The sequence below is a fragment of the Pseudomonas sp. FBCC-B1565 genome (genome assembly GCF_059133265.1).
Genome location: NZ_CP101438.1, coordinates 3660917 through 3717091, shown reverse-complemented (window position 1 = coordinate 3717091; position 56175 = coordinate 3660917). Strand labels below are relative to the sequence as shown.

Annotated in this window: 52 protein-coding genes and 2 pseudogenes (1 of these 54 running past the window's edge); 24 read left to right on the top strand and 30 right to left on the bottom strand. The window is 62.3% G+C overall.

The annotated features are described in order from the left end of the window. A protein-coding gene (gene dctM / locus NL123_RS17470) for a C4-dicarboxylate TRAP transporter large permease protein DctM (protein ID WP_058424079.1) crosses the window boundary here: on the top strand, positions 1-454 show its 3' end. Its footprint begins 827 nt before the window's first position; the window shows 454 of its 1281 coding nt (coding positions 828-1281); its start codon lies off the left edge, out of view; its stop codon occupies positions 452-454. Between the two features lie 46 nt (positions 455-500). Here the strand turns inward: dctM and ampC are convergent, their stop codons facing one another. Further along, positions 501-1643: a class C beta-lactamase gene (gene ampC / locus NL123_RS17465; protein ID WP_248488138.1), complete on the bottom strand. Its 1143-nt coding sequence runs from the start codon at positions 1641-1643 to the stop codon at positions 501-503. 131 nt (positions 1644-1774) lie between these two features. On the opposite strand from ampC, the gene NL123_RS17460 reads away from it, so the two are divergent. Then, complete coding sequence (locus NL123_RS17460) at positions 1775-2653, top strand: LysR family transcriptional regulator (protein ID WP_248488139.1); 879 nt, start codon at positions 1775-1777, stop codon at positions 2651-2653. Between the two features lie 77 nt (positions 2654-2730). Further along, positions 2731-3915 carry a DUF2252 family protein gene (locus NL123_RS17455; protein ID WP_248488140.1) on the top strand — a complete coding sequence of 395 codons (1185 nt, stop codon included), beginning with the start codon at positions 2731-2733 and terminating at the stop codon, positions 3913-3915. Positions 3916-3936: 21 nt separating this feature from the next. Here the strand turns inward: NL123_RS17455 and yghX are convergent, their stop codons facing one another. Both yghX and NL123_RS17445 read right to left on the bottom strand, forming a co-directional pair. Further along, positions 3937-4824 carry a YghX family hydrolase gene (gene yghX / locus NL123_RS17450; protein WP_248488141.1) on the bottom strand — a complete coding sequence of 296 codons (888 nt, stop codon included), beginning with the start codon at positions 4822-4824 and terminating at the stop codon, positions 3937-3939. 44 nt (positions 4825-4868) lie between these two features. Next, complete coding sequence (locus NL123_RS17445) at positions 4869-5363, bottom strand: PaaI family thioesterase (RefSeq protein WP_248488142.1); 495 nt, start codon at positions 5361-5363, stop codon at positions 4869-4871. A gap of 121 nt (positions 5364-5484) precedes the next feature. On the opposite strand from NL123_RS17445, the gene NL123_RS17440 reads away from it, so the two are divergent. Further along, a complete protein-coding gene (locus tag NL123_RS17440) occupies positions 5485-6051 on the top strand; it encodes a YceI family protein (RefSeq protein WP_494355913.1) in 567 nt (188 codons plus the stop codon). Here NL123_RS17440 and NL123_RS17435 read toward each other — a convergent pair. Then, positions 6048-6938 carry a DMT family transporter gene (locus tag NL123_RS17435; protein ID WP_494355912.1) on the bottom strand — a complete coding sequence of 297 codons (891 nt, stop codon included), beginning with the start codon at positions 6936-6938 and terminating at the stop codon, positions 6048-6050. The genes NL123_RS17440 and NL123_RS17435 overlap by 4 nt on opposite strands. Before the next feature lie 90 nt (positions 6939-7028). On the opposite strand from NL123_RS17435, the gene NL123_RS17430 reads away from it, so the two are divergent. Next, entirely contained in the window at positions 7029-8354 is a 1326-nt protein-coding gene (locus NL123_RS17430; RefSeq protein ID WP_494355911.1) for an aminotransferase-like domain-containing protein, read from the top strand. Positions 8355-8382: 28 nt separating this feature from the next. On the opposite strand, the gene NL123_RS17425 is transcribed toward NL123_RS17430, so the two are convergent. Next, the gene (locus NL123_RS17425; RefSeq protein ID WP_058424070.1) at positions 8383-8814 is read right to left on the bottom strand and encodes a nuclear transport factor 2 family protein; all 432 of its coding nucleotides are present in this window, start codon (positions 8812-8814) and stop codon (positions 8383-8385) included. A 507-nt stretch (positions 8815-9321) separates the two neighbouring features. On the opposite strand from NL123_RS17425, the gene NL123_RS17420 reads away from it, so the two are divergent. The 3 genes from NL123_RS17420 to NL123_RS17410 are packed head-to-tail and all read left to right on the top strand — an operon-like array spanning position 9322 to position 10749. Then, entirely contained in the window at positions 9322-9540 is a 219-nt protein-coding gene (locus tag NL123_RS17420; RefSeq protein ID WP_248488146.1) for a DUF6434 domain-containing protein, read from the top strand. Further along, positions 9537-10007 carry a RidA family protein gene (locus tag NL123_RS17415; protein ID WP_494355910.1) on the top strand — a complete coding sequence of 157 codons (471 nt, stop codon included), beginning with the start codon at positions 9537-9539 and terminating at the stop codon, positions 10005-10007. Before NL123_RS17420 ends, NL123_RS17415 begins: the two co-directional genes overlap by 4 nt. Before the next feature lie 7 nt (positions 10008-10014). After that, on the top strand, positions 10015-10749 hold the full coding sequence (locus NL123_RS17410) for a CPBP family intramembrane glutamic endopeptidase (protein WP_494355909.1): 735 nt from the start codon (positions 10015-10017) through the stop codon (positions 10747-10749). A 1-nt stretch (position 10750) separates the two neighbouring features. Here the strand turns inward: NL123_RS17410 and NL123_RS17405 are convergent, their stop codons facing one another. Both NL123_RS17405 and NL123_RS17400 read right to left on the bottom strand, forming a co-directional pair. Next, positions 10751-12451: an amidase gene (locus NL123_RS17405; RefSeq protein WP_248488148.1), complete on the bottom strand. Its 1701-nt coding sequence runs from the start codon at positions 12449-12451 to the stop codon at positions 10751-10753. Positions 12452-12505: 54 nt separating this feature from the next. Next, positions 12506-13294, bottom strand: a complete 789-nt coding sequence (locus NL123_RS17400; protein ID WP_248488149.1) for a helix-turn-helix domain-containing protein — start codon at positions 13292-13294, stop codon at positions 12506-12508. An 83-nt stretch (positions 13295-13377) separates the two neighbouring features. Between NL123_RS17400 and NL123_RS17395 the strand changes: the two genes are divergently transcribed. After that, entirely contained in the window at positions 13378-13698 is a 321-nt protein-coding gene (locus NL123_RS17395) for a DUF2834 domain-containing protein (RefSeq protein WP_494355908.1), read from the top strand. A gap of 179 nt (positions 13699-13877) precedes the next feature. Here NL123_RS17395 and NL123_RS17390 read toward each other — a convergent pair whose 3' ends face one another. Genes NL123_RS17390 through NL123_RS17380 form a run of 3 tightly spaced genes read right to left on the bottom strand, consistent with a single transcriptional unit; the run spans position 13878 to position 16812 of the window. Then, positions 13878-14801 (bottom strand): sugar ABC transporter substrate-binding protein, encoded by a 924-nt coding sequence (locus NL123_RS17390; RefSeq protein ID WP_494355907.1) that lies wholly within the window; start codon positions 14799-14801, stop codon positions 13878-13880. A 41-nt stretch (positions 14802-14842) separates the two neighbouring features. After that, entirely contained in the window at positions 14843-15976 is a 1134-nt protein-coding gene (locus NL123_RS17385) for a phytanoyl-CoA dioxygenase family protein (protein ID WP_494355906.1), read from the bottom strand. After that, on the bottom strand, positions 15976-16812 hold the full coding sequence (locus NL123_RS17380) for an SDR family oxidoreductase (protein WP_494355905.1): 837 nt from the start codon (positions 16810-16812) through the stop codon (positions 15976-15978). The genes NL123_RS17385 and NL123_RS17380 overlap by 1 nt, the downstream gene beginning before the upstream one ends. Positions 16813-16937: 125 nt before the next feature. Here NL123_RS17380 and NL123_RS17375 point away from each other — a divergent pair, with 125 nt between their 5' ends. Both NL123_RS17375 and iolG read left to right on the top strand, forming a co-directional pair. Next, on the top strand, positions 16938-17963 hold the full coding sequence (locus NL123_RS17375; RefSeq protein ID WP_494355904.1) for a LacI family DNA-binding transcriptional regulator: 1026 nt from the start codon (positions 16938-16940) through the stop codon (positions 17961-17963). Positions 17964-17997: 34 nt separating this feature from the next. After that, positions 17998-19002, top strand: a complete 1005-nt coding sequence (gene iolG, locus NL123_RS17370; protein ID WP_248488155.1) for an inositol 2-dehydrogenase — start codon at positions 17998-18000, stop codon at positions 19000-19002. Here iolG and NL123_RS17365 read toward each other — a convergent pair. After that, positions 18999-20165: a GGDEF domain-containing protein gene (locus NL123_RS17365; RefSeq protein ID WP_248488156.1), complete on the bottom strand. Its 1167-nt coding sequence runs from the start codon at positions 20163-20165 to the stop codon at positions 18999-19001. The genes iolG and NL123_RS17365 overlap by 4 nt on opposite strands. Positions 20166-20274: 109 nt before the next feature. Further along, positions 20275-21486, bottom strand: a complete 1212-nt coding sequence (locus NL123_RS17360) for an MFS transporter (protein WP_494355903.1) — start codon at positions 21484-21486, stop codon at positions 20275-20277. Positions 21487-21584: 98 nt separating this feature from the next. Between NL123_RS17360 and NL123_RS17355 the strand changes: the two genes are divergently transcribed. Next, on the top strand, positions 21585-22406 hold the full coding sequence (locus NL123_RS17355) for an AraC family transcriptional regulator (protein WP_248488158.1): 822 nt from the start codon (positions 21585-21587) through the stop codon (positions 22404-22406). On the opposite strand, the gene NL123_RS17350 is transcribed toward NL123_RS17355, so the two are convergent. The 3 genes from NL123_RS17350 to proP form a co-directional block, all read right to left on the bottom strand. Further along, on the bottom strand, positions 22363-24957 hold the full coding sequence (locus NL123_RS17350) for a bifunctional diguanylate cyclase/phosphodiesterase (RefSeq protein WP_494355902.1): 2595 nt from the start codon (positions 24955-24957) through the stop codon (positions 22363-22365). The two genes, NL123_RS17355 and NL123_RS17350, sit on opposite strands and share 44 nt — an antisense overlap. Positions 24958-25030: 73 nt before the next feature. After that, positions 25031-25537, bottom strand: a complete 507-nt coding sequence (locus NL123_RS17345) for a GAF domain-containing protein (RefSeq protein WP_071495405.1) — start codon at positions 25535-25537, stop codon at positions 25031-25033. 55 nt (positions 25538-25592) lie between these two features. Further along, on the bottom strand, positions 25593-27095 hold the full coding sequence (proP, locus tag NL123_RS17340) for a glycine betaine/L-proline transporter ProP (protein WP_494355901.1): 1503 nt from the start codon (positions 27093-27095) through the stop codon (positions 25593-25595). A gap of 306 nt (positions 27096-27401) precedes the next feature. Between proP and NL123_RS17335 the strand changes: the two genes are divergently transcribed. Then, a complete protein-coding gene (locus tag NL123_RS17335; RefSeq protein ID WP_248481254.1) occupies positions 27402-27923 on the top strand; it encodes a GNAT family N-acetyltransferase in 522 nt (173 codons plus the stop codon). A 149-nt stretch (positions 27924-28072) separates the two neighbouring features. Further along, positions 28073-29476 carry an MFS transporter gene (locus NL123_RS17330; RefSeq protein WP_248481256.1) on the top strand — a complete coding sequence of 468 codons (1404 nt, stop codon included), beginning with the start codon at positions 28073-28075 and terminating at the stop codon, positions 29474-29476. 37 nt (positions 29477-29513) lie between these two features. On the opposite strand, the gene NL123_RS17325 is transcribed toward NL123_RS17330, so the two are convergent. The 3 genes from NL123_RS17325 to NL123_RS17315 all read right to left on the bottom strand — a co-directional run bounded on the left by NL123_RS17325 (position 29514) and on the right by NL123_RS17315 (position 32207). Continuing rightward, positions 29514-30434, bottom strand: coding sequence for a bifunctional helix-turn-helix transcriptional regulator/GNAT family N-acetyltransferase (locus tag NL123_RS17325; RefSeq protein ID WP_248481257.1), 921 nt, complete (start codon positions 30432-30434; stop codon positions 29514-29516). A 70-nt stretch (positions 30435-30504) separates the two neighbouring features. Continuing rightward, the gene (locus NL123_RS17320; RefSeq protein ID WP_248481258.1) at positions 30505-31797 is read right to left on the bottom strand and encodes a PQQ-dependent sugar dehydrogenase; all 1293 of its coding nucleotides are present in this window, start codon (positions 31795-31797) and stop codon (positions 30505-30507) included. Then, a complete protein-coding gene (locus NL123_RS17315; protein WP_248481259.1) occupies positions 31794-32207 on the bottom strand; it encodes a DUF2231 domain-containing protein in 414 nt (137 codons plus the stop codon). Before NL123_RS17315 ends, NL123_RS17320 begins: the two co-directional genes overlap by 4 nt. A 174-nt stretch (positions 32208-32381) precedes the next feature. On the opposite strand from NL123_RS17315, the gene NL123_RS17310 reads away from it, so the two are divergent. Then, entirely contained in the window at positions 32382-33410 is a 1029-nt protein-coding gene (locus tag NL123_RS17310; RefSeq protein ID WP_494355900.1) for a UV damage endonuclease UvsE, read from the top strand. Positions 33411-33458: 48 nt separating this feature from the next. Next, entirely contained in the window at positions 33459-33938 is a 480-nt protein-coding gene (locus NL123_RS17305) for a P-loop nucleotide/nucleoside kinase family protein (protein WP_248481261.1), read from the top strand. 57 nt (positions 33939-33995) lie between these two features. On the opposite strand, the gene NL123_RS17300 is transcribed toward NL123_RS17305, so the two are convergent. From NL123_RS17300 to NL123_RS17290, 3 genes and pseudogenes are all read right to left on the bottom strand, one after another. Then, positions 33996-34700 carry a methyl-accepting chemotaxis protein gene (locus tag NL123_RS17300; protein ID WP_428842195.1) on the bottom strand — a complete coding sequence of 235 codons (705 nt, stop codon included), beginning with the start codon at positions 34698-34700 and terminating at the stop codon, positions 33996-33998. Positions 34701-34898: 198 nt separating this feature from the next. Beyond that, positions 34899-35852, bottom strand: a pseudogene (locus NL123_RS17295) (cache domain-containing protein); the annotation flags it as partial. A gap of 232 nt (positions 35853-36084) precedes the next feature. Further along, the gene (locus tag NL123_RS17290) at positions 36085-40059 is read right to left on the bottom strand and encodes a bifunctional nitrate reductase/sulfite reductase flavoprotein subunit alpha (protein ID WP_494355899.1); all 3975 of its coding nucleotides are present in this window, start codon (positions 40057-40059) and stop codon (positions 36085-36087) included. Between the two features lie 739 nt (positions 40060-40798). Here NL123_RS17290 and nirB point away from each other — a divergent pair. From nirB to NL123_RS17275, 3 genes are all read left to right on the top strand, one after another. Then, a complete protein-coding gene (gene nirB, locus NL123_RS17285; protein ID WP_494355898.1) occupies positions 40799-43339 on the top strand; it encodes a nitrite reductase large subunit NirB in 2541 nt (846 codons plus the stop codon). After that, complete coding sequence (nirD, locus tag NL123_RS17280) at positions 43339-43701, top strand: nitrite reductase small subunit NirD (RefSeq protein ID WP_494355897.1); 363 nt, start codon at positions 43339-43341, stop codon at positions 43699-43701. The genes nirB and nirD overlap by 1 nt, the downstream gene beginning before the upstream one ends. Before the next feature lie 159 nt (positions 43702-43860). Next, positions 43861-44292 carry an HIT family protein gene (locus NL123_RS17275; protein ID WP_494355896.1) on the top strand — a complete coding sequence of 144 codons (432 nt, stop codon included), beginning with the start codon at positions 43861-43863 and terminating at the stop codon, positions 44290-44292. A 5-nt stretch (positions 44293-44297) separates the two neighbouring features. Here the strand turns inward: NL123_RS17275 and NL123_RS17270 are convergent, their stop codons facing one another. Continuing rightward, positions 44298-44429 carry a hypothetical protein gene (locus tag NL123_RS17270; RefSeq protein ID WP_310862986.1) on the bottom strand — a complete coding sequence of 44 codons (132 nt, stop codon included), beginning with the start codon at positions 44427-44429 and terminating at the stop codon, positions 44298-44300. 31 nt (positions 44430-44460) lie between these two features. Here NL123_RS17270 and NL123_RS17265 point away from each other — a divergent pair, with 31 nt between their 5' ends. Next, positions 44461-44913, top strand: coding sequence for an NUDIX hydrolase (locus NL123_RS17265; protein ID WP_494355895.1), 453 nt, complete (start codon positions 44461-44463; stop codon positions 44911-44913). Here NL123_RS17265 and NL123_RS17260 read toward each other — a convergent pair. Both NL123_RS17260 and NL123_RS17255 read right to left on the bottom strand, forming a co-directional pair. Then, the gene (locus tag NL123_RS17260) at positions 44889-45977 is read right to left on the bottom strand and encodes an NAD(P)/FAD-dependent oxidoreductase (RefSeq protein ID WP_494355894.1); all 1089 of its coding nucleotides are present in this window, start codon (positions 45975-45977) and stop codon (positions 44889-44891) included. The genes NL123_RS17265 and NL123_RS17260 overlap by 25 nt on opposite strands. Before the next feature lie 2 nt (positions 45978-45979). Then, on the bottom strand, positions 45980-46540 hold the full coding sequence (locus tag NL123_RS17255; protein WP_494355893.1) for a cysteine hydrolase family protein: 561 nt from the start codon (positions 46538-46540) through the stop codon (positions 45980-45982). A gap of 162 nt (positions 46541-46702) precedes the next feature. Between NL123_RS17255 and NL123_RS17250 the strand changes: the two are divergent. Continuing rightward, positions 46703-47206, top strand: a pseudogene (locus NL123_RS17250) (GNAT family N-acetyltransferase); the annotation flags it as partial. A gap of 61 nt (positions 47207-47267) precedes the next feature. Here the strand turns inward: NL123_RS17250 and NL123_RS17245 are convergent. Then, a protein-coding gene (locus NL123_RS17245) for an IS3 family transposase (protein ID WP_494355892.1) occupies positions 47268-48820 on the bottom strand; the annotation gives its coding sequence in 2 pieces (ribosomal slippage) (positions 47268-48358 and positions 48358-48820; 1554 coding nt in all). Between the two features lie 93 nt (positions 48821-48913). Here NL123_RS17245 and NL123_RS17240 point away from each other — a divergent pair. Further along, a complete protein-coding gene (locus tag NL123_RS17240; RefSeq protein WP_494355891.1) occupies positions 48914-49495 on the top strand; it encodes a hypothetical protein in 582 nt (193 codons plus the stop codon). Positions 49496-49686: 191 nt separating this feature from the next. On the opposite strand, the gene NL123_RS17235 is transcribed toward NL123_RS17240, so the two are convergent. Further along, the gene (locus NL123_RS17235; protein WP_494355890.1) at positions 49687-50913 is read right to left on the bottom strand and encodes a benzoate/H(+) symporter BenE family transporter; all 1227 of its coding nucleotides are present in this window, start codon (positions 50911-50913) and stop codon (positions 49687-49689) included. Between the two features lie 102 nt (positions 50914-51015). Here NL123_RS17235 and pdxR point away from each other — a divergent pair, with 102 nt between their 5' ends. Then, positions 51016-52515: a MocR-like pyridoxine biosynthesis transcription factor PdxR gene (gene pdxR / locus NL123_RS17230; RefSeq protein WP_494355889.1), complete on the top strand. Its 1500-nt coding sequence runs from the start codon at positions 51016-51018 to the stop codon at positions 52513-52515. A gap of 26 nt (positions 52516-52541) precedes the next feature. On the opposite strand, the gene NL123_RS17225 is transcribed toward pdxR, so the two are convergent. The 3 genes from NL123_RS17225 to NL123_RS17215 form a co-directional block, all read right to left on the bottom strand. Next, complete coding sequence (locus tag NL123_RS17225) at positions 52542-53024, bottom strand: GNAT family N-acetyltransferase (RefSeq protein WP_494355888.1); 483 nt, start codon at positions 53022-53024, stop codon at positions 52542-52544. A gap of 172 nt (positions 53025-53196) precedes the next feature. Beyond that, a complete protein-coding gene (locus NL123_RS17220) occupies positions 53197-53991 on the bottom strand; it encodes a suppressor of fused domain protein (RefSeq protein WP_494355887.1) in 795 nt (264 codons plus the stop codon). Between the two features lie 29 nt (positions 53992-54020). Then, positions 54021-54653 carry a TetR/AcrR family transcriptional regulator gene (locus NL123_RS17215; RefSeq protein ID WP_494355886.1) on the bottom strand — a complete coding sequence of 211 codons (633 nt, stop codon included), beginning with the start codon at positions 54651-54653 and terminating at the stop codon, positions 54021-54023. Between the two features lie 111 nt (positions 54654-54764). On the opposite strand from NL123_RS17215, the gene NL123_RS17210 reads away from it, so the two are divergent. Beyond that, the gene (locus tag NL123_RS17210; protein ID WP_494355885.1) at positions 54765-55427 is read left to right on the top strand and encodes an O-methyltransferase; all 663 of its coding nucleotides are present in this window, start codon (positions 54765-54767) and stop codon (positions 55425-55427) included. Here NL123_RS17210 and NL123_RS17205 read toward each other — a convergent pair. Next, entirely contained in the window at positions 55414-56034 is a 621-nt protein-coding gene (locus tag NL123_RS17205) for a LysE family translocator (protein ID WP_494355884.1), read from the bottom strand. The two genes, NL123_RS17210 and NL123_RS17205, sit on opposite strands and share 14 nt — an antisense overlap. Between the last annotated feature and the right edge of the window lie 141 nt (positions 56035-56175).

The following is a 56175-nucleotide window of genomic DNA, read 5'->3' as shown; positions in this document are numbered from 1 at the left end:
CATGCTGATGTTCATCATCGCCAACGCGATGCTGTTTGCCCATGTGCTGACCACCGAACAGATCCCCCAGGAAATCACCGCGTGGGTGATCTCCGAAGGGCTGACGCCGATTGGTTTCCTGATCATGGTCAACGTGGTGCTGCTGGTGGCGGGCAGCTTTATGGAACCGTCGGCCATCGTGCTGATCCTGGCGCCGATCTTCTTCCCGATTGCCATGAAGCTGGGTATCGACCCGATTCACCTGGGGATCGTGATGGTGGTGAACATGGAAATCGGCCTGGTGCACCCGCCGGTGGGGCTGAACCTGTTCGTGACCTCGGCGGTGACCGGGTTGACGCTGGGGCAGACCATCCGCGCGGCGCTACCGTGGCTGATGATTCTGTTGGTGTTCCTGATCATGGTCACGTACTTGCCGTTCATTTCGCTGGCGTTGCCGCACTGGCTCGGGATGTAACCCAACTTGCAGGAGCCCGCCAGCCGGCTCCTGCAGGGCGTGTGCATCAGTGGTCCAGCGCACTCAGGATCGCATGGGCCACTTTCACCCGTTCGGCATTCGGGTAGTTCTTGTTGGCCAGAATCACCACCCCCATGTCCTTGCTCGGCACATAGGCCACATAGGCGCCAAACCCACGGGTCGAACCGGTCTTGTTGTACAGCACGTTGGCCGGTTGCACCTGGGCCGGGGTCAACCATTTCACCTTATGCGGCTCCATGGCCATCGGTGTGGAGTTGCCTTCCATCAGCGCTTGCAGCGTGATCGGGTAGGGGTAGTACTCCCAGCCCAGGCCCTGGGTCATGCCGTTCACCGTGTAGTAACCGGTGTGGGTGGTGGCGATGGCCTGTTGCAGCGGTTTCTCCAGGGTTTGCGGGTGCATGTTCAGCATCACGTACTGCGCCAGGTCCTGACTGCTGGTCTTGATGCCATAGGCTTCGCTGTCCAGCGCGCCGGGGCCGACGCGTACCGGTTTCTGATCCTTGTCGTAGCCTTGGGCGTAGGTCTGGTTTTTGTCTGGCGGCACGCTGACATGGGTGTTTTTCAGGCCCAGCTTGGGCAGCAGGGTTTTCTCCATGGCGACGTTGAACGGCTGGCCCAGGCTTTGCGCACTGAGGTAGCCGAACAGGCCAATGCTGGGATTCGAGTAAAGGCGTTGTGCGCCAGGCGCATAGACAGGTTTCCAGTGCTGGAAATATTCGAGCATGGTGTCGGCGCTGTCGGCGGCGTCCGGAAATTGCAGTGGCAGGCCGCCAGGGGTGTAGGTGGCCAATTGCAGCAGGCTGATGCGGTCGAAGGCACTGCCCTTGAGTGCGGCGAGATGCTGGCTGGCCATGTCCGACAACTTCAGCTTGCCGCTGGCCGCAGCGTAGCCGCCGAGGGTGGCGGTGAAGGTCTTGCTCACCGAGCCGATCTCGAACAGCGTGTCTTCGGTAACGGGCTGTTGCTTGTCTTTGTTGGCGACGCCGTAGTTAAAGTATTGCACCTTGCCCTTGTTCACCACCGCCACCGACAGGCCGGCGATGCCTTGCTGCTGCATCAGGGGCTCGACGCTGCTGTCCACGACCTGGCGCAGGTCGGTGGCAGCCATACAGGTGCCGGAGCTGATAAATAAGGCTGAAATCAGGAAATTTCTTACGTTGGAGTTCATGGTTATTCGCTTCCATGTAAATGATGCACTGACGATCGGGGCCTGCGCAGGCGTGGCAAATCTAGTCAGGTTCGGTCCCTTCGGCAAACGATGATATCTTGCAGCTGCCATTAGAAAATCTAGGGTAGACCATGCTGCGTTCCCATTTGCCCCTCAATGCCCTGCGCGCGTTCGAGGCGTCGGCCCGGCACTTGAGCTTCACCCGGGCAGCCATCGAGTTGTGCGTGACCCAGGCTGCGGTCAGCCATCAGGTGAAAAGCCTGGAGGCGCAACTGAATGTCGCCTTGTTCAAGCGCCTGCCACGCGGCCTGATGCTGACGCGTGAAGGTGAAACCCTGCTGCCGGTGTTGCGCGAGTCCTTCGACCGCATCGCTCACACCCTCGGTCAGTTCGAGGGCGGGCACTACCGCGAGGTCCTTACCGTCGGGGCGGTCGGCACCTTCGCGGTCGGCTGGTTGCTGCCACGCCTGGCGGATTTTCAGCAGCGCTACCCGTTTATTGACCTGCGCCTTTCGACCCACAACAACCGTGTCGACGTGGCCGCCGAAGGCCTGGATTACGCCATTCGTTTCGGCGCCGGCGCCTGGCACGGCACGGATGCCTGCGAACTGCTGGAAGCTCCGCTCAGCGTGCTATGTGTGCCGCAACTGGCCGAGCAATTACGCGCACCGGCCGACCTCTTGAAACACACCTTGCTGCGCTCCTACCGCGCCGATGAGTGGAACCTGTGGTTCCAGGCCGCCGGCTTGCCCGCCGATACCCTGCTGCCGCGCAGCATTGTGTTCGATTCTTCGCTGGCGATGATGGAGGCGGCCTTGCAAGGCCTCGGCGTGGCCTTGGCGCCGGCGATGATGTTTGCGCGGCAACTGGAGAGCGATGTGATTCGCCAGCCGTTCGATGTCGGCATCACCACCGGCAGTTACTGGTTGACGCGCTTGCAGTCGCGGGCCGAGACGGCGGCGATGCTGGCGTTCAAAGGCTGGTTGCGGGACATGGCTGCGGAAGATTGAAACGCTTTTTTTTGAAACATAATGAAACATTTGTCGAGGGCCAGCGCTCTACCGCAACACCTGCACTGAGTTTTTCCATGAAGATACCGCGCCCCTCCGCCCGCCTGCCGCACCTGACCCAACTACGTAACCTGAAAATGGCCCGCTCTGCCCACGCCTACGTGCGCGGCAGCACCGTGCAATTCTACGAATGGCTGCACAGCCAGAGCGGGCGCCGCTTGCCCCATGGCCCGGCGATCTGGATCTGCGGCGACTGCCACGCCGGCAACCTGGGGCCTACCGGCGATATCAAGGGCCGCATCGATATGCATATCCGCGACCTTGACCAGACGGTGATCGGCAACCCGGCCCACGACCTGGTGCGCCTGGCGCTGTCCCTGGCCACCGCTGCGCGCGGCTCGGACCTGCCGGGGGTTACCAGTGCGCGCATGCTCGAAGAAATGATGGTGGGCTACGAACAGGCGTTCAAAGACAAGCCCGACGCCGCGCCGCCGCGCCCGTCCCAGGTCAAGGCGGGCATGCGCAGCGCGGTGGAGCGCACCTGGAAGAACCTGGCGCGTGAGCGCATCGAAAATGCTCGCCCGAGCATTCCCTTGGGCAAGCATTTCTGGTCGCTGTCACGGGCCGAAAAAACCGCACTGGAAACGCTCTGCGCCTCGGCCGACATCCATCAATTGGTGACGTCACTCAAAGGCCGCCCCAAGGACGCCAGGGTCGAGTTGCTGGACTCGGCCTATTGGGTCAAGGGCTGCAGCTCCCTGGGCCTGCAGCGTTATGCCGCCTTGCTCGGCGTGGGCGACAAGGATGACCAGGAATATTGCCTGATCGATATCAAACAGGCCGTCGGCGCGGCGGCGCCCCGTGCGGCACGGGCGAAGATGCCCCGGGACAATGGCCGCCGGGTGGTGGAGGGCGCCCGCCAGCTGTCGCCTGGTTTGGGTGAACGCATGGTGGCGACGCGCATGCTGGACAATGGTTTTTTCATCCGTGAACTGTTGCCCCAGGATATGAAGCTGGAACTGGACGAGTTGAGCGAGATCGACGCCATGCACGCCGCCGGTTACCTGGCACGGGTGGTCGGTATCGCCCATGCCCGGCAGATGGATCGCGATACACGCAAGGACTGGATGGCGGTATTGCAGGAGAACCGCTCCAAACAGCTGGATGCGCCGTCGTGGCTATGGACCAGCGTGGTGCAACTGGTAGGGAGCCATGAGCAGGGCTACCTCAACCATTGCCGGCGCTATGCACTGGAACACTGAGGTCGCTCCTACAGGGGGCAGTCAGGCCAGGTATTTGCGGAACCACCCCAGCGTACGTTCCCACGCCAGGTTCGCCGCCGCTTCGTCATAACGCGGCGTCGAATCATTGTGAAAACCGTGGTTGGCCCCCTTGTAGATGTACGCCTCATAGGTTGTGCCGGCTGCTTTCAGGGCCTTTTCATACGCCGGCCAACCTTCATTGATCCGCGTGTCCAGCTCACCGTAATGCAGCATGATCGGCGCCTTGATGCGCGATACGTCCTTGGCTTCCGGCTGGCGCCCGTAGAACGATACGGCCGCCCCCAGTTCCGGGTAGGCCACGGCTGCCGCATTGGTCACGCCACCGCCATAACAGAAACCGGTAATGCCTACCTTGCCGGTGCTGTTGTCGTGGTGCATCAGCCATTCGATGGCGGCGAAGAAGTCGTTCATCAGTTTGGTTGGGTCGACGGTCTGTTGCAGTTGCACGCCTTTTTCGTCGTTGCCGGGGTAGCCGCCCACCGAGGTCAGGCCATCCGGCGCCAGCGCGATAAAGCCGGCCTTGGCCAGGCGCCGGGCGACGTCTTCGATATAGGGGTTGAGGCCACGGTTTTCATGGACGACCACCACCGCCGGCAATTTGCCCGCCGCTTTGGCCGGGCGCACCAGGTAGGCGCGCACGCTGCCGTTGCCTTTGGGCGACGGGTAGGTGATGTAGTCGGCGACGATGTCCGGGTCGGTGAATTTCACCTGTTCGGCCAGGGCGTAGTTGGGGCTCAGGGCTGCGAGCAGGGCCGAGGCGGTGAGACCGCCAAAGGTGAACAGGGCGGCGCGGTCGAGAAATTCGCGACGGTTGAGCTTGCCGTGGGCGTAGCCGTCGTAGAGTTCCAGCAGTTCGGGCGCAAAGTCTTTCGCGGTGAGACGAGTCATCGGTGCAGTCCTCGATTAGCGGTGGCCATCAATGTAGACCAGGATCAGCTGTCACGGCCATGGGCGGCGGCGGCCAGTTGGCCGGTGTCGACGCGCACGAAGATCGAGTCGCCCACGGCGGTCAGCACGTCACCGGCGTACACCTCGCAGATCACGCGGGTCTTGCGCCCCACGTCGCCGTCGACGCGGGCGCGCAAGGTGAGGGTGACGCCCATGGGGGTCGGCTTGATGAACTTGATGCCGAGGTTGCCGGTCACGCAATCGATGCGCGGCAGGCTGCCGGGTTCGCGGTGTTCGGCGCGGTAGTGGTAGGCCATGGCGGTCCAGTTGGAATGGCAGTCCACCAGCATCGCGATCAGGCCGCCGTAGACCAGGTCGGGCCAGCCGGTGTACTTTGCCTCGGGCAGGTGCTCGGCCACCAGGTGGATACCGTCCGCGTCCCAGCGGCTCTTGATGTGCAGGCCATGGGGGTTGCTGCCGCCGCAGCCGTAGCAGATGCCTTCCGGCGCGGTGATGTCCTGGAGCGATGGGGCGTGCATGCAGCGTCCTTATTGTTGTGGGGCGACTACTCTGTTTAGCAGGACAAACGCCCGATGGGAATAAATCCCTGGTATGAGGTGTTAGCTCGATACTGTGTTCTTACCTGTCGCGGAGCGTTGCATGAAACGTCGAATGTCCCCGGCCGCCGTCCTGGCCTTGATCCTTGCCTACGGCGCCAGCGCCCAGGCGGTGGAGTACAAGGACGTCAACCGCACCGCCAGCCAGATCAGCTTCACCTACAAGCAATTGGGGCAGCGGGTGTATGGCACGTTCAGCGACTTCGAGGGCACCTTGACCTTCGATACGCAACAGCCGGAAGCCGGGCATGCCTTGCTCAAGATCCAGCTCGCCAGCATCGACGCCGGCAGCCCGGATGCCAACGACGAACTGCAACGCGCCTCCTGGTTCGATACCGCGACCTACCCGGTGGGCGTGTATGAATCCACCGGGGTCAAGGCGTTGGGGAATAACCGCTACCAGATCAGCGGTAACCTGACCATCAAGGGCACCACGCGCCCGGTGGACGTCGACGTGGTGCTCAAGGAGCAGAGCGGCATTGGGGTGTTCGACGGTGAGTTCATCCTCAAGCGCGGCGACTTCAGGATCGGCGAGGGCGAATGGGCCGGCAACAGCGTGGTGTCCAATGACATCAACATCAAGTTCAAGGTGGTCGCGCCGCAGCGTTAACGGGCAAACTTCTTTGCACCGGCCACGCAACCGATTACCGCGACCGTGACCAGCACCATGCCCAGGCTGACCTGCTCATGCAGCAGGCCCGCCGCCAGCGCCAGGCCGAAGAAGGGTTGCAGCAATTGCAACTGGCCGACGGCGGCGATCCCGCCCTGGGCCAACCCGCGATACCAGAACACAAAACCGATCAGCATGCTGAACAATGACACGTAGCCCAGGCTGAGCCAGGCGGGCAGGCTGATGTCGCGCACACTCGCCGGCGCCAGCACTAGGCTCAATGGCACCACTACCGGCATCGACACCACCAACGCCCAGCAGATCACCTGCCAACCGCCGAGGCTACGCGACAGCTTGGCGCCTTCGGCATAGCCCAGACCGCAGACCAGCACGGCCAAAAGCATCAGCAGGTCGCCGGCGGGTGCGGCGCTCAAGCCCTGGGCGAAGGCATAACCCATCACCAGCCCACTGCCCAGGATCGAAAACAGCCAGAACACCGGGCGCGGACGCTCGCCGCCGCGCAGCACACCAAATACCGCGGTGGCCAACGGCAGCAGGCCGATGAACACGATGGAGTGGGCCGAGGTCACGTATTGCAGGGCCAGGGCGGTGAGCAGCGGGAAGCCGATCACCACGCCCAGGGCGACGATTGCCAGGGGCACCCACTGCTGGCGTACGGGGCGTTTTTCCTTGAACAGCCACAGCAGCAGTACGCCCAGCAGGGCGGCGATGGCCGCGCGAATCATGGTGAGGAAGACCGGGTCGAACTCCATTACGGCCAGGCGCGTGGCGGGCAAGGAGCCACTGAAGATCACCACGCCCATAAAGCCGTTGATCCAGCCTTGGGCGCTGCCATTCAGGGTGTCAAGAGAGGAGGTGCGTTGCATGATCAGGCGTCCGGACAAGGAGGGGTTGCGTTGCAGCCATCCTAGGGGTGAGGATTAATACAATCAAAAAATTGTCATGGATACAGCCCAATGCCCCGCGCCCGCTACAAGTCGTTGGTCGATACCTTTGCCCAAGCCATCCGCAGCGGAACAATGCCGCCCGGCACACGGCTGCCAACCCACCGGCAACTGGCCGCCGAGCATGGCCTGGCCCTGGTCACCGCCAGCCGGGTGTATGCGGAGCTTGAGGGGATGGGGCTGGTCAGCGGTGAAGCCGGGCGTGGCACCTTCGTGCGCGAAATCTCGCTGCCGCCGGGGCAGGGCAGTGGGCAGATGACGGTGGCGCCGGGCATGCTCGACCTGAACTTCAATTACCCTTCGTTGCCGGGCCAGGCGGATAGGTTGCGCACGGCGCTGCGCCAGTTGGCGCTCTGCGGCGACCTCGAAGCCCTGTTGCGTTACCAGCCCCATGCCGGCCGCTTGCATGAGCGCGCGGCGGTTGCGCGGCACTTACTCAGTCGCGGGCTCAGGGTGGACGCCGAGCAGGTGCTGCTGGTCAGTGGCGCCCAGCACGGCCTGGCGGTGACGCTGATGGCGTTGCTCAAGCCCGGCGATGTGATCGCGGTGGATGCCTTGACCTATTCGGGGTTCAAGGTGCTGGCCGAAACCCTGCACCTGGAAATCGTCGCGATCCCGGTCACGCCGGTGGGGCCGGACGTGGACGCGCTACACAACTTGTGTCGCAAACGCCCGGTGCGCGCGGTGTACAGCATGCCAACCCTGCACAATCCATTGGGCTGGGTGGTGGACATGGCCCAGCGCGAACGCTTGGTCGCCATCGCCCGCCAGCATAATCTGCTGATCATCGAAGACGCGGCCTACGCGTTCCTGGCCGAAGAAGCGCCGCCGCCGCTGGCGACATTGGCACCGGAGCGCACGGTGTATGTGGGCGGGCTGTCGAAAAGCGTCGCGACCGGGTTGCGGGTCGGGTTTGTCGCAGCGCCGATGGAATGGGTGAAACCACTGGAGCGCACCCTCATGGCCACCACCTGGAACGTGCCGGGTGTGATGAGCGCCATTGCGGTGGCCTGGCTGGAGGATGGCACGGTGGCGCAACTGGAAGCACAAAAGCGCCAGGATGCCCAGGCGCGGCAGGCCTTGGCGGCGCAGGTGCTGAAGGGACTGGCGTACGTGAGCCATCCTTCTTCGTATTTCCTGTGGTTGCCCCTGGCGGACGAGGCGCGGGCCGATCAGGTGGCCATGAGCTTGCAGCGCGAGGGCATTTCCGTGTCTACCGCCGAGCCATTTGCCGTGTCGACCCATGTGCCGCATGCGTTGCGTTTGGCCTTGGGCTCGGTGGCGCTGCCGGCGCTGCGTGAGGCGTTGTTGAAGGTGCGCAAGGTGGTGGCGTGGTGAGCCGGGGTCAGCGGCTCACCGCTGGGCATCAGTACTTGTAGGCCTGGCGTCCGATCAGCAGCCATTTGCCTTTTTGCTTCTGCCAGACCTGGAAGTTGTCGATATCGGTGGGCACTTCTACACCGCTGTTAACGGCCAGAGCGTGGAAGTGGTTGCGCACCAGTGCAGTGTCGCCTTGCAGGGTGATGGTCTGGTTCTGCATTTCCAGGGTCTTGAACGCGCTGGTGTGGGTTTCCAGGTCAGCGATGAATTGGTCTTTGTTCTGCACCTTGCCGCTGGAGTGACCGTAGGTGAGCTTGTCGGACGTCAGCGCGTGAAGCTGCTTGAGGTCCAGGTGCAGCATGGCCTGGGTCAGTTGGTCGACCGCTTGGGCCACGTCCTTTTCGGCAGGGGCAGGCGCTGCTGCGACATAGCCGCTGAACAGGCACAGAAAGCCGATCAGCACTTTGACGTTTTGCATGGGTGTTTCCTTATTGTTGTTGGGGGCTGGCACGACGGGGTAAGTCGTCGTACAACCATGCAATATTTCAGAGGGGGAAGGAAAGTGAAATTTTGAAATATCCAGAAAAGTTTCGGCACTGAGGTCAGCCCTTTCAAGGTCTTCAGATAGAACAGGCGATGAGTCTTCTGTGGCGAGCGGGCTTGCCCCGCGTTGGGTTGCGAAGCGACCCTGGAAGGGGAAGTGCGCTGAACCAGGCATTCTTAGGCCGCTGGTGCTGGGGCTGCTTCGCAGCCCAACGCGGGACAAGCCCGCTCGCCACAGTTGTAGTGTTCACCCTTGATGGGAGGGTATCAGGCAGGTATGGCCGTTTTTTCAAAGACCTTGAAAGGGCTGGGCTTAAGGCAATATAAGCAAGCCTTTATCTTGTACGATGTCCCAACACATAAGTTGAATCACAGCTCACTTCCTGTGCGGATAGCACATCGCTATGCTAGCGCCGAAACCCCACGGCGCCCGAGAGACAACATGGATTTTGACTGGCACAGCGACCCCATCACCCGCGACACCCCCGTCACCCCCCACTACAAAAACACTCAGAACGTGCGCCGCTTCATGCTTGAGCACTGCGGCCCAGGGTTCAAGTTCGACCGGCCCTTCATGGCCTGGATTCGCAACGATAGGCCCAAGACCCTGGGCGACGTGGTGGATGAGTGGCAACGTCGCAACGAGGATGCACGCCCATGACCCGCGACGAAAAATACCAGGCCGCCCAGCTGCGCATCGGCTATCAGTTGAATGAATTCAAGATCGGTGGCAACTACACGCCGCTGGTCCGCGATGGCAACCACCTGTACATCAGCGGCCAGATCCCGCGTGTCGGCGATGCCATCGTGCTGCCGGGCAAGGTCGGTGACAGCCTGACCCTCGCCCAGGCGCAAGTCGCCGCCGGCATCAGCGCGTTGCGCTGCCTGGGGTTGCTCCAGCAGGCCCTGGGTTCGCTGGACCAGATCAAGGCCATCCCGCGCATCACCGTGTACGTGCGCAGTGCCGAGGATTTTGATCAGCAGAGTGAAGTGGCCAACGGCGCGTCGGACCTGTTGCACGAGATTCTCGGCAGCGCCGGGGTGCATACGCGGACCTCGATTGGCGTGATGCAGCTGCCGAAGTCGGCGGCGGTGGAGATCGAAATGATTGCGCTGGCGCACGGCTGAGCGATCGATGATTACCCAAGGCATGGTGGTATTGATCCACTACAGCACGTACCTGGCACCGGGGCTGCTGTTGTTCGGCCTGTGGTTCGCGCTCACGCCCAAGTCGCTGACGGCGTTGCGCATCCTGATTCTGTTGATGGCGTTCGTGCTGATGCGCGATGTGATGACGCCGTTGGGCTTGTGGTCGCTGGGCAGCGAGGTGCAGCTTGCCTTCACGGCCAACACCTTGGTGCTGGCAGCATTGGGTGGTTTATCGGTGTTATTGATTACGGCGCTTGTGCGGGTGGCACCTGACTTGGCGGCGCTGATCGTCTGGTCCAGGGGGCCGCGTGTCGCGGGACTGATGATCGGGCTCGCGGTTGGTGGCTTGATCGGTGTGCCGCTGCGGTTGTACCAGGGCATCGAAGCGTCAGCGCTTGTGGGTTATTGGGTATGGCTGCCGGGCATGGTCGTGTTGGCCTATGGCGCCAATGCGTTGGAGGAGGTGTTGTTTCGTGGGTTTTTGCAGGGCTATCTGGAGCAGCAGGTAGCGCCGTTGCGTGCGGCCCTGATCAGCGGCGTAGCTTTTGCGGCCTGCCATGCTTTCCTGGCCTTGAGCTTGACTGAACTGGGGTGGCCGGTGTTGCTGTTTACCCTGCTGGAAGGGCTGGCTTGCGCGCTGGTGCGTATGCGTTATGGCGTGCTGGCGGCGACGCTGGCCCATGGCACGGCAATCCTGTTGATTGCCGTGCCCATGCCTTGAGTTAAAGCGCCGGCGTACGCGGGGGCACCAGGCGCTTGCTGCCGGTCGACTCATAGGCCGACGCAAACCGCAGCAACGCAGAGTCATCATAGGCGCGCCCGGCAAAGGTGAGCCCCACCGGCATGCCGATATCGGCCATCACGCCCATGGGCACGGTGACGGTCGGCACGCCCAGGTGGCGGATGGCGAGGTTGCCGTTGGCCACCCACACGCCGTTGCTCCAGGCGATGTCGGCGGAGGCTTCGTTCACATCGGCATCCGCCGGGCCTACGTCGGCCACGGTGGGGAACAGCACGGCGTCGAGGCCAAGCTTGTCCATCCAGTCTTCCAGGTCGACCCGGCGCGTTTGTTCCAGGCCGCGCAGGCCGTCGGGGAGGGTGCTGATCTGGTCCCACGGGGTGATGCCGCGCTCGGCCATGCGCACGTATTCGTCCATGCCGGCCGCAAGGTCGTCTTCGCGATTGGGCAGGGTGCCCGGGTCGTGGGGGAAGATCTTCGGCCCGTCCACATCCGCCAGGCGGTTGAGCGCCGGGTCGTTGTTGGCGCGCAGGAAATCATCAAAGGCCCAGGCCGAGAGTTCCCACAGTTCATCGTGCAGGAACTCCTTGGACACCAGCCCACGGGTAAACACAGTGGGCGCGCCGGGGCGATCGCCTTCGCAGTTGGACACCAGCGGGAAATCCACGTCGATCACTTCGGCGCCGGCCGCCACCAAGGCTTGGCGGGCATCGTTCCACAGGTCTATCACGCTGGCGCGGGTGTTGATCTTCTGCCCGGTGGGGCCGCCGATGCCGGGTTTTTCGCTGGTGCCGGCGTCGGGGTCGGCGTTGATGTACATGCGTGGTACGCCAAAGCGTTTACCGGCGAGGGATTCGGCAGTCACGGCCAGGTCAGCATAAGACGCCGGGCGCACCGAGGTGACGCTCGGGATCGGCACCCAGGGTTGCAGGCGCCACAGGTCGCCACGGGTGTCCGGGTCTTCGGCCACCACCACGTCGAGCACTTCCAGCAGGTCGGCCATGGTGCGCGCGTACGGCACCACCACGTCCATGGTCGGCGTGAGCGGCCAGTTGCCGCGCACCGAAATCACCCCACGGGACGGGGTGTAGGCACACAGGCCATTGTTGGACGCCGGGCCGCGTCCGCTGGACCAGGTTTCTTCGGCCACGCCAAACGCCGCAAAGCTCGCCGCCGTCGCAGTGCCGGCTCCGTTGGATGAGCCGGAAGCAAACGGCGCCGTCAGGTAGTCGGCGTTATACGGGCTTTCCGCCCGGCCATACACGCCACGCTGCATGCCGCCATTGGCCATCGGCGGCATATTGGTCTTGCCCAGGCAGATGGCGCCGCCGGCGCGCAGGCGCTCGATGGTGAACGCATCGCGCTGGGCGACCAGGTCGGCAAACGCCGGGCTGCCGGACGCTGCGGTCAGGCCCTTGACCAGGTAGCTGTCCTTGGCGGTGTAGGGAATGCCATCCAAAGGCCCCAGGGTTTCGCCGTTGTCCCGGCGTGCATCGGACGCCTCGGCTTCTTCGAGCGCTGCGGGGTTGCGCACCACCACGGCGTTCAAGGCGGTGGCGGTGTGCGGACCGTCATAGGCCTCGATCCGCGCCAGGTAGGCTTTTACCAGTTCAACGGCCGTGGTCTGGCCGGATTCAAGCGCCGCGCGCAATTGGGCAATGGAGACTTCGGTAACTTGCATCACGTTTTTTTCGCCGCCTTCAGGTGGGGGTATGGCGGCAGTCTACGTACAGATATTTCACAAAACCAGCGCGGCATAACTCGCATAGGCCGCGCGCATCACCTGCCAGGTGGCGTCGTCGGCGGGAATCAGATGTTCGATGCGCAGGGAGGAGAGGGTAATGTCCTGAGGCATGCCGAAGGTGGTGAAGGTGGACAGAAAACTCAATTCGCCCCGGCTTGAACGGATGCGCGTCAGTACCAGCGGCGGCATGTCGGCGGGCAACTCGGTGCTGGCCGGCGTCGGCAAACGCGCCAGCAGGGCGGCCAGTTCAGGATTGCCCAGCGCCTCACGGGTGGCGCGCTGCCAGGCCAGGGTGCGGATCTCGTCGGCATTGGTCAGGTGATCGCCGAGGCCGCCCGACTGCAACAGCGTGGTGAGCAGGTTTAAGCCCTCGGCTGAATCGGGCGGGATGCCCACCAGTTCAAGCAGCACGGCGGTGCTGGCATTCGCCGCCAACACCTGCCACTGGCTGTCCAGCAGGATGGCCGGCGCGGGGTTGTTGGCGTGCAGCACATGGCTGACCGCTTCGCGAATCGCGGCCATCGCCGGTGAGGCCAGTGGCGTGGCGCTATAGCGCGGGGCGTAGCCGGCGGCGAGGAACACCCGGTTGCGCTGGTCCAGCGGTGCCTCCAGTGCCGTCAGCAGGTTGTGCAAGGTGCCCGGGCTTGGCTTGGCGCGGCCGGTTTCCAGGCAACTGAGGTGGCGCTGGGACACCCCGGTGATCAGGGCCAGGTCGAGCTGGCTGAGCCGGGCTTGCCGGCGCAAGTGGCGCAGCTGTTCGCCGGCGGTGGCAGGGGTGTCCATGGCGGAATCATGACCTCCGAGGTCATTGCGAGGGGCCGAACCTTATCACTAACGTGGGCCTTGATCACCCCAAGGAACAACCCATGAAAAGATCCCGTGTTGCGCTGGTCGGTTTGCTGCTGTTTTCGTCATACACCCTGTTCACTCTGCTGACGGCCGAGCAGTCGCTGCTGGCGTTCGGGCGCGAATTGATGTCGCGACCGGACACCGCGCAAGTGGTGATCGACCTGTATTTGATGGCGCTGCTGGCGTGCGTGTGGATGTACCGGGATGCGCGGCGGCGGGGGCTTTCGGTACTTTCGGTGGTGCCGTACTTTGTGCTGACGGCGGTGTTTGTGTCGGTGGGACCTTTGCTTTATCTGGTGGTGAATGGGCTTGAGACGTTCAGCGAGAAGACCGGTTGACGCAAACGCCCTCTGGTGAGAGGGCTTGTTGTGGCGAGCGGGCTTGCCCCGCGTTGGGCTGCGCAGCAGCCCCAATAACTGATGTCGCGGTTCAACTGAAACACCGCAGCGGTTTTGAAAGGGGCCGCTTCGCAGCCCAACGCGGGGCAAGCCCGCTCGCCACAACAGGTTCGTTCGGCTCAAGGGTTGAGGAAGGCCTGGTAGTTGTCCTGGGTGATCTGTTGATAGGGAATGGTCAGTTCAGCCGTGTACGGCTCCTTCTTCACCATCTTCACTGCCAGGTCAATCGAGCCCAGGGCCTGGCCCTTGTTGTCCTGATACACCGTCACCAGCAACTGGCCTTTCTTCACCGCATCCAGCCCGGCAGCCCCGCCGTCGCTGCCGGCTACCAGGATGTCCTTGCCCGGCTGCATGCCCGCCTGGCTGATCGCCATGGCCGCGCCGATCGCCATCTCATCCGCGTTCGCCGCCACCGCGTCGATTTTGCGCCCGGATACGATCCAGTTGTTCATCAGGTCAATCGCTTTGCTGCGCTGCCATTCCGCGCTCTGTTCCTCGACGATCTTGATGTCGGGGTACTCCTTGAGCACGGTCTTCACCCCCAGCGTCCGATTGTGCGTGGCGTTGTTGGAGAGCAAGCCGAGCATGATCGCCAGGTTGCCCTTGCCACCCATTTTCTCGGCCAGGTAGCGCATCTGGATTTCACCGGCCTTGACCTCGTCCGAGCCCACATACCCCACGCCCGGTGGCAACTGCTGGGCATCCGGGCGGCGGTTGACGTACACCAGCGGCGTCTTGGCTTGCTGGGCGTTGGCGGTCATTTTTTGCGTGGCGGCCGTGTCCACCGGGTTGACGATAATCGCGTCCATGCCCTGGGCGGTGAAGTTCTGTACCTGGTTGAGCTGGCGCACCACGTCGCCCTGGGCGTCTTCGAATTGCAGGGTCACGCCGGGCAGTTGCTTGGCGTGGGCGGCCATGTAGTCACGCATCTGCGCGAGGAAGACGTCGTCGACCTGGGCGATGCTCACGCCGATGCGTATATCGGCCAGCGCCCAGGGGCTTATCGCCAGGGTCAGGAGTGCCGCAAGGAGTTGCTTATTCATGATGGTGCTCCGTTGTTTTTGTTGTTGTTGAAACAGAGGGTTCACGCCTGGCGCTTGGTCCGCAGTTGCTCCACGGCAGCGGCAAACGCCGGGAATGGCCAGCGTTCGTCGAGTGCTTGCTGCATCAGTTGCTGCCCGGTTTGCGGGGCCAGGCCCTTCAAGGGCGGGTCGGTGTCGAGGTTGGTGGGGAAGGAATAGCCGTCGGCGGTGCAGGCGATCACCGCCGCCACGGCCTGGGCATCCAGTGCGGTGTTGTCCAGCAAGGCCGGGTACACCGCCAGCATCATGCGGTCGCGGTCGAGGGCTTCCATGGGCTTGCCGAACGCCGAGGAAATCTGCAACAGGTTGGCCATGCGTTGGCGGTCGGCTGTGCGGTTGGTGCCGGCGGCATGGAACAGCGCCGGGTTGAAGAACAGCAGGTCGCCCTTGTTCAGCGGCAGTTGCACGGCGTGCTGCTGGAAATAGTCGATAAACTCCGGACGCCGCCACGCCAGGTAACCCAGGGCGTATTGCTGGGAAAACGGCAGCAACTGGGTCGGGCCGGTTTCCAGCGGCATGTCCGAGTGCGCCACCGCGCCTTGCAACGTCAGGTACTGGGACAGCAGGTGCAGGGGCAGGGGAAAGCGCTCCACTACATCATTGGTCTGAAAGCCCAGGTGGTAATCGCGGTGCGGTTGCTGGGCCTGGCCACCGGGATGCACCACGTTGACCTGCGCCGTGACCTGATAGCTCGGCCCCAGCCACGCCTCGGCAATCAACCCCAACAGCGGGTTGGCGTAGTACTCCACAAAGGATTTCGGCGACTGCAACGCGGTTTTCTGCAATGAATTCCAGATGCGCCCGTTGCTGCCAGCCTTGGCAAAGTGATCGGCCGCCACGCCCTGCGCCGCCTCATGGGCGAAGATCGCCTCGAACACCTGGCTGTGGCGGTCGACCACCTCCAGGTCTTCGTAGGCCTGGCGCACCACCATCACCCCAGGCCCCTCGCGGAACAGGCGGTGCAGTTCATTCATCACCGCCAGGCGGTCGCTATTGCGCAGGGTGTGGGCCTGATAGATCGGCACATTGCTCTGAACTTCAGCGCACAGAGGGTAATCCTCTCGGCTCACGCGTTGCGCACAGATCTCGCTGAAGTCCGCCAGGCGCACGGCCTGTTCCGTCACGAACGCCGACATCACACACCTTCCAGCGCCTGATTCGGTTGCGGGCTGCCGCCGTCGGTACAGCCGACCACGCCTTGTTCCAGGTCGATCACCGAGCCGGTCATCATTCCCGACTCGCTGGACAGCAGGAAAGCCACGCTGCGCGCCACTTCTTCGGGCTTGAGCAGACGCCCGAACGGCTGCGCGCTTTCGGCCTTTTCCAGCCAGCCATCCTGGGCACCGTGGTACTGGCGCTGGATGTCATCTTCGTGGGGTGTGTCCATCCAGCCGATGTTCAGGCCATTGACCCGGATGCGATTGCGCAGGGCGCTGAATGCCACGTTCTTGGTGAGGATCGCCAGCGCGCCCTTGGACGCGGCATAGGCACTCAGGAACGATTGCCCGCCATGCCCGGTGACGCTCTGGATGTTCACCACCGCGCCTTCCACGCCTTTACTGATCATCAGCTTCAGCGCTTCCTGCATCAGGAAAAACGGCGCCCGCACATTGACCGCCATCAGCCGATCAAACAGCTCGGGCGAGGTGTCGAGGATGGTGCCGCGATCCGACATCCCCGCGCAGTTCACCAGCCCATGCAGGGTGCCGAAGTGGGTACGCGCCGCATCGATGATCGCGCGGCAATCCTCGACCTTCTCCAGGTCCGCCTCGACAAAAAACGTCTGGCAATCCAGCTGGGCCAACTGCCGCACCTGCTCTTCGCCCTGGGCGCGACGTCGCCCGCAGATGATCAGCCCGGCGGCGCCACGCTGTGCCAGGGTACGGGCCACCGCCGCGCCCAGGCCCTGGGTGCTGCCGGTGACGACAAAATATTGGCCGCTGAACGACGTGGCGAGATCGGTGTTAGGCATGCAGTTCTCCCGGAATTTTTGTTGTTGTTCATCGCCCGGCTCGACGCCGGACAAAACTGAGACTAGCATTGCAAAACCTCAGTAATGCCCAAAAAACACCTCAAAAACACCTCAAGCGAGGCTCCATGCTCGAACGCGCCAAACACTTCTCCATCAAGCAGCTGGCGACCCAGGCCGGTTTGAGCAAAGCTACGGTCGACCGCGTGCTGCATCAGCGTGGCAGCGTGCATGCGCAGACCCGGCGGCGTATCGAGCAGGCGCTGGAGGAGTTGGAGTCCCAGGAGAAAAACGGCCTGGCGGTGGGGCGCACGTTCCACGTCGATGTGATCATGCACACGCCCAAGCGCTTCAGCACCGCGGTACAGACGGCGATCACCGCGCAACTGGGCAGCCTGGCGCCGTTCCGCATTGCCCCGCGCTTCCACCTGTTTGAAGAGATCGAACCCCAGGCCATGCACGACCAACTGCTGCGCTGCCTGGACACCGGCAGCCAGGGTGTGGTGCTCAAGGCCGCCGATGAGCCGGCGGTGAACCTGGCGGTCAAGCACCTGATCGCGGCGGGGATTCCGGTGGTGACGCTGGTCACGGACCTGCCGCAAAGCGAGCGCATCGGCTACGTCGGCATGGACAACCGCACCGCCGGCCAGACGGCCGCCTACCTGATGTCGTGCTGGCTGCCGGCACAGCCCCAGGACGTAGCCGTGGTGATCGGCAGCGAACTGTTCCGTGGTGAAGAAGAGCGTGAGATGGGCTTTCGGGCCTGGCTGCGTGGGCGTGCGGCGCACTTGCGGGTGCTCGACGTCAGTGGCGGCTACGGCGTGTACGACCGCACCTTCGAGCGGGTGACCCAGGCGCTGCAACAGCATCCCGAGCTCAAGGCGGTGTACAGCGTCGGCGGCGGCAACCGCGCGATTGTCGACGCGTTCGCCGCCCTGAATCGGCCGCTGGAGGTGTTCATCGGCCACGACCTCGACGAAGAAAACCGCCAATTGCTGCGCGAAGAAAAGGTCGCCGCGATCATCGACCACAACCTGCAGATCGATGCCCGCCACGTGTTCCTGCACATCCTGCACTACCACCGGCTCTGGAGGGCCGGGCCGATTGCGCCGTCCCAGGTGCAGATCGTCACGCCGTTCAACTTGCCGGACTGACTACTCCCTCAATAACAACATCAGGAGTTCGACCATGCTGAGAATCGCCGTTCTGGGTGCCGGGCGCATCGCCAGGATCCACGCCGCCAACATCGCCGCCCATCCCAACGCCACACTGGTGCTGGTAGCCGACCCCTGGCGCGAAGGCGTCGATGCATTGAGTGCCCAACTGGGGTGCGAGGCGGCCTACGATTGCGCCGCCGTGCTCAGCCGCAAAGACATCGACGCCGTGGTGATCGGCACGCCCACCGACACCCATATCGACCTGCTGCTGGCGGCGGTCGCCGCAGGCAAGGCGGTGCTCTGCGAAAAACCCATCGACCTCGACATCGCCAAGGCCCGCAGCGCTGCCCAGGCAGTGGAGCGCCAGGGTGGCCGGGTGATGCTCGGCTTCAACCGGCGCTTCGACCCCGACATGCTGCGCCTGCGCGCGGTCCTCGATGCCGGGCAGATCGGCACGGTGCGCCAAGTCATTATCACCAGCCGCGACCCCGGCCTGGCGCCGCGTGACTACCTGGCTCACTCCGGTGGCATCCTGCGCGACATGACCATCCACGACTTCGACACCGCCCGCCACCTGCTCGGCGAAGAACCGGTAGAAGTCAGCGCCATCGCCAGTCGCCTGGTCGACCCCAGCCTGGCCGAGATCGACGACTACGACAGCGTGATGGTGCTGCTGCGCACCGCCTCCGGCAAGCAATGCCATATCAACTGCTGCCGCCAGGCGGTGTACGGCTACGACCAGCGCGTCGAAGTCTCCGGCGCCACCGGCGTGCTGCTCACCGACAACCACCGCCCCAGCACCCTGCGCCACTGGAGTGCCGAGCACACCGAGGCGCTGGAACCATTGCAGCACTTTTTCCTGGAGCGCTATGCCGATGCGTATCGCAATGAGCTGACGCAGTTCATCGATGCGCTGAACAACGGTACGGCGCTGCCCACCAGCGTGCGGGATGGGTTGTATGCGTTGCATTTGGCGGATTGTGCGTTGGAGTCGGTGAGGACAGGGCGCAGTGTGGCGGTGAGTTACGACCTTTAGCCGTACGAACTCGACCCCGTCCGATCCACCAAACGAATACTGTCCCGCCCACCGCGCTTGGATTCATACAGCGTGGTATCCCCTTGCTCGATCAACACCGTCAAACTCGGTGGCGGTTGGTCGAACAGGTTCGCGCCAATGCTCAGGGTCACCGGCGCAGGCGTGGTGAAGGTCTGCGAGGCCAGTTGCTGGAACTGGTCGCGCAGGCTGCTGCCCAGTTCGACGATCTGTTCGGTGGACGCCGGGTTGAGCAGGATCACGAATTCATCCCCGCCCAGGCGTGCGGCCAGCGCGCCCTGGGGCACTACGCTGCGGATCATTTCGCTGAGGGCGATCAGCAGGCGGTCGCCGGCAGTGTGGCCGTGGAGGTCGTTGACCGATTTGAAGTTGTCGATGTCGATCAGCAACAGGGCACCCGGTTGGGCGGGTGAAACCTGGGCGAGCAAGCGTGGTGCGCGCAGGTCGAGGGCGCGGCGGTTATAGAGGGCGGTGAGCGGGTCGCGGGCGGCGAGGCGGGCGATCTGTTGTTCGCGACGATAGCGCTCGGAGCCGGTCATCGACAGTGCGATGAGCATGATCGCCATGGCGCCTTCCACCAGGGAAATCTGGATGATCTCGCCCTTGAAGGCGGCGAGGTCGATCAAGGTGCCGGGGATCAATACCGACAGCGCCTTGGCCACATAGAACGCGCCATGGATCAGCAGCACGTAGCGCAACTGCACCGCGCCGATGCTCAGCGACTTGCCATGGGGCCGCAGCAAAAAGCTGGCGCGCAGGGTCGGTAGCGCTACTAACAGGGACTGCACCGCCAGCATGGCTTTGGACCATGACGGATCGGCCGGCAACATCAGCATGCCCAGCCAGACCAGCAGCATCAGCAACCACATGGGCGACAGCCGCGTTTGGGTGAACCGCGCCACGCCGAGCAAAAACAGGAAGTGCGCGGTCACCAGCAAGCCGTTGGCGAACCAGATGCCGATCATCAGGTAGCCATTGAGGCGCAGCAGGGCGAGGGTGGAACCGACGGTAATGGTGGCGAAACCGGCGCTCCAGCACAGCAGCGAAGGTTCGCGCACGCTGCGCCATTCAACGGCCAGGTACAGGGCGGCAGCGGCTGCCAGGGCAACGGTGAGTGCCAAAATCGTGGGAGGGTCGAGCGTCATGTCTTGCCGGGTCTGCCTGGTGTGCGTTTAGAACCGGGATTGTAAGCGCACACGCAGGTTTTTCAGAGCATTCCGGGTGATAGCACACGGCCAGGCGATGATCGGCAGGTCAGGCGCCCTTGGTCGAGGGCAGCAGGATCGTCAGGATGCCCACCAGCGGCAGGAACGAACACAGTGTGTAGACGTACTCGATGCCGTGGGTGTCCGCCAGCAGGCCGAGCAGCGCCGCGCCAATCCCGCTGAAGCCGAACATCAGGCCGAAGAAGATCCCGGCGATCATGCCCACGTTGCCGGGCACCAGTTCCTGGGCATACACCACGATGGCCGAGAAGGCCGACGCGATGATGAACCCGATCACCACGCTGAGTACCGCCGTCCAGAACAGGTCGACGTAGGGCAGGGCCAGGGTGAACGGCGCCGCGCCGAGGATCGAGAACCAGATGACTTTCTTGCGGCCGATCTTGTCGCCGATCGGGCCACCGGCAAAGGTGCCGACGGCCACTGCGCCGAGGAACAGGAACAAGTACATCTGCGAGCTTGCGACTGACAGCTGGAACTTCTCGATCAGGTAGAAGGTGAAGTAGCTGGTCAGGCTGGTCATGTACCAGTATTTGGAGAACACCAGTACGGCCAGCACCACCAGGGCAAAGGTCACGCGGCCCTTGGACAAACCGTGGGTGGCTTTGCCGCCTTGCTTGAGCTTGAACAGGTTGAGGTGGTGGCGGTACCAGCGGCTCAAGCCGTACAGCACCAGGATGGCGAACACGGCAAACAGCCCGAACCAGGCGATATGGCCCTGGCCGTAGGGGATGATGATCGCCGCGGCGAGCAACGGGCCCAAGGCGCTGCCGGTGTTGCCGCCGACCTGGAAGGTCGACTGCGCCAGGCCGTAGCGACCGCCAGAGGCCAGGCGCGCAACGCGGGAGGTTTCCGGGTGGAAGGTCGACGAACCCACGCCCACCAAGCCCGCCGCCAGCAGGATCGCCGGGAAGCTGCCGACAAACGCCAGCATCAGGATGCCGATCAGGGTGCACACCATGCCCGCCGGCAGCAGCCAGGGTTTGGGGTGGCGGTCGGTGTGATAGCCGATCCACGGCTGCAGCAGGGAGGCGGTCAACTGGAAGGTCAGGGTAATCAGGCCGACCTGGGTGAATGTCAGGCCATAGTTGGCCTTGAGCATCGGGTAGATCGACGGCAGCACGGCCTGGATCAGGTCATTGATCAAGTGGGCCAGGGCGCAGGCGCCGAGGATGCGCATGACCAAGGGGCTGGCCTGGGGCGTAATGGTTGCAGCGGCGGGTGACGCGGTAAGGGTCGACATGCAGGCATTCCATACAAGGCAGCTAATCAGAGGCGGCAACTTCTTAAGGTCGCCATCCATTACAAAATGATTCGGCGTTCATGCTAGATTTGTCAGGAATGCCTGTCTCACGCAATTGGGGCGGCAACTATCGCGAAAAGGGCGAAATGATCAAACCACTGGATGAATTTCTTCAGGAAATCAACGAAGGCGCCTGGGCTGTCATCAGTTCCGCCACCGATTACCCGGAAAACTGGGTGATCCCCGACCACAGCCACGAGAAGCATCAACTGCTCTACGCCATCGAAGGCGTGATGGTGGTGTACTCGGCGCTGAACCAGTGGACCGTGCCGCCCAACCGTGGCATCTGGATGCCCGCCGGGCAAGTGCATTCCCTGCGTTGCGTAGGCACCCTGAAAATGCGCAGCGTGTTTGTGCGCCCGGATCGCTTCCCGAATATGCCCGGCGAGCCGAAAACCGTGAGTATCTCGCCGTTGCTGAGCGAGCTGATCAAGGCGTCCGTGAGCCTGAAGCCGCCGTACGCCGAAGACTCACGGGATGCGCGGATCATGCACCTGATCCTCGACGAACTGGCGATCCTGCCGGCGTTGCCGCTGTCCTTGCCGCAGCCCGCCGACCCGCGCCTGCAGCGCATCTGCCTGGCGTTGCAGGAAGAGCCGGGCGATGCCTCGACCGTGGCGCACTGGAGCGAGCGCCTGCACCTGGACCAGAAAACCATCCAGCGCCTGTTCCGCAAGGAAACCGGCATGACCTTCGGCCAATGGCGCCAACAGGCACGTTTGCTGCTGGCGCTGGAACGCATTGCGGTGGGCGAGAAGGTGATCGATATCGCCCTGGAGCTGGGTTACGACAGCCCGAGTGCGTTTACCAGCATGTTCAGGAAACAGTTTGGCAAGACGCCGAGTCAGTTTTTCCGCTAGTGCCGAGCAGCCCGTTGAACGTGTCGATATCCAACGGCCGGCTGAGGTAGTAGCCCTGGCCTTCGTCGCAGGACACGGCCCGGAGCATTGCCAGGTGCCCGGCGGTCTCGATGCCCTCGGCGGTCACCGTCAATGCCAGGGCACGCCCCAGGCCGACGATGGCCTGGATGATCGCCTTGTCATCCTCACTGTCTTCGAGGCGGCTGAGGAAGCTGCGGTCGATCTTCAACCCGTCGAAGGGGAAGGCCCGCAGATAGCTCAACGAGGAATAGCCGGTGCCGAAGTCATCCATGGCAATGCGTATGCCCAGGCGTTTGAGCGTGTGCATCACCGCCAGTGCGCCCGCCGCGTCTTCGAGCATCACGCTTTCGGTGATTTCCAGTTCGACCCGCGCCGGCTCGATCCCCGACGCCGTGAGGGCATTGCGAATGCGCTCCACCAGGTCGCCACGCTTGAACTCCGTGGACGACAGGTTCACCGACACAAACAATGCCTCGGGCCACTGGGCGGCGCTGGTGCAGGCGGTTTGCAGTACCCAATCACTCAGCGCCAGGATCAGCCCGGACTCTTCGGCAATCGGGATGAAGGTGTCGGGTGGAATCAGCCCGCGCTGTGGGTGTTGCCAGCGCACCAGGGCTTCGGCACCGACCATCTGTCCATCGGCAATGCGATAGCGCGGCTGGAAGTGCAGGCGCAGTTCATTGTGCTTGATCGCAAAACGCAGGTCGCTTTCCAGGCGGCGACGCTCGATGATCCGTGCATTCATCTCCCCCGAGTAAAACCGCCAGGTATTGCGGCCGGCCGCCTTGGCTTCGTACAGCGCGATATCGGCATACCGCAGCAGTTCGGCGACTTCGCTGGCATCGTCGGGGGCCAGCACGATGCCGATGCTCGCGCTGACGAACACTTCCTGCTCGCCGACCCTGACCGCCTGTTCGACGGACTCGATCAAGCGCAGGCACAGGGACTCGACATCGTCCTGGGTGCCCGCATTCGTGAGGATCAACACAAACTCATCGCCGCCCACCCGTGCCACCAGGTCGCCGTGGCGCACGCAATCGGCCAGGCGGGTCGACACTTCGTTGAGCACGTGGTCGCCGGCGGCGTGGCCGAGCAGATCGTTGACCGGTTTGAAGCGGTCCAGGTCCAGGCTGAGCATGACCAACGGTTGGCCTGACGCTGGCAGCGCCTTGAGCTTGTCGTCGAGGAACGCTTGCAGGCGCGTACGGTTGGCCAACCCGGTGAGAGCATCGTGTTCGGACAGGAATTCAATGCGCCGCCGTGCTTCGACTTCCTCGGTCACGTCGGTGGCGGTTCCACGAAAGCCGCCACAGGGCATTTGCCTCGCGGCCAGCCGGGTGGTGCGTTCCTGGCCCTGGGCGTCGACATAGCGGCACTGCACGCTGATGTCCGCAGTGCGGCTGGGGGTGTTCAGCCATTGCGAAAGCGCGCCGGCTTCCGTGTCCAGGAGGTCGTTGATGGCGGCGCCGATCCATGCACGGCGGGCCAGGCCGGTCACGTTCTCGAAGCGTTCCGACAAGTAGGTGAAGCGCCAGGCTGCATCGATTTCCCAGACCCAGTCGGAGCTGGCTTCCACCACATCGCGAAAGCGCGCTTCACTGGTGGTCAGCGCGTCCTGGCTGTCTTGCAGCGAGGCATGGCTGGCATCCAGGGCGAGGGCGGCGGCGCTGGCGCGGCGCAGGATCACCCAGGTCATCAGGCATACCAGCAACGCGGCCAGGCCCAGCAGCGGCAAGCCCACGCCCATCAACCGCACACCCGGGCGCGCTGGCTGCCAATGCAGGCTGCCGGCAGCACCGTTGTCGCCCAGAGGAACCAGCAAGGTCTTGCCGATCTCATCGGCGCTGGCGATATGCAGTTGATTGACGCCGAAATCATTGCCGATCAGGGCCAGTTGGGCGCTGTCGAGGATGTCGACAAACACCAGTACCGATGCGGGGCGCCCATCCATCTTCACCGTGGGGTCGGTGCCTGGCGTGATGGCGGCTGCAGCCACGAGTGCCGGGCTGCCATGCACGTTGATGAAGGCGGTGACCGGCAGCTCCTGCTCAGCCCCGGCACGTGCCTGTTCCAGCACCTGCGTGATGGGCTGGGCAAGCCAGTCGCTTAGGTCAATGGGTTGTAGTTGGCCTTCGACGACGGCGTACACCGTGCGGTTGGCATCGTTGACCACGAACAGGCCCTGGAAGCCGAAATCCTGGAACAGTGTGGCGCCGACGTTGCCGCGACCGTAGGCCCAATCGGTGTCCACCTTGAGGTGCAAGTGCTTGTACGCGTCGCTCCAGAAGGCGTAGTCCTTGACGGTGACCCGCAAGGATTTTTCCAGGGACTGCACGGCTTTACGCGTGTAAAACGCGCTTTCCTCTTGCTCGGCGTGGTCCAGTTCATGGGCCAGGTAGATCAGCGAATAAGCTGCCGCTGCAAAGACCAGGACCAACAGGGCCGTGAAATTGAACAGGGAGGTACGTGTCAGCGACAGACTGGTGCGGTTGGAGAGCGTACGGACGATCGGGGCGAGAGTGTTCGGCATTGTTTCCCGCAGGGCAGCGCTGCAAGTCAGGGGTATCCCAGGCTATCGGCAGCGCGCTTGAAAAGCTGAACGATCAGGTGTCACGGGGCGTCAGGTTGGCAAAGAAAATGCACCCGATCAGCCGCGCAAACAGGCTCAGGGTTTCCGGCAGGTTGGGGTCTTCGAACAGCATCGCCCGCGAATCCAGCGCGCACAGTGCGCCGAACAGACGGCCGTCGGGCAGGAAGATCGGTGCACCAGCGTAGCTTTCGATGGCGAATTGCTTGACCACCGGGCGCGCGGCGAAGCGGCCGCTCTGGCTGATCTGCGGGATGAACAGGGTCTGTGGGTTGATACAGAACTCGCTGCACAGCGTGGTTTCCAGGTCGAGTACGTCGTCGACGTGAATGCCCATGTCGACGGTGTCGTGCACAGAGCAGACCACCCATTCCAGGTCGGTGAATTTGGCGATGCCGGCGAAGCGCATGCCGGTCAGGCGGGTGACCAGTTGCAGGATGCTGGTGGTGGCTTCTATTTCGGCGATGGCGGCGCGTTCATCTGCGCTGAGCAACGACTGTGGTGCGGTGACGCTTGGAACCATGGTTGAACTCTCCAGAAGCATGGCGGCGGCTGGGGCCGCCATGCAGGGTCAGGCCTTAGTTGATACGCGGATGCTGCTGCACCAGGTTCTGACGCTTGGCTTCCAGTTCGGCAATCTCGGCGTCGATGTCTTCGATCTTCTGCTCGATATTGTCGTGATGTTCCTGCAACAACTCCTTGGCTTCTTCCATGTCCGACGCCGCCGGTGCGGCGCCACGCAATGGCTTGTTGGCGGTTTCCTTCATGGTCAGGCCGGTGACCAGGCCGACCACGGCAAATACCATCAGGTAGTAGGCCGGCATGTACAGGTCGTTGGTGCTTTCCACCAGCCAGGCCACGGCGGTCGGCGTAACGCCGGCGATCAATACCGAGACATTGAACGCGCTGGCTAATGCACTGTAGCGCAAGTGGGTCGGGAACATCGCCGGGAGGGTCGAGGCCATAACGCCGATAAAGAAGTTGAGGATCACCGCGAGGATCAGCAGCCCGGCGAAGATCAGCCCGATTTTGCCACTGGTGATCAGCATAAAGGCGGGAATGGACAGGAACAGCAGGCCGATGCTGCCGGCGATGATGAACGGCTTGCGGCCGATCTTGTCGCTGATAAAACCGATGAACGGCTGCACGAACAGCATGCCGACCATGATCGCGATGATGATCAGCACACCGCTGTTTTCTTTGTAGTGCAGGTTATGGGACAGGTAGCTCGGCATGTAGGTGAGCAGCATGTAATAGGTCACGTTGGTGGCTGCGACGATACCGATGCAGGTCAGCAGGCTGCGCCAGTGCTTGGTCGCGACCTCCTTGAACGAGACTTTGGGACCGTGGGTCAGGCCTTCGCGGTCGCCTTGTTCCATTTTGTCCATGTGCTGCTGGAACGCCGGGGTTTCCTCTAGGGCGTGACGCAGGTACAGGCCGATGATACCCAGGGGCAGGGCAAGGAAGAACGGCAGGCGCCAGCCCCACGACTCGAAGTCGGCTTCGCCCAGGATGCTGGAAATCAGCACCACCACGCCGGCGCCCAGCACGAAGCCGGCGATGGAGCCGAAGTCCAGCCAGCTGCCGAGGAAGCCGCGCTTGCGGTCCGGCGCATATTCTGCGACGAAGATCGACGCACCGGTGTATTCGCCACCCACCGAGAAGCCCTGGGCCATTTTGCACAGCAGCAGCAGGATCGGCGCCCAGATGCCAATCGAGGCGTAGGAGGGGATCAGGCCGATGGCGAAGGTGCTCAGGGACATGATCACGATGGTCGCGGCCAGGACCTTTTGCCGCCCGTATTTATCGCCCAGTGCACCAAAGAACAGGCCACCCAGGGGGCGGATCAGGAACGGCACCGAGAAGGTGCCGAGTGCAGCGATCATTTGTACGCTGGGTGAGGCGTCAGGGAAGAATACTTTGCCCAGCACATAGGCGACAAAACCGTAGACGCCAAAGTCGAACCATTCCATGGCGTTACCCAGGGCGGCGGCGGTAATCGCCTTGCGCACCTTGGTGTCGTCGACGATGGTGATGTCTTTCAATCCGATGGGCTTGACGCTTTTCTTACGTAATTTCATGCGGGGCACTCTAAAGCAGAACAGGGGAGGCGCCATCACTGCGATGGCACCGCTCTGTCACTTCAGATACAAGTGGACATGAAATAATTCACCCGTATTTTGCTTTTTTTGCATTCTTTGCGGTGAGCGGGCTTAGTGGTGAGCGGACCTGTTGTGGTGAGCGGGCTTGCCCCGCGCTGGGTGGCGCAGCCACCCCAATGTAATCACCGCATTTCTTCAGACAAAATGCGGTGCTTGGTGTTAGGGCCGCTTCGCGCCCCAGCGCGGGGCAAGCCCGCTCACTACAGCCACAGAGGAGTAATCCGCATGTCCGCCGGCTCACGCCTGACCTATCGCCAACCACAAGCGAACGACCTGCAGCGATTGTTCGCGATCTTCGGCGACCCGCAGACCAACCTGTTCAATCCATCAGGCCCCATGGCCAGCCTGGAGATGGCGCAACGCCAGTTGGATCACTGGCTCGCACAGTGGGCGACCCAAGGGTACGGCTGGTGGGCGATTGCACGGCGCGAGGCGCCGGACCACATCATCGGCTTCGGCGGTATCGCGCCCCTCGACTACCTGACCGAGCGGCGCATCAACCTGGGTTACCGCTTTGCGGTGGAAGCCTGGGGGCAGGGCTATGCCACCGAGTTGGGGCATGACGCGTTGGCGCTGGCATTCGACAGCCTGGGGTTGCCCGAGGTGTTCGGGCTGGTGCGACCGGATCACGGGGCCTCGATCCGGGTGCTGGAAAAGATCGGCATGCAGCCGTTTGGCGTGCTCGACGATGTACGGGGCAAGGCGCCCAGCCTGGTCATGCGCATTTGTCATCCTACAACTGCATAGACCTGACCTTTCAATGACCCTCGCAATACCTCGATAAACGGCAATCTTTCAGATTGACAGCCGGTAGGCGGCCCGATATAAAAGTCGCAGTTGTACGACGACATATGACGTTACATATGTCCTACCTAACAAAAATAAAAAGTGATGCCATGAACTTGAACGAGCCCATCCACGCGCACCGCGTTGGCCAAGCGGTAGGCAACTATCGCTGGACCATCTGCGCGATGCTGTTCTTCGCAACGACCGTCAACTACCTCGACCGCCAGGTGCTCAGCCTGCTCGCGCCGCAGCTGTCCACGCAATTTGGCTGGAGCAACACCGACTACGCGAACATTGCGGCGGTGTTCCAGTTTGTCTATGCGATCTCGATGCTGTTCGCCGGGCGCTTTGTCGACAAGATCGGCACCAAGGCGGCCTATGTGGTGGCGATTGGTATCTGGTCCACGGGCGCCATCATGCATGCGTTCTCGGTGCCGATGGGCGAGGGCATCGCCGCCATCAGCGGTGCGATTGGCCTGGCGGTGATCCCGGTGTCGATTGCTGGCTTCATGCTGTCCCGTGCGGTGCTGGCGATTGGCGAGGCGGGCAACTTCCCGATTGCGATCAAGGCCACCGCCGAGTATTTCCCCAAGAAAGAACGCTCGCTGGCCACCGGTATCTTCAACTCCGGCGCCAACGTGGGCGCGATCCTGGCGCCGATCTGCGTGCCGTTGATTGCCGGTCTGTGGGGCTGGGAAGCGGCGTTTATCGTAATCGGCGGGCTCGGGTTCGTGTGGGTCGCGGTGTGGATCGCGCTCTACCGCAAGCCGGAGGAGCAAAAACGCCTGTCGGCCGCAGAACTGGCCTATATCCGCAGCGACCAGACCGTGCAGCCCTTCACCCCGGTAGCGGCCAGCGCCGTGGAGAAAAAGGTCTCATGGTTCAAGTTGCTCACCTATCGCCAGACCTGGGCCTTTGCCTTCGGCAAGTTCATGACCGATGGCGTGTGGTGGTTCTTCCTGTTCTGGCTGCCCACCTACCTGTCAGCGCAGTACGGCATGAAAGGCGCGGATATCGTCATGCCGCTGGCGGTGCTGTACAGCATGACCATGGTCGGCAGCATCGGTGGCGGCTGGTTCCCCAGCTACTTCATGGCGCGCGGCGATGCACCCTATGACGGGCGCATGAAAGCCATGCTGGTGATCGCGTTGTTCCCGCTGGTGGTCTTGCTGGCGCAACCGTTGGGCTATATCAGCTTCTGGGTGCCGGTGCTGTTGATCGGCGTGGGCGCCTCGGCACACCAGGCCTGGTCGTGCAACATCTTCACCACGGTGTCCGACATGTTCCCGCAGAAGACCGTGGCCTCGGTGGTCGGCATCGGCGGCATGGCCGGCGGCCTGGGTGGCGTGGTGATGACCAAGATCGGCGGCTGGGTGTTCGACTACTACAAGTCCATCAACGACATCCATACCGGCTACATGATCATGTTCGCGATCTGTGCGCTGGCCTACCTGGTGGCCTGGAGCGTGATGAAGACGTTGGTGCCGCGCCACAAGGAAATCACCGACCTGTAAGGTCTTATGTCCCGCGCCGCAACGGCGCGGGACCACTTTAAAGCGTGAGCGCCCAGGTCTGGCTGACCAGGGATTTGCCGAAGCTGTCTATCGTTTCTTCCTCGACCAACGCGAACCCGGCCTTCTGATACAGCTTGCGTGCATCGCCGAGGATGTCCACCGTCCACAGTTGCATGCGTTGGTAGCCGACCTGCCGGGCAAAGCGCACACACTCATCCACCAGCCGTTGGCCGATGCCCATGCCGCGCGCACTGGCGTCCACGTAGAGCATGCGCAGTTGGGCTGTGGTTTCGCCGTGGCGGATAACGAACACCGAGCCCACCACTTCGCCGTCCTTTTCCGCGATCCAGCAACGCTCGCAGGTTGGATCAAACGCCCTCAGGTACTTGGCGACCGTCTCCGCTACTAATGCTTCGAACTCCCAGTTCCAACCATATTCACGGGCATACAACGCGGTCTGTTGCTGCACCACCACGCCCATGTCGCCGGGTTGTGGATCGCGTAGCAGATAGCTGGGCGCCGTGCCTTGCAGCAGGGCCTGGATGCGCTTCATGGCTTCGGTGAGCTGGCGTTGCTGGGGTTCGGGCAGGCTGTCGAGCAGGGTGATGACTTCGTCCTGGGTTTGCTGCTCCAGAGGTGCCAGCACGTCGCGGCCGTGATCGGTGAGGTGCAACTGCACCGCACGGGCGTCGGTCACGGAGCGGACTTTCTGGATCAGGCCGCGTTTTTCCAGCCCGCCCACCAGCCGGCTCAGATAACCGGCGTCCAGGCTGAGCATTTGGCACAGGTCAGCGCTGGTGAGGTCGCCACGGGTAGACAGCTCGTACATCACGCGGATTTCGGTGAGCGAGTAATCGCTTTGCAACAGGTGTTCCTGCAGTACGCCGATTTGATGGGTGTAGAAACGATTGAAACCACGCACGATGCCGGCGCGCTCGACAAGCAGAGGGGTGGACATGCTGGAATGCTCGAATGGTTGCCTGAAGCAATTATATTGTTGCTTAAGGCAACCATGTCAAACAGTTTGCTTAGCGGTTGCGCGTCACCCGCCAGACGGTATTGGCCAGGTCATCCGCAATGATCAGCGCACCTTTCGGGTCCACCGTCACACCCACCGGGCGCCCACGGGTCTTGCCGTCGTCGCCGCGAAAGCCGGTGGCGAAGTCGATGGGCTCACCGGACGGCTTGCCATTGCTGAACGGCACGAAGATCACCTTGTAGCCCACCGGGTTGTCGCGGTTCCAGCTGCCGTGCTCGCCGACGAATACGCCATCGGCAAACTGCTCGCCCATCTGCGGGATGGAAAAGTCCACGCCGAGGGCGGCCACGTGGGAGCCCAGGCTGTAGTCCGGCTTGATCGCGGCGGCCACCTTGGCCGGGTTTTGCGGCTGGGCGCGCGGGTCGACGTTCTGGCCCCAGTAGCTGTAGGGCCAGCCGTAGAACGCGCCTTCACGTACGGAGGTCAGGTAGTCCGGTACCAGGTCCGGGCCCAGTTCGTCGCGCTCGTTGACCACTGTCCACAGTTGCCCGGTGTCCGGCTGGATGGTCAGTGCCGTCGGGTTGCGCAGGCCGGTGGCGTAGGGCTTGTGCGCACCGGTGGCGGCGTCGATCTGCCAGACCATCGCGCGGTCGATTTCGACTTCCATGCCGCGTTCGGTGACGTTGCTGTTGGAGCCGATGCCCACGTAGAGCTGGCTGCCATCGGCGCTCACGGCCAGGGATTTGGTCCAGTGATGGTTGATCTGTGCCGGCAGGGCGGTGACTGTGCTCGGCGGCCCGCTGGCTTTGGTCTGGCCATCGGCGTAGTCGAAGCTCACCAGTGCGTCTTGGTTGGCCACGTAGAGTTTGCCGTTGGCAAACGCCAGGCCGTAGGGCGCATTGAGGTTGTCGGCGAACACGGTCTTGAGTTCGTAGGTGCCGTCGCCATCGGCGTCGCGCAGCAGGGTCAGGCGGTTGCCGCTCTTGACCTTGGTGTTGCCCTCGGCCTTGATCAGGCTGGCGATCACATCCTTGGGCTTGAGCTTGGCCGCACTGCCGCCACGGCCTTCGGCAACCAGGATGTCGCCGTTGGGCAGCACCAGGGTCTGGCGCGGGATGGCCAGGTCGGTGGCAATCGCGGTGATGCTGTAGCCGTCCGGCACCTTGGGTTTCTGCTCGCCCCAGGGCGCGGGCTCGGCGATCTTCATGCTCGGCAACAGGCTGCTTTGCTGTTCCGGCAACTTGGGGTCGGGGCCACGGGCCTGGGTCTTGTCGCCTTCACCACCGCAGGCGGTCAGCAGCAGGGCGGCGCTCAATAGCGTCAATGTGTTGGACGTTTTCATTTGACACCTCCCGCACGCAGGCCGGTCCAGGTGGCGGCCAGGGTCAACAGCAAGACAATAGCCGACAGGATCAGGCCGCCGGGCATCGAGGCGTAGGCGTCCTTGGCATGCTGGAAAGCATTGACCAGGCCGAGTACCCAGGTGGCCAACAGCAACAGCACATAACGCGTGGGTTGCCCGGCCTTGCGCTCGGCGCGCAGCAGGTTGACCAGCGCGAACAGAAACGCGAAACCGGCGAACACCAACGCACCGGCGATCAGCCAGGAGGCGAAGTTGGCCCACTGAATCTGGTAGGTCTGGGTGTAGGCAATGTCGCTGAGCAAGGCTCCGAGAAACAACGGCACGGTGCCGGCGAGCAAGGTCGCATGCAGCGGCCCGGGGGCGTAGCGGTAGGCGGGGAGGGTAGTCATACGGGGGCGGCTCCTTGTTGTACAACGCCCCTGGACGGGGCAGCGCATAAGAAGTGAACGCAGCGCCGGTGAGAAAGTTCAGCGTGAAACGTTTCGAAATAGTGGGAACCGCGCTGGGTAGACCCCGGACTAACCCCGTATCATTCGCTCCTTTTTCCTACGCCAGGCGCCTCCATGACTCACCCTCGCATTGGCTTCGCGTGCCAATACAAACATCCCGAACGGCTGTTGTCGGCCAGCGCCCAGAAGCTGATCGAAGGCCCGTTCAACCCACGCACCACCACGTTGCGGTGGATGGACAGCGTCACACCGCAGGTGGCCCGGGACAAACTGGTGGAAGTGGTCACGCATAACCTGGCCGCCCAATTACGCTTGTTGGCGTATGTCGCCGAACTGCCGTCGCCCTTGCGCATGTTGCGCTTGAGCAGCGATCTGTTGCCGTTCTACAGCCACCCCAAAGTGGCCAGCGTCTACCAGGACCCGGCTATCGAGCGTCAATTGATAGAGGGGTTTGCCGCCATCGGCGAGCTGGCCCGCGCCTCGGATATCCGTTTGTCATTCCACCCTGGCCAGTACTGTGTACTCGGTTCGGAAAACCCCGGAGTGGTGGAAAACAGCCTGGCCGAATTCGAATACCACGCCGACATGATCCGCATGATGGGCTATGGCCGGCGCTTCCAGGACCTCAAGTGCAACGTGCATATCGCCGGCCGCCTCGGTGTGGAAGGCACCCGCGTGGTGTGGTCGCGCCTGTCGGAGGTGGCACGCAACTGCATCACGTTCGAGAACGACGAAAAGACCTATGGCCTGGACCATTGCCTGCAAGTCGCCGACCTGGCACCGGTGGTCCTGGACATCCACCACTGCTGGATCAACGAAAACGACTACATCGACCCCCACTCGGAGCGGGTCGCCCGGGTGATTGAAAGCTGGCGTGGCGTGCGCCCGACCATGCACTACTCCCAACCCCAGGAGAGCCTGCAGGAGCTGGGCTTCGACGCCGAACACAAGCTGGAAATGGACGCGCTGTTGCAGGTGGTGTCCAAGCGCGACCTGTACGCCCACAGCGCACAGATGTGGAACCGCTGGACCAACGATTATGCGCTGCAGTTTCTCGACCGCTTCGACATCATGCTCGAAGCCAAGGACAAGAATGTCGCGGCCCTGGCGTTCTACGAGCATTGGAAACGGGGCGTTGTGTGATCAATCCATGGCGGTCATGCTGGCGGGACTGACATAAGGAACCGCCCCATGCCCACCCTGCATTTGCTCTGCGGCAAGATCGCCTCCGGCAAGTCCACGCTCGCCAAGACCCTCGCCACTGAGCACGCTGCCATTGTGCTCAGCGAAGACCACTGGCTCGCCACGCTTTACCCCGGTGAAATCCACGCCATTGCGGATTACATCAAATGCACCCAGCGCATTCGCGGCGTACTGGGCCCCTTGGTGATCAATGTGCTGCAGTCGGGCCTCAACGTGGTGCTGGATTTCCCCGCCAATACAGTGGCCAGTCGCGAATGGCTGCTGGGGTTGGCACACGCCGCCAAGGCCCGGCACTGCCTGCACTACCTGGAGCTGGATGACGCCACCTGTCGGGCCAGGCTGCATGCGCGCAACGCTCAGGGTGAGCACGACTTTGCCGCCACTGATGCTGAGTTTGATCTGATTACACGCCATTTCAGTGTGCCGAGCGAGGCTGAAGGCCTGGTGATCGAGAGGCATCACCCATGAGCCCGGCGCAATCGCGCATCTGAGCGTTTGCCATGTGGCGCCAGATCGCCGACTTCATCAGGACTTGAAGCGCCCCACCAAGCCATTGAGTTCATCCGACAGCGTCGACAAGCGCCCCGAGTCATCCTGCGCCGAGTTGGCCAGGCTCTCTACCAGGCGCGCCTCGTCGTAGATCTGCTGGATATGCCGGTTGATCTCTTCGGCCACGCTGTGTTGTTCCTCGGCGGCGGCGGAGATCTGCAGGTTCTGGTCGCGGATCTCGTTCACCGACGTCTGGATACCTTCAAAGCTGTCCCGCGCACTTTCGATGGACGACACACTGGCCCGCGACAAGTCCAGGCAACTGCCCATCTTCTGGGTGACTTCCTGGGTCTTGTTTTCCAGGGTGCCGAGCAGTTGCTCGATCTCACCGGTGGAGTCGGACGTGCGCTTGGCCAGGGCACGCACTTCATCGGCCACCACGGCGAAACCCCGGCCCTGGTCGCCGGCACGGGCGGCCTCGATGGCGGCGTTGAGGGCCAGCAGGTTGGTCTGTTCGGCAATCGCACGGATGGTGCCGAGGATCTGGTTGATGCTGCGGCTGCCGGCTTCCAGCTCGACCATGGCCTGGGACGACTCAGTGAGCCGGCGCCCCAGGCGGTTGACGTTGTCGGTGGTGACTTCGATCTGCTGCTTGCCTTCGGCCACGCGACGGTGGCCATTCTCGGCGGACTCCGCGGCGCCGCTGCAGGAACGCGCGACTTCGTTGGCGGTAGCGACCATTTCATTGAACGCGGTGGACACCAATTCAACCGCTTCACGCTGGCGCCCGGCCGCCTCGTTCATGTTGTGCGCCACCTCGCTGTTGACCTTGGAGGCGTTGTGCAAATTGGCCGAGGCTGCGCCGATGTGCTGGATCAGTTGGCGGATCGCCGCGAGGAACTTGTTGAACCAGCCGGCCAGTTCGGCGGTTTCATCCTTGCCCTGTACGTGCAGTTCGTGGCGCAAGTCACCTTCGCCCTGGGCGATGGACTGCAACCCGGTGCTGACCTGGCCGATGGGCTTGACGATGACCTTGGAGAACGCCGCCGCGATCAGCCCGAAGATCAGCACCAGCACGCCGACGATGATCGCGGTGAGGTAGGTCATGCGCGTGGCTTCAGCCATGACTTCGCGGTGTTCGATCAGGCCGATGTAGCGCCAGCCGAGGCCGGGGGAGGTCCACACGTTGGCCATGTAGCGTACGCCGTCGATCACCACCTCGGTGGAGCCTTGGGGCGTGTCGGCCAATTGCGCATACGGCGCCCCCAGGTCCTTGAGCGGCTTGAAGCTGTGGGCAGCGTCACGCGGGTCCACCAGCACCACGCCGTCTTCGATCAGCATTACGTAGCCGCTTTCGCCCAGCTTGATGCTCTTGACCAGTTCGGTGAGGTTTTTCAGCGACACGCTGACCACGAACACGCCCTTGGCCTTGCCGTTCTCCAGCATCGCCCGGGCGGTGCCCACCAGTGCTACATCGTCCTTGTCATAGTAATAAGCCGGGGTGCGCACGGTCTTGCCGGGGCTGGCCATGGCCGCCTTGTACCAGGGGCGGGTGCGCGGGTCGTACTTGGCCAGCTGGGGGTCATCCGGCCATTTGGCGTAGGTGCCGTCTTCCAGGCCGATGGACAGGATCGCCGCCGCCGGGTGCGTGGCGCCGAAGCGCGCGAAGCGCTCGATCACCGCTTGCGCCTCGGCCGGCAGCGGCTGGCTGGCGGCATCGGCGGCCTGGTAGTTCTTTAGCGTGCTGACAGACGTGTATACAGGATCCGTTGCCATCTGATCGACGTTTTGCAACGTGCCATCGAAGAACTGGCGAATGTTGCCATCGATCTGGCGGATCTCCCGGGTACTGCCATCGATGAACTGATCCACCGCCTGGGTCCGTGTGTTCATGACCGAAATCACGGCCACCAGGCTTACCGGAATAAATGCAACGGAGACAAATGCGAGGACCAGCTTATTTTTTATTTTCATCGAGACGACCATCAGCGTGAAGGGCGGCCAAATCGCTGCGTTCCCTGATCAGGATTCAGGCGATTTGCTATCACTGCTGTTTCGGCCCGGTACCGGTAAATCTTTAGGGTTTTTTGTACACAATACAAAGTGCATATTGTTCTGTATCCAATCAGTACACATCACGCAGATAACGCTTCTGTTCGCTCAACTGCCGCCAGTACTCCACGGCGCCTTCCACGCCAAGCCCGCCGTGGGTTTGCGCGATCTGGCGCAAGGCCTGGTCGACGTCTTTGGCCATGTGGCTGGCATCGCCGCAGATGTACAGCCTGGCGCCCTCCTGTAGCCAGCGCCATAGCTCGGCACCCTGTTCGCGGATGCGGTCTTGCACATAGATCTTCTGCGTCTGATCGCGGGAGAACGCCAGGCTCAGGTGGGTGAGCAGGCCATCGCGCTGCATACCTTGCAACTCGTCCTGGTAATAGAAGTCGCTGGCGGCATGCTGTTCGCCGAAGAACAGCCAGTTGCGCCCCTGATGACCCAGCGCTCGGCGCTCCTGCAAGAACCCACGGAACGGCGCGATGCCAGTACCGGGGCCGATCATGATCATCGGCACCTCGCCGTCGCTGGGCGTGCGGAAGTGTTTCGACGGCTGCACGAACAGAGGCACTTCCCCGTCACCGGCGCGGTCGGCGAGGAAGGTCGACGACACGCCTTTGCGCTTGCCATAGCGCACGGCGGCCACGGTGAGGTGCACCTCCTGCGGGTAGGCCTTGGCGCTGGAGGCGATGGAGTACAAGCGTGGTTGCAGGCGCTTGAGGGTGCCTAGCAATTCATCCGCCGAGCATTCGATGGGGTATTCCTGCAGCACGTCCGCCAGTTGCCGGCCCCACAGCCAGTCATTGAGTTCGGCCTTGTGCTCGGGCTTGAGCAAGTGCTTGAGGCCTGGGTCGGCGCTGCGCTCGGCGATGAAGGCCAGGGTGTCGCTGCTGGGCCGGGCGATTTCAAAATGCTGGGTGAGGGCCTGTTGCAACGGCACATCGCCGAAGGTGTCGATGTTCACGCTGGCGTTGGCGCTCAGGCGGGTGAGGTCGAGCAGTTCGCTGACCAGTTCGGGGCAGTTGCGTGGCCGTATGCCCAGGGCATCCCCGGCTTCATAGGTCAGGCCGGAGTCGGCCAGGTCTAGGGCGAACTGGCGGGTTTCCTTGTGCGCGCTGTGCGGGTTGAGGTGGCGGTTGAGCAACAGGCGTGAGCCGTACAGCTTGGTTTTACCGGCGGGGGTGGCCGGTGCCATCGGCTTTGCCGGGTTGAGGGTCTGCTGGAACCGCGCCAGCCAGGCATCGGCGGCGGCTTCGAATTCAGTGTCGCAGTCCACCCGTTCCAGCAGGCGGGTTGCCCCCAGTTCCAGCAGGCGCCGGTCGAGTTGCTTGCCGTGGTTGCAGAACTGGTCGTAGTTGGGGTCGCCTAAAGCCAATACCGCAAAGCGCAACGACTCCAGGCGTGTCTCGGCGGTGCGCAGGCTGTGCCAGAAACCTTCGCCGTTGTCGGGCGGGTCGCCGTCGCCAAAGGTACTGCTGATCAGCGCCAGGGTGTGGGTGCTTGCCAGCTTGCTCGCGGGGAAATCCGCCATCGCGCTCAGTTCTACGGTGATGCCTGTTTCGCGCAGGCGCTTGGCAAAGCGTTCGGCCAAGGCTTCGGCGTTGCCGGTCTGCGAAGCCCACAACAGGGTGACGGCCGGGGAGGGCGCAGCGAGGGATTCTGTAGGGCTGAACAGGCCGGCGAGCAAGCCGTTCAGCCAGAGGCGAGAGGCATCCGCCAACGGTGCAGTTTCCGGCAGGGTCGGTACGCCGAAACCCTGGCGTGCGGCGCTGCTGTGCAGGCCGCTGAGAAAACCGGCGAGGTAGGTGCGTTCGCTGTCGCTCAGGGCCGGTGGCGATAGGTGACGGATGCCGGTGATGTCAGCGAAGGCGTCGAGGCGCGACATGGCGGTGTCCTCTGCTACGGGGGAAGGGCGGTCGAGGAACTGGTGGTCGATCAGCTCCACGCGGCTGAGGGCGACGGCGCAGCACTTGAACTCCGGCTGCAGGGAAATCGGGTCCACCGCATCATGGGTCACCGCGTTGATCGCCAGGTGTTCGCCGAACACGTCGTTCCAGTGGAACGGCGCAAAACAGTTGCCCGGCTGCACGCGGTCGGTGACCACGGCAGGCAGCACGGCGTGGCCGCGCCGGGAGCGTATTTCGACCCGGTCCTTGTCCTTGATGCCCAGGCGGGCGGCGTCTTCGGGGTGCAGTTCGACGAAGGGGCCGGGGTTGAGTTTGTTCAGGGTGGCGACCTTGCCGGTCTTGGTCAGGGTGTGCCACTGGTGCTGCACGCGACCCGTATTGAGCACGAAGGGAAACGCGCCGTCGGGCATCTCGGCGGGCGGCATATGCGGGCGAGCGAAGAACCGCGCCTTGGCGTTTTCGGTGGCGAAGCCGAGGGTGCCGCCATGGCGGTAGCGGATCGGGTTGCGGTGCGCTGCGTCAACCGAAGCGCAGGGCCATTGCACCGGGTTTTCAAGCAGGCGCGGGTAGCTGGCGCCACGGATGTCGTAGCCGGTCTTGGGGTTCCAGGCCTGTTTGATTTCTTCAAACACCTCGGCGGCGCAGGCATAGGTAAAGGCCTCGGCAAAGCCCATCTCACAGGCGACCCGGGCGATGATCTGCCAGTCGGGCAGGGTCTCGCCGGGGGCGTCCACGGCTTTTTGCATGAGGGTCAGGTTGCGCTCGGAGTTGATCATCACGCCTTCGGCCTCGGCCCATAGCGCGCCGGGCAACAGGATGTCGGCGTAGCGGTTGGTCTCGGTGTCGAGGAAGGCGTCCTGGCTGATCACCAGTTCGGCGGTTTGCAGGCCGTTGATCACGGTTTGCCGGTTGGGCACGCTGGCCACCGGGTTGGTGCAGATGATCCAACAAGCCTTGATCTGCCCGGCGGCCATCTGCTCGAACATCGCCACCGTGCCGCTGCCGGCCTGGCGCGGCAGGCTGTCGTGGGGGATTTGCCACAGGTCCTCGATAAAGGCGCGGTCTGCCTCGACGAGCACCGAGCGTTGTCCCGGCAGGCCCGGGCCCATGTAGCCCATTTCGCGCCCGCCCATCGCATTGGGTTGGCCAGTGAGGGAAAACGGCCCGCTGCCCGTGCGGCAGATGGCGCCGGTGGCCAGGTGCAGGTTGCACAGCGCGTTGGTGTTCCAGGTGCCGTGGGTGCTCTGGTTGAGGCCCATGGTCCAGCAGCTCATCCACTCGGCGGCCTGGCCGATCCAGTCGGCGGCTTGGCGGATATCGGCTTCGGCGAGGCCGGTGATGGCGGCGACGTGCTCGGGGCAATAGTCCTCCAGAAATGGCGGCATCGCTTCCCAGCCTTCGGTGAAGTCCGCGATGAAGGCAGGGTCGGTATGGCCGTTTTTCACCAGCAGGTGCAACAGGCCATTGAGCAGGGCCAGGTCGGTGCCCGGTTTTATGGGTAGGAACAGGTCGGCCTTGTCCGCCGTGGCGCTGCGCCGGGGGTCGACCACGATCAGTTTCGCCCCGGCCTTGACCCGGTCCATCATGCGCAGGAACAGGATGGGGTGACAGTCGGCCATGTTCGCGCCGATCACGAAGAACAGGTCGGCACGGTCGAAGTCTTCATAGGAGCCCGGCGGGCCGTCGGAACCGAGGGACAGTTTGTAGCCACTGCCGGCGCTGGCCATGCACAGGCGCGAATTGGACTCGATGTTGGCGGTGCGCACAAAGCCCTTGGCCAATTTGTTGATCAGGTACTGGGACTCCAGCGACATCTGCCCTGATACATAGAAGGCCAGCGCGTCCGGGCCGTGTGTGTCGAGGGTCTGGCGCAGGCGCCGGGCGGTTTCGCTGATGGCCTTGTCCATACCGAGGCGCACCGGGTCATGGTCGCGGGCCTGGCGCACATAGGCGTTCTCCATACGGCCCGACTCGGCGATGGCCTGGCCGCAGGTGGTGCCCTTGGTGCACAGGCGCCCGAAGTTGGTGGGATGGGCCTTGTCGCCGATCACCTTGACCACTTTATTGTGCTCGACCTGCAGGATGATGCCGCAGCCCACGCCACAATAGGGACACACACTGCGTATGTTTTGGTTGGCCATCTGAAACCCGTATAAACAAAAAAGGCGCCTTGTAACCCTCCGTTCAGAACGGGGGTTACACGGCGCCTTTGTCGTGAGAGGGCAGTCTGCGTTGACTGCCCGGTTGGAGTGTTCCTAGCAAGTCACGCGCCAGGTTTTTCCTGATGCAATTTGCTGGGTGAATGGGGTTGTTGTGGTGGCCGGGCTTTTTGTGGTGAGCGAGCTTGTTGTGGTGAGTGGGGCTGTTGTGGTGAGCGGGCTTGTTGTGGTGAGCGGGCTTGTTGTGGTGAGCGGGCTTGCCCCGCGTTGGGCTGCGAAGCAGCCCTGATCCAGACGCCGCGATCTTCCAGAAAGATCGCGGCGTTTACCTTTAGGGCCGCTACGCAGCCCAACGCGGGGCAAGCCCGCTCACCACAACAGCCCCACTCACCACAACAAGCCCCTCACCACAGGAGGAAGGGTTGTGCACTTTTATGACGCGAGGCGCACCAGTTGGAGGCGATTCTGCTCACGTTCATAGCCGTTGTTGAGCGCGTAATGCAGTAAGCGCGGGCCGGGTCTTCGCTTGGCACAGACCCTGCAAGCTCCCCTGCAACCCACCTCGGTCAACGACGATCGACAACCAGGGCAATAGCGGTGAATCCGGCGCAGTCGCCCGATCCAAACCCGCACAAGAACAGGCAAAGACGCCTGGAACCGCAAGGTTTCAGGCGTTTTTTTTTGCTTTTAAAACCGTGATGAGCTTTGTCAGGTGATTTATATGAACAGTCTCAAAACCCTGATCGTCGTCGGCAATGGCATGGTCGGCCACCACTGTGTGGCGCAACTGATCGAACGCGGCGCGCTGGATCACTACCGTTTGCATGTGTTCAGCGAGGAGCCGATGCGCGCCTATGACCGGGTGCATCTGTCCGAGTATTTCACCGGGCGCGATGCCGAGTCGCTGGCGCTGTCCGACGCTGCGCTGTACCAGACGCCGGGGGTGACCCTGCACCTGGGCGTGCCGGTGCTGGAGATCGACCGCGCCCGCTGTGAGGTGATCACCGCCAACGGCTGCGTGCCCTACGACAAGCTGGTGCTGGCCACCGGCTCCTATCCGTTCGTGCCGCCAATCGAAGGCGCCGAGGGCGACTCGCGCCTGGTGTATCGCACCCTGGAAGACCTGGATGCGATCCGCAAGGCCGCCGCCAATGCCCGACGCGGCGTGGTGGTGGGCGGTGGCCTGCTGGGCCTGGAAGCCGCCAACGCGCTGAAAAGCCTGGGCCTTGAAGCCCACGTGGTGGAATTCGCGCCGCGCTTGATGCCGGTGCAACTGGATGACTTCGGCGGCCTGGCGCTCAAGGCGCAGATCGAGCGGCTGGGCGTGGGCGTGCATTTGTCCCGTGCGACCCAGTCGATCAGCGCCGGCGAGCAGTACCGCTACCGCATGAACTTTGCCAATGACGAATTCCTCGAAGCCGACCTGGTCGTGTTCTCCGCCGGCATCCGCGCCCAGGACGCACTGGCCCGCCAGGCCGGCCTGGACATCGGCCCGCGTGGCGGCGTGGTGATCAACGACGAATGCCTGAGCTGCGACCCGAATATCTACGCGATTGGCGAATGCGCTTCCTGGAACGGCAGCCTGTTCGGCCTGGTCGCGCCGGGCTACCAGATGGCCCGGGGCGTCGCCGCGCTGCTCTGTGGGCAAACCGCCGAGCCGTTTGTGGGCGCCGACATGTCGACCAAGCTCAAGTTGCTCGGCGTGGACGTGGGCTCCATCGGCGATGCCCACGCCCACACGCCTGGCGCGCGCAGCTATCAATTCATCGACGAGGCCAGCGCGAGCTACCGCCGCCTGGTGGTGGATGCTTCGGGTAAGCAGGTGATTGGTGCCGTACTGGTCGGGGACAACAGCTACTACGACACTTTGCTGCAGTACATGCAGAACGGCATCACACTGCCGTCCGAACCGGCCGGCCTGATCCTGCCATCCACCAGCGGCGCACCCACCCTCGGCCCCGGTGCGCTGCCGGAATCGGCCACCGTGTGTTCTTGCCATAACGTGACCAAAGGTGCGATCTGCTCTGCGATCGACGGCGGTTGCAGCGACCTCGGCCTGCTCAAGTCCCAGACCAAGGCCTGCACCGGTTGCGGTGGCTGCGCCGGGTTGCTCAAGCAGGTGTTCGAACATGAACTGATTGCGCGTGGCGTGAGTGTCGACAAGAGCCTGTGCGAACACTTCGCCTACACCCGGCAGGAGCTGTACGCGCTGGTGCGTGTGGAAGGCATCATCACCTTCGACGAACTGCTGGCCAAGCACGGCCGTGGCCATACCGGTTGCGACGTGTGCAAGCCGGCGGTGGGTTCGATCCTGGCGTCGTGCTGGAACCAGCCGATCATGGACGCTTCCCTGGTGCCATTGCAGGACACCAACGATACGTTCATGGCCAACATGCAGAAAAACGGCACCTACTCGGTGGTGCCGCGTATTCCTGGCGGCGAGATCACCGCGGAAAAACTCATCGTGATCGGCGAGGTGGCGAAGAAATACGACCTCTACACCAAGATCACCGGCGGCCAGCGCATTGACCTGTTTGGCGCACAGCTTCACGAGTTGCCGGATATCTGGGGCGAGTTGATCGCGGCGGGTTTCGAGACCGGGCATGCGTATGGCAAGTCCACGCGTACGGTGAAGTCTTGCGTGGGCAGCACCTGGTGCCGCTACGGCGTGCAAGACAGCGTGAAAATGGCGCTGCTGATCGAGGATCGCTACAAGGGCCTGCGTTCGCCGCACAAGCTCAAGTTCGCGGTGTCCGGCTGCACCCGCGAGTGCGCCGAAGCCCAGAGCAAGGACGTGGGCGTGATCGCCACCGAGAAGGGCTGGAACCTCTACATCGCCGGCAACGGCGGCATGCGTCCGCGCCATGCGGAGCTGTTCGCCACCGACCTGGATGACGCCACGCTGATCCGCTACATCGACCGCTTTCTGATGTTCTATATCCGCACCGCCGACAAGTTGCAGCGCACCTCGGTGTGGCGCGAGAGCCTGGAAGGCGGCCTGGATTTCCTCAAGGACGTGATCCTGCACGACAGCCTGGGCCTGGGCGCCGAACTCGAAGCGCAGATGCAACTGGTGGTCGACCGCTACGAATGCGAGTGGGCCAACGCCCTCAAGGACCCGGAAAAACTCAAGCGCTTCCGCACCTTCGTCAACGACAAACGCCCCGACCCGGACATCCACTTCGTCCAGGAACGCGGCCAACGCCGGCCGATCATGGCTGCTGAACTCAACCTGATTGCCGTCACCGAGGAGATTGCCTGATGAGCCAAACCAATACCCAACGCCACCTGGCCACCTGGACACAGGTGTGCCGCGAGCAAGACCTGGTGCGCGACTCCGGCGTGGTGGTGTGGCTGGACGGCGCGCAAGTCGCGTTGTTCTACCTGCCGGGCGCGCAGGCGCAGACGCTGTATGCCATCGACAATCACGACCCGGAGTCCGGGGCGAATGTGATCGGTCGCGGTTTGATCGGCAGCATCAAGGGCGACCTGGTGGTGGCGGCGCCCATCTACAAGCAGCATTACCGGCTGGAAGACGGGCAGTGCCTGGAGACCCCGGAGCAGCGGTTGCGGGTATGGCCGGTGCGGTTGAACGGCGGGGTGGTGGAATTGGCATTGGATTGATGCTGTGTGCGGGTGTTTGTGGTGAGCCGACTTCCTGTGGCAAGCGGGCTCGCCACAACAAGCCGGTTCGCTAACGTTGGGCTATGTGCATGGGTTGATTCCAGTGCTCGGAGTCGCGTTAAGATGCCGCCTGGACCTCATCTCTACCAAGGATTTTGCATGGCGCTTATCACCGAACGCGTAGCACAGGCCCGCAACGGCACCAATGACAAGGTCATCTGCCGCATGGCCTCGGGCTGGGCGGTGATGGGCGATGTGCAGTTCCTGCCCGGCTATTGCCTGTTGCTGCCAGATCCCGTGGTTGCCAGCCTCAACGACCTGGATACAGAGGCCCGTACCACCTACCTGCTCGACATGGCGCGCCTGGGTGACGCGGTGTTGCAGGCTACCGGCGCATTGCGCATGAACTACGAGATCCTCGGCAATTCGGAGCCGGAACTGCACTGCCATCTGTTCCCGCGCTACGCCTCGGAGCCGGATGACAAACGCCGGATGCCAGCGTGGTTTTATGACTGGAAAAACGCGTTGCCTTACGCAGAAGACCCGCATGGGGAGCTGCGTAAGGCCATCGCACAACGCTTGAACGCCTGACGCGGTCAGCCCGCGATAGCGTTCAGTTCGGCAAACACCTCGTCCGTCACCGTCAGTTCACCCAACGCGAGGTTTTCGTGCAAATGGGCGACTGATGAAGTGCCGGAAATCAACGGGATATTGGGCGAGCGCCGCATCAAACCCACGTTTCAAGGAAGGCATAAAACAATGCGCGAGCGAAAGGCCGCACGGCTACTGGTGATCAGCCCCTCACACGCAGTGCTACTGTTCAGGTTCGTACATAAAGACGGGGCACTGGCCGGGCAAAATTACTGGGCGACCCCAGGTGGCGGTGTTGAGGCCGGAGAAACCTTCGAGGCGGCTGCGATACGTGAGCTGCGCGAAGAAACCGGCATAGAGGTGGACGCCGTTGCTGCGCCTGTAGGGGACCGCCGCGTGACGTTGATGTTGCCCTGTGGCGAAACGGTGTTGGCCATCGAACAGTATTTTGTGGTTCAGGCGCCAAGTGAGGCGCTGTCAAAAGCCGAATGGACTGCGCATGAGACACAGGTGATGGCCGACCATCGCTGGTGGTCCGCCGCTGAACTGCGAGCAACAGAAGAAACGGTGTGGCCGGAGAGGCTCTTGGAAATGCTTCAGGATGCGGGCGTCAGCCGTTGAACGAATCGACCGGGACGGCAGGGTTCAAGCGCATCGAAGAGGGTGTTGTCCATGATCTCTTCACTGGCCAACCGGCCCACAACGGGTGCCAGTACCACGCCTGGGTGCATGACGCACACGTAGACGCCACCCACGGTTGGCAGGTAGCCGATAATGGGGAGGCCATCCACGGGAATCGGGCGAAGCCCCACGTGAGTGATTGGCGGCCCGAGTGAGCCAATGCCGCGCAGTTGTTCCTCGATGGCCTTGGCTGTTTGCAGGGCGATCAATGAGGGGTGATCGTGCGGCGCGTCGCTGCGGTAGTCTTCCGCCACCAGCAGGGTGCCATCGGCCTTTTGTCGCACCTCCATGTCGGCGTTGGAGATCAGGGTGCGCACAACACCGGGTTGTGCTGCGTAACGGATAAAGATCGACGGTGAGGCTTCTACAGGAAGGGGAGCGTCCAGCATCGCGGTCAGTGCCTTGGTGCCGGTCCCGGCGGCGATGACCACGGTGTCGGCGTCCAGGGTGCCCACGGTGGTGTCAACGCCGGTCACCTGGCCGCTGAGGGTCGTGAAACCGAGCACCCGAGTCTGGGTCAGGACGTTCGCACCCCGGGCCTTGGCACCGGCGATCAGCACATGGGTCGTTTGCACCGCATCCAGCGCGCCTTCCTCGGCTTTGAACAGCGCCTGCTCAGGAGGATCATTCAAGTTTGGCTCCAGTTCGAGGATGCGCGAGCGCGTCACCTGGGTTGCCAGGCTCCCGTGACTTGAGGCAGGCAGGGCCTCATCCGTTCCAGCGCCGTAACACAGGGCCCCGGTCCACTGTATCTTCAGGTCGGGCAATTCTTTTTCGAGGCGGTGATAATCGCCGATGGCTGCACCGCGCAAGCGCGCGATCGGGTCAGGTGCGTTGCGTGAGGTGTTGAGCCAGGCGAACGAGGTGGCGGTCACGCCGGATGCAATCTCCTGGGCCTCGACGAGGGTGACATGCGCGCCTTTGCGCGCCAGATGATAGGCCAAGGATGCGCCGACGATACCCGCGCCAATCACCACGATTCGCTTGCCGGTCTCATGCGTCATGCTCACAACCCATCGAGGATTTCAGTGGTTTCCAAAACCCCGGCATAGTCCATCGCCAGGTTGCTCAGCGACAGCGCATGCACATCCTCGGCTGGCCACAGGCGCCCGGACAGATCCGTTTGATCGAAGGTGTAGCAGGCGTCCGAAACCACCTTCACTTCAAACCCCAGGTTGCCGCCCGAACGTGCCGTGGACTCGACCGAGTTGTTGGTGATCACGCCGACGATCACCAGTTGGTGGATCCCGCGCGCATGCAACCAGCGCTCCAGACCCGTGGCTGTGAAGGCATCCGGGACGTTCTTCTCCACCACATGTTCATGCGCCAGCGGTTGCAGCGCCGGCTGGAACTCGCAACCCGGTTGGCCGGGCCAGAACACCGAGTCGGGCGAGCGGGACATGTGGCGGATATGCACCACCGGGCGGTTGGACTGCCGCCACGCGTGCAGCAGGCGCTGTATCTGCGCTTCGGCACTGGGGTTGTTGCGGCGTCCCAGCTTCGGCTGGTTCATGCCTTGCTGCATGTCGATGATCAGCAGTGCGGCGTTGCTGGCTAACGGTGGCATAGCGCTTCCCTTTGCTTGTGAGGTTCGCAACATATCAGCCAATGTGTGCGCCCAGACAGCGATTTGTTCGAAGCCGGATAGCCACCTCGCCACCCGGCGAATATAAACGGTCATGAGGCATGGGTTTACTTGACGAACATCGTCTGAACAAGGAATACCGATATGATCCGCAAGGCATTACCCGACGACGCAAGGGCCATTGCCCAAGTGCATATCAGCAGTTGGCAGGACGCCTACCGTGACCTGATGCCTGCCGAGTATTTGAGCGGGTTGCAAGCGACCCTGGCGCAGCGTGAATCCTTCTGGATGCACTCGATTGAGTCGGACGAGCCCAAGGTTTGGGTCGCGGAGGTGGACGGACAGGTGGTCGGTTGGATATCGGTCGGTGCCAGCCGTGACGAGGAGGCTGCGGGTGCCAACACCGGTGAGGTCATGGCCATCTATGTGTTGGCCGGGTACTGGCAAACAGGCGTGGGGCTGGCGTTGTGGACGGCCGGCGTTGAGTATCTGAGCGAGCAGGGCTATCAGGGTCTGACGCTTTGGGTGTTGAGCCTTAATGAACGAGCTATACGGTTTTATCGCCGGGCGGGCTGTGTCGCGGAGCCAGGCACTGAGCGCAACCTCGTGAGGGGCGGTGCAACACTGGAAGAAGTCAGGTATCGGTTGGTTTTTGCTGCATCATACGGAGTCGGCGTTTTTCAAGGTAGTTGTCGTGTCTCCCGTCTTGCTAGGCGACCTTCACGACAACTGTCAGCTCCCTTTCGGGATTGAGGTACACCGTCCCGATAGGGTTCCAGTTGCGTGTCTCGCCTGACCACCTTTCAGGCCTTTTTTCTCTCGCTTGCCCATAGATTGCCGCCCTCCGGGCCAAGATTTCCCGGTCTTTTCCCTCGTGGCGCTGGGCGGGTGTCACGAAGCGGATTCGGCTATGACGATGCTCGGTGTTGTACCAAGCCATAAAATTCCTGACCCAGATACGCGCGTCATCCAGGCTGCCAAATCCATCCTGCGGCCACTGCGGGCAGTACTTCAGCGTTCTAAACAGCGACTCAGAGTAAGGATTATCGTTGCTTACCCGGGGTCTTCCTCTCGATGGCGTGATACCCAGGTCGTACATCTTGGTCAGTAACGTCACCGATTTCATCGGTGCGCCATTGTCCGAGTGAAGCACCAGCGGCTGACGCCAGCACTTCTCTGTAGTGACACTTCGTTGCAGTAGGACAGCGGCTTTTTCACCGTTTTCTGCTTCGTAAACTTCCCAGCCCACAGCCTTTCGGCTGTAGATATCTTCGATCAAATAGAGGTAGTAAAACTTCCCACGAACTGGCGACGGCAGGTACGTGATATCCCAAGACCACACCTGATTGGCGGCTGTCGCCGCGTAGGTGGTGGGTGCTTCATGGCGATGCGGGCGTTTGGCGCGGGAACGATGATGCTGCTGATCTGCCGCACGCAGCACTCGGTAAAAGGTTGCCTCCGATGCCATGTAACGTCCCTCGTCAGCGAGCCGTGGCACGATCTGGCTCGGTGGCAGATGTGCGTAGGCCTTGCTGTTGCACAAGGCCAGGATGGCTTGGCGCTCAACATCAGTCAGAGCATTATTCGGCACTGGCCTCACCGTCGTGGTGCGCCCATCTGCCAACAACGCTTCGGGCAGGATCCAGCGTTGTAGCGTGCGTAGCGAAATACCGACTTCTAGACACGCAGGCGCCCTGCGGGCGCCCGCAGTGATGGCTTCGGTGAGCCAGTCGACGAGAAGATGCCGTTCTGGCAACAAGGTCAATTGTCCTCGTCGTCGTTCCCCCAGTAGGCATTGAGCTTTTTTCGCAGCACCAGCAATGCGACTGTTTCAGCCAGCGCTGCATCCTTTCGTCGCAGCTCACGCTCCAGCTCCCGAATCCGGTTCTTATCCTCCTTGGTCTCACCAGCGATTCCTTTTTTCAGCGCTGAGTGATTAGTGCTGTTGGCAATGAAAGCTTTGCGCCAGCCGTCAATTTGCTCAGGGAAAATACCGTTGCGACGGCAATACTCACTCAGCTCCAGCTCCGACAAAGCTGATGATTCGATGACTGCCATGAGCTTGGATTCGGCAGACCAACTTTCAGGCGACTGCTTGTTTTCGGACAACTGAGAACCTCTGGCAGCGGCTTGCTTACGCCAATAATGAAGAGACATGTCGCTACAACCTTCACGGCGCGCGACCTCCGACGCTGACAGGCTCAGGGGCGGAAGCATCATTTTCAACAGCGCAGCTTTGCGTTCTTCTGAATAGAAAGGCATGACCTTACTCTTGCCGCCCCCGGAATACTTTTAAAAAGCGGAGGACACGACAACTACCCTGACACCGGGGGGAGTACACCCTGAGGTCAGTCATTGAGTAGTCAAGAAGTGAAATACCCTTCGTTCGAAAACAGATCAAGAAAGATCGCGATCACGTTGGTCGCGTTTGCGCTGCTTGGGGGGTGGATCGTTTATATGCTCTGGGCGTCGCGTATCGGCCTGCGGACCGTTTTGATGCCGTCGATCCCTGAGTGGACGACCTATATCGCTATCGGTTGTGTCGTTGGACTGGTTTTCGCTTGCAGGGGCGTCTTGCGTGGCGGGGGCGGGAGAACACTAAAAAGCGCCATGGACGCTTTTTTCGGCTGGTTTTGCGTCGGTTTTGCTTGCTCCATACAAGGGTATGATGTCGCTGCTTATTTATTGCCGGGAGATACCATTCACTATGAGTCAGCCTATGAAATCTCTTTCCCAGGGCCCGCGTTGGGAAAGCTGAGCCGTTGTGAGGCCGGCGTGTGGATCAAGGATGTGACTACCGAGCGCTGGATTCAACTGTGCACGAATAAAGCGGATTTGAATGATCAGATACAGCGGGGCATGACGGCGGTGCGGGTAACGGCCCACGCTAACAAGATCGGTTCTTTCATCGTTGGGTATCAATTTATTTATCAATAAAGCCATGCTCTGAAGGGGGCTATCTTCTGGACGTGTAGTGAGTGTATGGCTCGCTACACGCAAGGCTGGCCTTCGTTGCACAGACAGGCGCCAGGCTGTTATCGGGCGCCGTCTGGTGCCGAGGAGCCGACGACCTAGCTGGCGATCACTTTGCACCAGGCACCTGCATCAGTTGGCGGCATCCTCAGTCCTTAAACAGGTTTGACGGCAGAACCGACCACCGACTCACGCCGCGACCAGCGCCCGTTGAGTACGGCGTACGCCCCCAGGCCAATCAACAATCCCCAGAACGCCCCACCGATGCCAAACACCGTGATGTTGGCGGCGCAGGCCAGGAAGGTGATCAGTGACGCTTCGCGGGATTGACTGTCAGCCATGGCGCTGGCGATGCTGGCGCCGATCGTGCCCAGCAAGGCCAGGCCGGCCAGGGTCGTGATGAACGTTGCCGGGAGCACCATGAACACCGCTGCAAGGGTGACCCCGAAAATCCCGATCACGAGGTAGCACACGCCCGCTGCAACCCCGGCGATCCAGCGCTTGGACGGATCTTGCGCAGCTTCCTTGCCGGTGCAAATGGCGGCCGTAATCGCCGCGAGGTTAAACGCGTGGGAGCCGAAGGGCGCCATGAGCAATGAGCCCAGCCCGGTCACGGTCAGCACAGGATTGGCGCTGGTGCTGAAGCCATCGTTGCGAAGCACCAGCATGCCTGGCATGTACTGGCCCGTCAGGGTGATCAGGAACAACGGCAGCGCGACACTGAGCAGGGCATTCAACGAGAACTCAGGCTGGGTGAAGACCGGGACCGCGAACTGCAACGCCAGCCCCGAAAAATCCACACGCCCCTGAGTCAGCAAAAAACCCATCCCCAGCACCAGAATGCCCACCACCGCGTAGCGTGCGGTAAAGCGCTTGAGTACCACGTAAGCGGTAATCAGCAGCCCGACCAATACCGGGTCGACGCTCATGCCGCCGAACGCGCCGATACCGAATTTCAGCAGGATACCGGCCAACAACCCTGCGGCCACGCCAGGGGGAATCAGGCGGATGACTTTTTCGAACTGCCCTGACAAACCCAGCAGCACGAAGGCGGCCGCGGAAAGGATGTACGCCCCAATCGCTTCGGCATAGGGGGTGGTCCCGAGTGCGACCACCAGAAACGCCGCCGCAGGTGTCGACCAGGCGGTAATGATCGGCTCACGGGTCAGCCAGCTGAGAATGAGCCCGGTAATGCCCACGCCGATGGACACCGACCACACCCACGAAGCCGTCAGCTCAGGGCTCAGCCCGGCGACCTTGGCGGCCTGGAAAATCAGAATGAACGTGCCGCCATAGTTGACGATGACCGAAACCAACCCTGCGACAATCGGGTGGAAAAGGTCGCGTAGTCGAATGGGCGAGTGGGCGTTGGAAGAGGCCATGTTGCTTTGCTCCTTGCAAAGTCAGGTGCTGGGGGAGGCGCCATTTATAGGCCTTAAATGGTATGTTTCGCCCCTACACTTTTATGGAGTCGACCAGACCACATGGCAAAAACCTTCGAGTTGGACACGCTGAAAATGCGACTCGACGATGCCGAGCTCAAGCTGTTGGATCTGCACCAGCGGATTCAGCGCGCACTACGGGCGTTGATCCTCGATGGCGCCCTTGATCCCGGTCTGAAGTTACCTTCTACCCGGACCTTGTCGAAGTCACTCGGCGTTGCGCGCGACACGGTGGAGAACGCTTATGTGCAATTGCATCGCGATGGCTTCATCGTGCGGCGTGAGGGGGCGGGCAGCTACGTGTGCGACGCGCTTGGCACCCAACTGCATGGCGCAGTACGCAGGCGTAGCAAACCCCAAGACATCAACCACCGGGAGCAGGTGCCAAGGGCGGGATTGAGCCTGCGCGGGCGGATGATTTTCAACAGTGGTGGCGTCACTGACCAGCAGGCGGTCACTGCGTTTGCCACCGGCCTGCCGGAAACCCGCACTTTCCCCATCGACGTGTGGGAGCGCCTGCAACGCCAGGTCATGAAGGACCATCGCGCCAACGTGCTACTGCATGGCGACCCCCAGGGCGCCGCGCCGCTGCGCAAGGCCATCGCCACCTACTTGAACCTTGAGCGCGGGGCCCAGTGCTCCCCGGACCAGATCCTGGTGTTGAGCAGTACGCGCCAGGCGCTGTTCCTGTGTGCGTTGTTACTGGTGGACGCCGGTCAATCGATCCTGCTGGAAAATCCGGGCTATTTCGGTGCCAGGAAAGCCTTTGAAGCGGCGCAAGCCAAGGTCGTGGGCATTGACGTCGATGAACTGGGCATCCGCACGCAATTGCTGCGGGCGGATCGTAGCGGTGCCAACTGCGTGTATGTCACACCGTCTCATCAATACCCCACGGGAGCGACGTTGCCGCTGGAGCGCCGACTAGAGCTGATCAACTGGGCGGCGGAGCAGGGCAGGTGGATCATCGAAGACGACTACGACAGCGAGTTTCACTACGACGGGCATCCGACCGCCTGCGTGCAAGGCCTGGACAAGCACCGGCGCACGATCTACCTGGGCACCTTCAGCAAGACGCTCTACCCGGGGCTGCGAATGGGCTACATGATACTGCCCCATGAGTTGGTCAAGACCTTTACTTACGCGCGCAGCATCATGGATGGCCACACACCGCAAGTCTTGCAACTGACACTGGCGCGCTTTATGGAAGATGGCCATTACAACGCCCATGTCCGCGCCATGCGCAAACTCTATGCTGCACGCCGAACCGCCACACTCGATGCGATTGGCAAGCACCTGGACGGGATAGTCACCGCGCTGCGCCCCCAAGGCGGGCTGCAGATCCCTTGTCTGCTTGCCGAGGGTTGGTCGGAAGAAAAAACCATTCGCCAGGCGGCGAGCGCGAATGTGCAGCTTTCGGGGCTGAGCCGGTTGTACGCTGGCGATAAGAAGACACAGGGTTGGCTGTTGGGGTATGCGTCCTTGACTGCTCATGAGATCGAAACGGCTATGGTGCGGCTGGCGAATGCGTTGAGAGCAAAATAGAAAAGGGGGCATTTCGCCTGTCCCAGCTAGCAAGCTGGGCCAACCGCCAGAACGCTCGGACGAACATAATAATTGTCGAATTCACTGCTTTCGACGAATTGGAAGCCATGGCGGATATAAAAGCGATTCGAAGCGCTGTCTTTGAGAGCTCCAACTCTAATAGGGAGCGCAGCCGCATCCGCTACTTTAAAAATCTGAGTGAGAACAACAGAGCCTATCCCTGATCCTTGCGCGCTCGGTCTCACATACAAGTGGTCGAGCAAGAGATCATTGTGGTGATGCTTGACCACTACAAAACCAACCCTCTCTCCAAGTACCTCGATGTAGTGTGTGTTGCGAGCTTCAAAACCACTAAGAAACCGCTCGCGCGCGCGAACCGGATCAAATCGCCCGACTCGCTCTAGACTTTCACGCATAGCCTCAATTCGAATGGCTACGAGATTGTCCAAGTCGTCTTGTTGAGCAGGGACCAAAATGACTGGGGAATTTTGATTGGGTGTGACGGGCATATTTTGCACTCTATTTACCACCATGGAAGGCCAGTATGGAGAGCCTGATGTGTGCTTCCCAAGTTGGCCTCACTGAATTGTCCCTGATATCCCGGCGGCATCCAACAGGCTCCTTGTGGCGTGTTTTCTGCCCGTCGCGAGAGGCAGCTATTTCCGCCCCTCATGAAAACACCTAAACCAAACTTTCCCGACCGACACAACTCACATGCCCAACCCCCGCCGCCTGCAACCGTGCCACCAGATCCTCCCGCGCGGCGCGCCCACCTTCACGCACATATTCAAGCTCCGCCGCCGTGATCAACACCACCGGTACCAGTTGCACCGGAGAGAGCGGCATGTCGTCGAGGCGGGTAGGGAAGTCCGGGGCGGGTCCGCCCAGCAGGACGCCGGTGGCGTCGTCTGCGGTGACGAACAAGTTGGGCAACTGATCGCTCATCAGGTGCGACTGGCTGAAACCGGGCAGCTCCAGGGAGAGGACGCCATGACTTTCCAGTTGCTGGGTGATGCCGCCGGCGTTGGCGACGGTTTTGGCGACGTGTTCGAGCAGTTCGAATGCCCAGCTATGGCGTAGCGGGTCGACGTGTCCGAGGTTGCCGCGGGCATTTTCGGGGATGTCGGGGGTTTCCAGGAACAGTTCCATTTCGAAGCCATTGCCGAGGCCTTCGGCATCGTCGAACGGGTCGGATAACCCTTCGGTTGCCAGCACGATGCTGTTGGCGCGGCGTACCACGCGGTAGGCCTGGCGCGTGGACGGCCAGTAGGGGCCGCCGGTGAAGCTAGGGCTGATCAGGTAGGCGAGGACGTCTTGTTCGACGGTGCCCACAGACTGCCAGTGGCGGTCCAGGCATTCGGCGCTGGCCAGGCGTGCGGCCAGGTTGGCGCTGTCGGGGTCGGGCGAATCCACTTCAGCCACTGGTGGGGTATCGACTGTTTTTGACGAGCCGAACAGCTTCTTGAAGAAATTCATGGGCAGTCCTTCGCTGGAGGGAGAGCGCTTCAGGGATGGTTAAGCGCATTCACATAAGCGCGAAACATATCAGCCATCCCCTCGGCATACACAGCGATTTCTTGCGCCGTGCGTGGGCTGCAAGAAAAATCCTTGCCCACCGAACTGAGCGTTGTGCGAATCAAGTCGCAGGCCAGCGCGCGTATCTGCTCAGAGACCTGCGGCAGTAACTCCAGCATGAATGCGTCGAACGTCTCCCGGCTTGCCGCCCGGACTTCCAGCGCTTCCGGCGCATCGCGATAGAGCGGTGCCGCATCGTTCAATGCCCCACGCATCTGCGCTTCTTCGCATTCCGACTGGATAAAGGCATGCACCAATTTGCGCAGGCGATCCAGCGGTGCGACGTCGTGTTCTTCCAGGATGTTGCGCAGCATTCGGGTGGTTTGCCGCCACTCATCACTCTGCAAACGGAACAGAATCGCCGCCTTGTTGGGGAAGTACTGGTACACCGACCCCACGCTAACGCCGGCCTTTTCCGCGACCCGTGCGGTGGTGAAACGGGTGGCGCCTTCCTTGGCCAAAACCTGAACAGCCGCTTCGAGAATCGCCGCCACCAGCTCGGTGGAGCGCGCCTGTTGCGGCTGTTTGCGCGTGGAAATACGTGGGGTCTGGCGGCTGGTCATACAGGGCTCCGGAAGCAGGGCGAATGCGAATAGCGAAGGATGGGAATCACTCGCATACTTTTAATGCGACGAATTAGTCGCATCTTAGTCCCCACTCTACGGAAATCAATTATGTCGAGCCTGACCACTGCGCCTTTGGCGTCCCTGATCGAACGTCTGTATACCCAAGCCAGCGCCGCTACCAGCCCCTTGGTGAACTCGGTATCCAAGGAGGAACGCGATCGGCTGATGCACAGCAAGACCGAATACGTGGCGCTGTATTCGCTGCTCAAGGACCTGTGGCTGCCGGTCTCGCGGGACACTGGCAAGCTGCTCTACATGCTGGCGCGCAGCAGCAAGGCGCGGGCGATTGTGGAGTTTGGCACGTCGTTCGGCCTGTCCACCTTGCACCTGGCCGCTGCGCTGCGCGATAACGGCGGCGGTGTGCTGATCGGCAGCGAATTCGAAGCCTCGAAGATCGCCCTGGCGCGTGAGCACTTCATCGAAGGCGGGGTGAGTGACCTGATCCAGATCCGCGAAGGCGATGCACTGGTCACCCTGGCCAGGGACCTGCCGGACAGCGTGGACTTGCTGCTGCTGGACGGCGCCAAGACGCTGTATGGCGATGTGCTGGGCCTGGTAGAAAAGCACCTGCGTCCCGGCGCGCTGGTGGTGGCGGACAACACCGATTACTGCCCTGAATACCTGGCCCACGTACGCGCCCCGGAGAACGGCTATGTGTCGGTGCCGTTTGCCGATGACATCGAACTGTCCGTACGGCTCAGCGTCTGCTGAATGCCAACCGCGCTGCAAACACTATGAAGATCATTCCAGTGGTGCGGTCCATCCACTGGATGACCTTTTCCCGGCGCAGGAACCCGGACAGCGGCTGCGTGGCACCGATCAACACCAGTGACCACAACAGGCCGAGCAGCACATGGATGCTGACTAGGCCAAATGTCCAGAGCACCAAAGGCTGGCCCTGGGGGATGAACTGCGGCAGGAACGACACGTAGAAAATCCCCACCTTGGGGTTGAGCACGTTGCCCAGCATGCCCTTGATAAACCAGTTGCCGGCCGGCTTGCCATCCGTCTCGGCGCTGGCCAATGAGCGGCGTGGGCGCAGCAGCATGTTCAAACCCAGCCAGGCCAGGTACGCGGCGCCGCAGTACTTGAGCAGGTTGAAGGCGACTTCCGACACCGCGATCAGTGCGCCCAGACCGAAGGCAACCGCAGCGCCCCACAGCAGGCAGCCGGCGTTGATGCCCAGCGTGGCTTGCAGCGCCTGGCGCTTGCCTTCGACCGTGGCGGTCCTGAGCACCAGTGCTGTGTCGAGGCCGGGTGTGAGGGTCAGCAGGGTGGCGGCGAAGGTGAAGGCGAGGAGGTTATCCGTGATGGACATGGGTGGGCTTCGTGAATGGGTGGAGGTGAGCCTCAGCATACTATGTTGTGGTGAAGGAGATTGTTGTGGCGAGCGGGCTTGTTGTGGCGAGCGGGCTTGCCCCGCGTTGGGCTGCGCAGCAGCCCCATCAATGAGAGCTGC

Coding starts and splice junctions, on each gene's coding strand:
- ampC (WP_248488138.1), bottom strand. CDS start 1,643: ATGAACTCCAACGTAAGAAATTTCCTGATTTCAGCCTTATTTATCAGC.
- NL123_RS17460 (WP_248488139.1), top strand. CDS start 1,775: ATGCTGCGTTCCCATTTGCCCCTCAATGCCCTGCGCGCGTTCGAGGCG.
- NL123_RS17455 (WP_248488140.1), top strand. CDS start 2,731: ATGAAGATACCGCGCCCCTCCGCCCGCCTGCCGCACCTGACCCAACTA.
- yghX (WP_248488141.1), bottom strand. CDS start 4,824: ATGACTCGTCTCACCGCGAAAGACTTTGCGCCCGAACTGCTGGAACTC.
- NL123_RS17445 (WP_248488142.1), bottom strand. CDS start 5,363: ATGCACGCCCCATCGCTCCAGGACATCACCGCGCCGGAAGGCATCTGC.
- NL123_RS17440 (WP_494355913.1), top strand. CDS start 5,485: ATGAAACGTCGAATGTCCCCGGCCGCCGTCCTGGCCTTGATCCTTGCC.
- NL123_RS17435 (WP_494355912.1), bottom strand. CDS start 6,938: ATGCAACGCACCTCCTCTCTTGACACCCTGAATGGCAGCGCCCAAGGC.
- NL123_RS17430 (WP_494355911.1), top strand. CDS start 7,029: ATGCCCCGCGCCCGCTACAAGTCGTTGGTCGATACCTTTGCCCAAGCC.
- NL123_RS17425 (WP_058424070.1), bottom strand. CDS start 8,814: ATGCAAAACGTCAAAGTGCTGATCGGCTTTCTGTGCCTGTTCAGCGGC.
- NL123_RS17420 (WP_248488146.1), top strand. CDS start 9,322: ATGGATTTTGACTGGCACAGCGACCCCATCACCCGCGACACCCCCGTC.
- NL123_RS17415 (WP_494355910.1), top strand. CDS start 9,537: ATGACCCGCGACGAAAAATACCAGGCCGCCCAGCTGCGCATCGGCTAT.
- NL123_RS17410 (WP_494355909.1), top strand. CDS start 10,015: ATGATTACCCAAGGCATGGTGGTATTGATCCACTACAGCACGTACCTG.
- NL123_RS17400 (WP_248488149.1), bottom strand. CDS start 13,294: ATGGACACCCCTGCCACCGCCGGCGAACAGCTGCGCCACTTGCGCCGG.
- NL123_RS17395 (WP_494355908.1), top strand. CDS start 13,378: ATGAAAAGATCCCGTGTTGCGCTGGTCGGTTTGCTGCTGTTTTCGTCA.
- NL123_RS17390 (WP_494355907.1), bottom strand. CDS start 14,801: ATGAATAAGCAACTCCTTGCGGCACTCCTGACCCTGGCGATAAGCCCC.
- NL123_RS17385 (WP_494355906.1), bottom strand. CDS start 15,976: ATGTCGGCGTTCGTGACGGAACAGGCCGTGCGCCTGGCGGACTTCAGC.
- NL123_RS17380 (WP_494355905.1), bottom strand. CDS start 16,812: ATGCCTAACACCGATCTCGCCACGTCGTTCAGCGGCCAATATTTTGTC.
- NL123_RS17375 (WP_494355904.1), top strand. CDS start 16,938: ATGCTCGAACGCGCCAAACACTTCTCCATCAAGCAGCTGGCGACCCAG.
- iolG (WP_248488155.1), top strand. CDS start 17,998: ATGCTGAGAATCGCCGTTCTGGGTGCCGGGCGCATCGCCAGGATCCAC.
- NL123_RS17365 (WP_248488156.1), bottom strand. CDS start 20,165: ATGACGCTCGACCCTCCCACGATTTTGGCACTCACCGTTGCCCTGGCA.
- NL123_RS17360 (WP_494355903.1), bottom strand. CDS start 21,486: ATGTCGACCCTTACCGCGTCACCCGCCGCTGCAACCATTACGCCCCAG.
- NL123_RS17355 (WP_248488158.1), top strand. CDS start 21,585: ATGCCTGTCTCACGCAATTGGGGCGGCAACTATCGCGAAAAGGGCGAA.
- NL123_RS17350 (WP_494355902.1), bottom strand. CDS start 24,957: ATGCCGAACACTCTCGCCCCGATCGTCCGTACGCTCTCCAACCGCACC.
- NL123_RS17345 (WP_071495405.1), bottom strand. CDS start 25,537: ATGGTTCCAAGCGTCACCGCACCACAGTCGTTGCTCAGCGCAGATGAA.
- proP (WP_494355901.1), bottom strand. CDS start 27,095: ATGAAATTACGTAAGAAAAGCGTCAAGCCCATCGGATTGAAAGACATC.
- NL123_RS17335 (WP_248481254.1), top strand. CDS start 27,402: ATGTCCGCCGGCTCACGCCTGACCTATCGCCAACCACAAGCGAACGAC.
- NL123_RS17330 (WP_248481256.1), top strand. CDS start 28,073: ATGAACTTGAACGAGCCCATCCACGCGCACCGCGTTGGCCAAGCGGTA.
- NL123_RS17325 (WP_248481257.1), bottom strand. CDS start 30,434: ATGTCCACCCCTCTGCTTGTCGAGCGCGCCGGCATCGTGCGTGGTTTC.
- NL123_RS17320 (WP_248481258.1), bottom strand. CDS start 31,797: ATGAAAACGTCCAACACATTGACGCTATTGAGCGCCGCCCTGCTGCTG.
- NL123_RS17315 (WP_248481259.1), bottom strand. CDS start 32,207: ATGACTACCCTCCCCGCCTACCGCTACGCCCCCGGGCCGCTGCATGCG.
- NL123_RS17310 (WP_494355900.1), top strand. CDS start 32,382: ATGACTCACCCTCGCATTGGCTTCGCGTGCCAATACAAACATCCCGAA.
- NL123_RS17305 (WP_248481261.1), top strand. CDS start 33,459: ATGCCCACCCTGCATTTGCTCTGCGGCAAGATCGCCTCCGGCAAGTCC.
- NL123_RS17300 (WP_428842195.1), bottom strand. CDS start 34,700: ATGGTCGCTACCGCCAACGAAGTCGCGCGTTCCTGCAGCGGCGCCGCG.
- NL123_RS17290 (WP_494355899.1), bottom strand. CDS start 40,059: ATGGCCAACCAAAACATACGCAGTGTGTGTCCCTATTGTGGCGTGGGC.
- nirB (WP_494355898.1), top strand. CDS start 40,799: ATGAACAGTCTCAAAACCCTGATCGTCGTCGGCAATGGCATGGTCGGC.
- nirD (WP_494355897.1), top strand. CDS start 43,339: ATGAGCCAAACCAATACCCAACGCCACCTGGCCACCTGGACACAGGTG.
- NL123_RS17275 (WP_494355896.1), top strand. CDS start 43,861: ATGGCGCTTATCACCGAACGCGTAGCACAGGCCCGCAACGGCACCAAT.
- NL123_RS17270 (WP_310862986.1), bottom strand. CDS start 44,429: ATGCGGCGCTCGCCCAATATCCCGTTGATTTCCGGCACTTCATCAGTC.
- NL123_RS17265 (WP_494355895.1), top strand. CDS start 44,461: ATGCGCGAGCGAAAGGCCGCACGGCTACTGGTGATCAGCCCCTCACAC.
- NL123_RS17260 (WP_494355894.1), bottom strand. CDS start 45,977: ATGACGCATGAGACCGGCAAGCGAATCGTGGTGATTGGCGCGGGTATC.
- NL123_RS17255 (WP_494355893.1), bottom strand. CDS start 46,540: ATGCCACCGTTAGCCAGCAACGCCGCACTGCTGATCATCGACATGCAG.
- NL123_RS17235 (WP_494355890.1), bottom strand. CDS start 50,913: ATGGCCTCTTCCAACGCCCACTCGCCCATTCGACTACGCGACCTTTTC.
- pdxR (WP_494355889.1), top strand. CDS start 51,016: ATGGCAAAAACCTTCGAGTTGGACACGCTGAAAATGCGACTCGACGAT.
- NL123_RS17225 (WP_494355888.1), bottom strand. CDS start 53,024: ATGCCCGTCACACCCAATCAAAATTCCCCAGTCATTTTGGTCCCTGCT.
- NL123_RS17220 (WP_494355887.1), bottom strand. CDS start 53,991: ATGAATTTCTTCAAGAAGCTGTTCGGCTCGTCAAAAACAGTCGATACC.
- NL123_RS17215 (WP_494355886.1), bottom strand. CDS start 54,653: ATGACCAGCCGCCAGACCCCACGTATTTCCACGCGCAAACAGCCGCAA.
- NL123_RS17210 (WP_494355885.1), top strand. CDS start 54,765: ATGTCGAGCCTGACCACTGCGCCTTTGGCGTCCCTGATCGAACGTCTG.
- NL123_RS17205 (WP_494355884.1), bottom strand. CDS start 56,034: ATGTCCATCACGGATAACCTCCTCGCCTTCACCTTCGCCGCCACCCTG.